Source organism: uncultured Reyranella sp., from assembly GCF_945957355.1.
Classification (GTDB): Bacteria; Pseudomonadota; Alphaproteobacteria; order Reyranellales; family Reyranellaceae; genus Reyranella.
In genome coordinates this window covers 1-46,734 of record NZ_CAMFKM010000024.1, presented here as the reverse complement: position 1 = coordinate 46,734, position 46,734 = coordinate 1, and the positions used below count along the sequence as shown (strand labels likewise).

The window sequence follows — 46,734 nt, the reverse complement described above, 5'->3', positions numbered from 1 at the left end:
CCGGAAGGCTTCAACAAGAACGCCTACCGCAAGTTCAACATCAAGACCGAGGGCGCCGCGGGCGATGACTTCGCCATGATGCGCGAGGTGATGACCCGCCGCTTCGGCCGCGCGCTCAAGGAGAATCCCGAGCGCGACGACGAGCACTGGCCTGACCTTCTGCTGATCGATGGCGGCCAGGGCCAACTCGAAGCGGTTCGCGGCGTGATGGCCGAACTCGGGCTCGAGGACATTCCTCTGGTCGGCATCGCCAAGGGGCCGGACCGCGATGCGGGCCGCGAGCGCTTCTTCATGACCGGTAAACCGCCCTTCTCGCTCGAGCCGCGCGATCCCGTCCTCTACTTCCTGCAACGACTACGGGACGAAGCGCATCGCTTCGCGATCGGCACTCACCGCACGCGCCGTGCGGCAGACATGACGCGCTCGGCGCTCGACGAGGTGCCGGGCATCGGCGCCGGGCGCAAGCGTGCTCTGCTCAATCATTTCGGCAGTGCCCGTGCCGTTTCGGGCGCGACCCTGGAAGACATCAAATCGGTGCCGGGAATCTCCGATGCACTCGCCCAGAAAATCCATGACCACTTCCGGGGCGGCCGGTAATGTCCGGGTCGATGCTGTTCAATCTTCCCAACATGCTCACCCTGTCGCGCATCGTCGCGATTCCGCTGGTGGTCGCGTGCTTCTGGCTCGATCGCGGCTGGGCGCAGTGGCTGTCGATGGCGCTGTTCGTGGCCGCCGCGGTGACAGACTGGTTCGACGGATATTTTGCGCGGCGCTATCACCAGATCTCGCGCTTCGGCCGCTTCCTCGACCCGATCGCCGACAAGCTGCTGGTCGCCGCCGCTTTGGTCATGCTGGTCAACAACGGCACCCTGGGCGGCGTCAACGTGCTGGCCGCCCTCATCATCCTGGCCCGCGAGATCCTGGTTTCGGGCCTGCGCGAGTTCCTGGCCGAGTTGCGGGTCGGCCTGCCGGTCAGCGCGCTGGCCAAGTGGAAGACGGCCGTGCAGATGGTGGCGATCGCCGCGCTGCTGGTCGGCGACTCCGCCGCGCACTGGGTTACCCAGGCCGGCATCGTCATGATCTGGATCGCCGCCGCCCTCACCCTCATCACCGGCTACGACTATCTGCGCACCGGCCTGCGTCACATGGCGGAAGATGCGCCGCCGGCGGGCGGCCAGAAGTGAAGATCCGCTATTTCGCCTGGATGAAACGCACGGTCGGAGTGCCTGAGGAAGAGGTCACGCCACCGGCTGGCATCGACACGGTGGGCGACCTCGTCGTCTGGCTGCGCGCGCGCAGCCCCGGCCACGCCGAGGCGCTGGCCGAAGGGGCCGCCTTCGGGGCCGCCGTCGACCAGCGCACCGCGACCTTCGACGTGAAGCTCGCGGGCGCGCGCGAAGTCGCCTTCTTCCCGCCCTTCACCGGTGGCTGACATCATGGCCGTCCGCGTCCAGGAAACCGACTTCGATGTCGGTGCCGAGCTGGCCCAGCTCACCGACGGCAACAAGCGAATCGGCGGGCTCGCGGTGTTCGTCGGTCTCGTGCGCGAGATGCATGTGCGCGAGGGTTATCATCGCGACCGGGTCGATGCGCTGACGCTAGAGCACTATCCCGGCATGACCGAGACGGCGCTTCAGGAGATCGAGGCCGAGGCGAACCGGCGCTGGCCGCTCGAAGCGACGCTGATCGTTCACCGCTACGGCCGGATGGAGCCGGGCGAGCGCATCGTGTTGGTCGCGGTCGGCTCGCCACACCGCGAAGCCGCCTTCGAGGCCTGCGAATTCCTGGTCGATTGGCTGAAGACCAAGGCGCCCTTCTGGAAGCTGGAAGAGACGCCGAAGGGCGAGCAGTGGGTCGGTGCCCATGAGGAAGACGACGCCGCCGCCGCGCGCTGGGAGAAGAAGTAAGCTTCGTCGTCTCGACCGGAGCCGCGCAAAGCGCGGCGTAGCGGAGAGACCTTCTCTCGACGATTAGCCGGCTTTCGGCAGAAAGAAGGTCTCTCCACTCCGTACCTTCGGTGCTCCGGTCGAGACGACGGATCTATTTTATCTTCTCAGCCACCTCGCCCATCGCCTCCAGCACGCCGTGGATCTGGGCGACCACGTTGGCGCCCTCGCCGATCGCAGCACCCACACGCTTCACCGAACCGTAGCGCACGTCGCCCACGGCGAAGACGCCCTGTACGTTGGTCTCGTAGGCGAGCGGCGGACGCTCCGGGCACGGCGCCTCGACGTCGGCGCCGGTGCGGATAAAGCCGGTGCGGTCGACGTCGATGCCGCAGTCTTTCATCCATTCCGTCGAAGGCTCGGCGCCCAGGAACTGGAAGACGTGGCGGATCGGCCGATGCGTGTCGGCGCCGCTGGGACGATGCCGCCACTTCACGCCGCTCAAACCGCTCTGCTCGGAACCGACCAACTCGACGATCTCGGTTTCTGCCAGCACTTCGACATTCGGCGCCGCCGCGATGCGATCGATCAGGTAGCGCGACATGGTCTCGGCGAGACCGGGGCCGCGGACCAGGATCCAGACCTTCGCGGCATGGCCCGACAGGAACACCGCCGCCTGCCCCGCCGAATTGCCGCCGCCGACGATGACCACCTCGGCGTTCGAGCAAAGCTTGGCCTCGATGGGCGAGGCCCAGTACCAGAGGCCGCGATTGAGGAAGTGATCGAGGTTGGGCAGCGACAACTTGCGGTAGCGTGCGCCCGAGGCGATCACGACGGTCTTCGCCTGCACCTTCCAGCCGTCGGTCATTTCCAAGGTCATCGGCCGCTCGAGGCCGCCGCCGCAGTCGAGCCGCGCCACTTCGAGCGGGATGACGAACTGCGCGCCGAACTTCTGCGCCTGCACGAAGGCCCGCGCGGTCAGCGCCTGGCCCGAGATGCCGGTCGGGAAGCCGAGATAGTTCTCGATGCGGGCGCTGGCGCCGGCCTGGCCGCCGAAGGCGCGGGTTTCCACGACCAGCACCGACAGGCCTTCCGAGGCGGCATAGACGGCCGTGGAGAGACCCGCGGGGCCCGAGCCCACGATCGCGATGTCGTAGATCCTCGGCTCGGCACTTTCCTGCAGCAGGCCGATGCAGAGCGCCAGCTCCTGGTCGCTGGGATTGCGCAGGATCGTGCCGTCGGGACAGACGACCAGCGGATAATCGTCGGCGTCGGGCGACAGGCGCTCGATCATCTTCGCCGCGTCGGGATCGTTCTCGGGATCGAGGATGGTATGCGGTTGTCCGTTGCGCGTCAGGAAGCCCTGCAGGCGGATCATGCCCGGCTGGGTGAGCTCGCCGACCAGGATCGGCCCGACCAGATTGACCTCGATGAGGCGGACGCGGCGCAGAATCAGCGCCCGCATGATGCGCTCGCCGAGTTCGGCCTCGGCGACCATCAGGGCGCGCAGCCGGTCGTGCGGCACGATCAGGGCCTCGACCTCCTCCTCGGCCCGGACGTCGACCATCGCCGGCTGGCCCGAGAGCTCAGCCAGCTCGGCCGCGAAATCGCCCGGTCCCATTTCGACGATGGGAGAGACATGACCCAGCCCGTCATGGCCGAGGATGGCGATGCTGCCGGACAGGATCACCGACATGCCCGGACTGTCATCGCCGGTCCGTGCCAGCAACTCGCCAGCCTTGAAATGCTGCTTGCTGCCGAAGCGTTCGATGCGCTTCAGCTCGGCCGCCGTCAGCACGGGATACATCTGATGGCGGCGGGTCTCTTCCATCGTCGGTGGAACGGAATTGGCCACGCCGGAGCTCCTCTGGTGCGGAGCCACTTTGGCTTCTCTAGCCCAAGGCCACCAGCGCAAGATTTGTGACACCCCGCTCGCGCAGCCGATCGGCCGCCATCAGCGCCCGCTGGCCGCTGCGGCAGGCCAGCACGACCCGGCCGTCGGGCGTGCCCAGCTCGTCGATCGTGTCGACGACCAGCCGCCGCGCACCGGCGAAGGGCGAGACCGGCGCCTCGTCGAGGCCGCGCAGGTCGACCACGATGTCGTCGGATCGCACCTGATCGGGCGCGATGAACGCCACCCGTTCCTCGGGTTCGGGACTGCCGGTGAAGTCGAAGCCGCCGAAGCCGACGCGCCTTGCGTCGAAGGTGACGACCCGGCCCAGCACCGAAGGCTCGAGGCGGAGCAGGTAATGCAGCGTGAGGTGCGCCTGCAGGCTGCCCATCGTCGCCACCGCGGTGCCGATCACGCCCACCGTGGCGCAGGTTCCGCCATCGACGGACACCTCGGGAAACACGGCGCGATAGCTGGCACCGCCGCCGCAGAAGACGCCGGCATAGCCGGTCATGCCGATCACCGAGGCACTGACCAGCGGCTTGGCGACGGCCTGGCAGGCGTCGCTCAGCATGTAGGTCACGGCAAAGCTGTCAGCGGCATCGACGACGATGTCGGCGGCCGCAACGAGCTGCGCCGCATTCTGCGGCGTGAGCCGCTCGGCGACCGTGTCGATGCGAACATGCGGATTGAAGCGCTGCAGCGTCGCCTTCGCGGCCTCGACCTTGAGCTTGCCGATGTCCGGCATGCCGTAGAGCGGCTGGCGATGCAGGTTCGTCTCCTCGACCGTGTCGTGATCGACGATCGTGAGCCGCCCGACACCGGCACCGCTGAGATACTGCAGCACCGGGCAGCCGAGACCGCCGGCGCCGACCACCAGCACCGAGGCGGCGGCGAGGCGCGACTGCCCCGCGTCGCCGATCTCGGGCAGCACGGCCTGGCGGGCGTAGCGGTCGGTCATGACCTTCTCGTCGCTTCGATCCAGGCCCTGACCTGACCCATCGGATTGGCATGGTTCACGATGTCGCCCACGACCGAGGCAATGTCGGCGCCCGACTTCAGACAGAGCAACGCGCGCTCGAGGGTGAGACCACCGATGGCGACCAGCGGCCGGTCGCCGATCAGCTTCTTCCATTCGGCAAGACGCTCGGTGCCCTGCGGCGCCCACGGCATCTGCTTCAGCTTGGTCGGCCAGATCGGGCCAAGTGCGACATAATCGGGATCGATGGCCATGCCCTTGTCGAGCTCGGCATGGTCGTGCGTGCTGATGCCGATCCTGAGGCCGGCGCGGCGCACCGCCTTCACGTCGGCATCGACCAGGTCTTCCTGGCCGAGGTGGACCCACGAACAGCCTTCGTCGATCGCGACCTGCCAGTAATCGTTCACGACCAGGTCGGCGCCATGTTGTTCGCAGACGGCTTTGGCCTCGCGCACCTGACGGCGGATCTCGGCCTCGGGCTGGTCCTTGATGCGCAACTGGATGAGCTTCGTGCCGATGGGCACCAGCTTCAGCACCCAGCTCGAATCGGGCACCACGGGATAAAACGGATCCAGCATCTCTCTAGTCTCCAAGCGCGGCCTTGCCGATCACCGGCGTCGACGGCACGGCCATGTCACGCGGCTCCATCGGCCGCGCAAGATAGGCGGCACGACCGGCTTCGACACCGAGCGCGAAGGCACGCGCCATCTCGACCGGATCGCCGGCTTCGGCCACCGCCGTATTGAGCAGCACCGCGTCGTAACCCAGCTCCATCGCGGCGGCCGCGTGTGAGGGCACGCCCAGTCCGGCATCGACCACCAGCGGGATGTCGGGGAAGTGCGCGCGCATCGAGCGCAGGCCATAGACGTTGTTCAGGCCGCGCGCCGAACCGATCGGCGCGCCCCACGGCATCAGCACCCTGCAGCCCGCCTCGACCAGCCGCTCGGCAACCACGAGATCCTCGGTCGTGTAGGGAAACACCTCGAACCCGTCCTCGGAGAGGATGCGCGCGGCTTCCACGAGACCGAACACGTCGGGCTGCAAGGTGTCGGCCTCGCCGATCACCTCGAGCTTGATCCACGGTGTGTCGAACAGCTCGCGCGCCATGTGCGCGGTCGTCACCGCCTCCTTCACCGAATGGCAGCCGGCCGTGTTGGGCAGCACGCGCACGCCCATCGACTGGATGAGCGACCAGAAGCTCTGGCCGGCCCGCCCCGCGCCGCTCTCGCGCCGCAGGGAGACGGTCACCACTTCCGCACCCGACGCCTTGACCGCGCGTTCGAGGACCGCCGGCGAGGGATAGCGCGAGGTGCCCAGCAGCAGCCGCGACTTCAGCTCGACGCCGTAGAAGGACGACATGGTCACCCTCCCTGCATCGGCGCGACGACTTCGATCCTGTCGCCGTCGGCCAGTTCCGTGCGCGGTCGCGCGGCAGCCGCGACGAAGCGGCCGTTCACCGCCGTCGCGATCTTGCGACCACCGAAGCCCAGCGTTTCGAGCGCCGCGGCCAAGGTGCCCGGCGCGACCTCATGCATGTCGTCGTTCAGGAATATCCGCATCTCTCGTCTCCAGAAGAACCGCATCGGCCACCTGCCGCGCCAGCCAGGGCGCGAGCAGGAAACCATGCCGGTAGAGCCCGTTGGCGTGCAGCACACGGCCCGCACGCCTGACGCACGGCAGGTTGTCGGGAAAGGTCGGACGCAGGTCGGCGCCCAGCTCGACGATCTCGGCCTCGCCGAAGGCCGGATGCAGCGTGTAGGCCGCGTTCAGCAGCTCGACCGCGGAGCGCACGCTGACGGCGCGGCGTTCTTCGCTTTCGATCATCGTCGCGCCGATCATGAAGACGCCGTCGCCGCGCGGGACGATGTAGAGCGGGATGCGCGGATGCAGCAGCCGCACTGGCCGCGACAGCGACACGTCGCGCGTCCGCACCACGAGCATCTCACCGCGCACGCCGCGCAGCTCGGGCAGCGCATCGCGGGCGGCCATGCCGCGGCAATCCACGACGAAGCGCGAACCGGCTTCCGAAGGGTTTGCATCGACACCGAAGCGGATCGGAACACGCCGCGCCTCGAGGCCGGCGGCGAGCGACGAAAGAGCCTTGCGCGGATCGAGATGGGCTTCGTCGGCAAAGAACAGCGCACGACGGAAGCGGCCCGCGAGGTCGGGTTCGAGGGAAGCGACGCGGTCGCCGTCGATCCACTCGTAGCGCTCGGTCCGGGCGGCGAAGCGCGTGAGGTCAGCGGCGTCGCGCGGCGGCGTGAGGACCAGGCTGCCCTGACTGACGGTCCCGGGAAAATGGCGCCGCCACCAGTCGATCGACGGCTCGCCCAGACGGGCGACGATCTCGTCCGTGGTCGCCCGCTCGCACCAGGGAGCCAGCATCCCGCCGGCCATCCATGAGCACGCGCTTTCGCCCAACTGGCCGGCGCGCTCCAGCACCTCGACGGCGACGCCGCGCCCGGCAAGCTCCGTTGCACAGGCAAGGCCTGCGACGCCGGCTCCGATGATCGATACGACAGGTGAACCCACAGCTGACTCCCGTTCCTTCGCCGGCATGACCCGGATCAGGTTCAAAGGGTTCAGCCATCAAGGCTGTCTCAGCCCGTCTCCTGCAGGAAGATCAGGCACCCCTCGGACGCTATCGAGAAAAGGGGATTGCAGGCCCCGATGTCAAGCGGGGGCGGCCTCGCCTATTGTTCATGGCTGGCAAGGGAGTTTCGATCATCGGCTCGCTATTTGAAGCCGTCTTCGCCGTCATCGGTCTGATCGCCCAACTGGCGCTTGGCGTCGTTGTCTGGCTGTTTCAGCCGCTGATCCGCGCGCTTCGCGCGGTCTTGGGTGCCGACCGTACCAGGGCCGCGCCGAATGCGATCAAGCCGCGTGAGCTACCCCAAGGCGCGATGGACGGTATCCTGACGGCTCTACAGGCCGGCGGAGAAGCCACCACGGAGCTGCCCGCCGGCTGGCGCGGTTTCCATTCCGCCATTTCGAGCGAGTCCGAACGGATCGTCGATGTGGCGATCGGTACCGAGGTCCGCCTGATCCTCGAGCCCGAAAATCCGGATCGCGAAGACGCGGTCCGCGCCGACGTCGACCTGCCCGACCAATCCACGGTGCGGATCGGCCCTCTACGGCGATGCCACGAACTGAGCCGAAGCATCGCCCATGGCCGAGTCCGCTGCTGGTTTGCTGCCCGTCGCCGGTCCTTGCGGGCCGGCGCGTGGGAAGCCGTCCTCTTCGTCGCCGTTTATGATCCGTAAGCGCCGCAGGTCACGCCGCCAGCGACGGTGACGGCGTCATGAGATGTGTGGCCTCGCCGAAGCCTTCGCTGTCGGGTTCGCGCACCAGCTTCTGGAAGTCGGCCATCAGCGTCTTCGCCACGGGACCGGCCTGGAAATGGTGCTGGTCGATCGAGCCGACCGGCACGATCTCGGCGGCGCTGCCGCACAGGAAGACTTCGCTCGCCTGCCCGAGTTCCTCCGGCATCACGTCTCGTTCCTCGACCGTCCAGCCGCGCTTCCTCGCCATGCCCATCACCGCGCGGCGCGTGATCCCGTCGAGGAAATTGTGCGGCGTCGGCGTGACCAGCTTGCCGTCGATCACCAGGAAGATATTCGCGCCCGTGGTCTCGGCGATGCGCCCCTGCCAGTCGAGCATCAGCGCGTCGTCGAAGCCGGCCTTGAGCGCGCGGTCCTTCTCGATGCCGCAGATCACGTAGAGGCCCGCCACCTTCGCATGGCCCGGCGCCGTCTCCGGCGAGGGCCGGCGATACTTCGCCAGGGTCACGTTGATGCCGGCGTCGCGCGCCTGCACCGACAGGCGGCCTTCCTGGGCCCACGGGGCGATGGCGAGGTGGACCGTCGTGCCGATCGCCGACACGCCCAGCACCTCCGAACCGCGCCAGGCGATCGGACGGATATAGCCCGCGGTCAGGTCGTTGGCCTTCACCACGGCGCGGGTCGCCTCGTCGATCTCCTCGCGCGACCAGGGCAGGCTGTAGTCGAGCAGGTTGGCGGAGCGGATCAGGCGCGCACTGTGGGCGGAGAGGCGGAAGACGCGGCCGTCATAGATGCGCTCACCCTCGAAGACGGCCGAGCCGTAGTGCAATGCGTGGGTGAGCACATGCATGCGGCTGTCGCGCCACGGCACCAGCTTGCCGTCGAGCCAGATGAAACCGTCCCGGTCATCCATGGTTAAGGACATTGCGATATCCCTCCTAGATTGATTCCAAATAGGTCTCTGAGGTGATCCTCAGAACAACTATTGGTCTAGATAGGTCAATAATACTGACTTTGTCAAACACACTGACCCTGCGCGTTTTCCGCCGTTCGAATTTCAGGTGAGGAGGAGAGGCATTCCCGGATCGCCCTTCTGCATCGCCCGCCGGTAGGCAGGACGGGCCGCGATGCGCTGGAGATAGGCGCGGATCGCGGGATAGGGCGCGAGGTCGAAGGGCAGGAAGTTGCGCATCGTGGTCAACGTGAAGACGGCCATGATATCGGCCGTGGTGAGTTCATCCCCCGCCAGATGAGCCGATTGCGCGAGCCGCGCCTCGACATGGCCGATCGCCAGATCGAGCCGGGCCTTCATGGCCTTGATCAGGGGATTATCCAGCGGCAGATCGAGCCGGCCGAGGATCATGTTCCGCCCCGTGGCCGGCTGGAGCGTGCCGTTGGCGAAGTGGAACCAGTAAAGGAAGTGCGCGAAGTCGGGATGATCCGGCGCCAGCACCAACTGGCCCTTGCCGTACCTGGCGACGATGTACTCGACGATGGCGCCGGATTCGGCCAGCAGCACGTCGCCATCCTGGATCACCGGCGCCGCGCCGAGCGGATGCAGGGCCTTGTACTCCGGCGGGGCGAGCCGTGTGACGGCGTCCCGGTCATAGACCTTGAGATCGTAGGGGACGCCGAGTTCCTCGCAGAGCCAGACGATCCGCTCGGACTGCGACATGCCGAGATGGTGAACGGTAAGCATGGCGCCCTCGCACGGTTTCGGAAAATTTCTCGACGGAGGGTCGCGCGGTAACATCGCCTCGCGCGGGGTGTCAACGCAGCGCGCACGCACTATAAAGATCGCGTGGAATCCAGAGCCCCCGCCAACCCCCTGTTCCTGCGCGACGAAGAGCTGCGCCAGGGCATCGAGCTGATGTTCTATGCCTATCGCGACTTCACCTTCGAATCCGACCAGCAGCTCCGGCACTACCAGCTTGGCCGCGCCCATCACCGCGCCCTCTATTTCATCGGCCGGCACCCCGGCCAGACCGTTGGTCACCTGCTGTCGATCCTGAAGGTCACCAAGCAGTCGATCAGCCGCGTGCTGAAGGACCTCATCGGGCAAGGCTATGTCGAGCAGAAGAGCGGTGCCCGCGACCGCCGCGAGCGCCTGCTGTGGCTCACGCCCAAGGGCCAGGAGCTCGAGCGCGACCTGACGGATCGCCAGAGCCAGCGCTTCGCCCGGGCCTATCGCGAGACCGGCGCCGAGGCGGTGGAGGGCTTCCGCAAGGTCCTGCTGGGACTTCTCGATCCGGCCGAGCGCCAGGTCCTCGACAAGCGATTGCGCGGCGGCGGCCGCTAGCGCGCCATGGACGCGTCGACCGAAAAACCGCACATCCTGGTCGTCGACGACGATACGCGCCTGCGCGAACTCCTGAAGTCGTTCCTCTCGCGCAACGACTTTCGCGTGTCGACCGCGGCCAGCGCCGCGGAGGCGCGACAGCGGCTGGGCTCGCTCGATTTCGACCTGATCGTGCTCGACGTCATGATGCCGGGCGAGACCGGGCTCGAATTCGCGACCGAGCTGCGCCGCACCGACGACGTGCCGATCCTGATGCTGACGGCGATGGTCGAGACCAAGGATCGCATTGCCGGCCTGGAGCGGGGTGTCGACGATTATCTCGGCAAGCCCTTCGAACCGCGTGAACTCCTGCTGCGCATCCAGAGCGTGTTGCGCCGGGGCCGGCCGGCCGGCACGCCCGCCCCCACCGAAGCACGACGGCAGGTGACGTTCGGCCCCATGCAGTTCGACATCGAACTGGGCGAGCTCACCGACAAGGGCAAGCGCCTGCCATTGACCGATGCGGAGATTGCCCTGATGCGCGCCTTCGCCGGCCGCATCGGCGAGGTGCTGAGCCGCGAGACGCTGTGCAAGATCATCGGCGCCTCCGTGAACGAGCGCGCCATCGACGTGCAGGTGACCCGGCTCCGCCGCAAGATCGAGCCCGACCCTTCGTTCCCGCGCTACCTGCGCACGGTGCGCGGCCAGGGCTACCGGCTGGTCGACGCATGAAGTGGAGCACCATCGGCGATGTCTTCGAGCGCATCGCGCAATGGTCGGACAAGCATTCGCCGCAGACCCTGTTCGCGCGCGCCCTCATCATCATCGTGGTGCCGATGCTGCTGCTGCAGGCGCTGTCGGCCTGGTGGTTCTACAGCCAGCGCGGCGACAACGTCACCAACCGCCTGGCCATCCTGCTGGTGCGCGACCTGCGCCTGCTGATCTCGCTGCGCTCGGACTTCCCCGACGACGAGCACCGCCAGTGGATCCTGCGCCGCTCCGCCCAGGACCTGCTGCTGTTCGTGTCGTTCCGCAAGGGCATCGTGCGGCCCTTCAAGGAGCCTGAGTATTTCGACATCGTGGCGCGCGAGGTGCAGGGCGCGCTCGAGGCCGACCTGAAGCGGCCCTTCTTTCTCGACAACAATATCGGCGGCGGCCAGCTGCTGGTCGAGATCCAGCTCTCGGACGGCGACGTGATGGACGTGCTGGTGCCGCATGTGCGCCTCACCTTCGGCTCGAGCTTCGCCTATGTCCTGGCCCAGCTCGGTCTCGCCCTGGTCCTGTTCGGCCTCGCCATCTGGTTCATGCGGCGCGAGCTGGTGCCCATCGAGCATCTCGGCGTGGCGGCCGACGCGCTCGGCAAGGGACGCGACGTGCCCGACTTCGCCTTTTCCGGCGGCACCCGCGAGGTGCGCAACGCCGCCACCGCCTTCCACACGATGCGCATCCGCCTGCGCCGCTCCATCCAGCAACGCACCGAGATGCTGGCGGGCGTCAGCCACGACCTGCGTACGCCGCTCACCCGCATGAAGCTCTCGCTGGCGCTGCTGCCGGATTCGCCGGAGGTGCGGGAGTTGTCCGACGACGTCGACGACATGCAGCGCATGATCGAGGGCTATCTCGCCTTCGCGCGCGGCGAGGGCGACGAGGATCCGGTGATGTCGGACCTCTCCGAGATCCTCGAAGATGTCGCGGCCGGCGCGCGCCACGGCAAGGCCAGCCTCGAGCTGTCCTTGAAGGGCGACATGAACGTCGAGCTGCGGCCGATCGCCATCAAGCGCTGCCTGACCAACATCGTGTCCAATGCCCAGCGCTATGCCAGCGAGATCCGGATCGAGGCCGTGCGCGGCCGCACCACCGTCGAAATCACGATCGACGACAACGGTCCCGGCATCCCGCCGGAGAAGTACGAGGATGTGTTCCGGCCCTTCCTGCGTCTCGATCAGTCGCGCAATGCGGCGACCGGCGGGGTGGGGCTGGGCCTCAGCATCGCCCGCGACGTGGCGCGCAGCCACGGCGGCGACGTCACGCTGGCCGCCTCGCCGCTCGGCGGTTTGCGCGTGATCGTGCGAATTCCGCTGTGAGCGGCGCCCGGGGACTTGCGGCGCGGCCGCGTATGATAGAGTGACGGAACTTCTTCAGAGAGAAATGTCCAAGACAATGTCCAAGACACCGCTTCAGTTCACGCACGTCCCGCATCCTTCGCCGCTCCCCGCCGAGAAGCGCGCCGAGCTGCTCAAGAATCCGGGCTTCGGCCGCGTCTTCTCCGACCACATGGTGACGATCCGCTATCACGAGTCCAAGGGCTGGCACGATGCCAGGATCGAGCCGCGCGCGCCGATCCCGATGGATCCGGCGGCCGCTGTCCTGCACTACGCCCAGGAGATATTCGAGGGGCTGAAGGCCTATCGCACCGCCGACGGCGGCGCGACGCTGTTCCGCCCGCTGGAGAATGCCCGCCGTTTCCAGCAGTCGGCCGAGCGGCTCGCCATGCCGGTCCTGCCCGAGAACGTGTTCCTCGAGGCCGTCGACCAGCTGGTGAAGATCGACCGCGCCTGGATCCCGGAGGGCGACGGCAGCCTCTACCTCCGGCCCTTCATGTTCGCCAACGAGGTCTTCCTCGGCGTGAAGCCCTCGTCCGATTACCTGTTCATCGTCATCGCCTCGTCGGTCGGCGCCTACTTCAAGACCGATGCGCCCGCGGTTTCGGTCTGGGTCTCCGAGGATTTCACCCGCGCGGCTCCCGGTGGCACCGGCGCGGCCAAGTGCGGCGGCAACTATGCCGCCAGCCTGCAGGCGCAGGCCGAGGCGACGCGCCACGGCTGCGACCAGGTCGTGTTCCTCGACGCCGTCGAACAACGATGGATCGAGGAGCTGGGCGGCATGAACATCTTCTTCGTGTTCGACGACGGCTCGATGATCACCCCGCCGCTCGGCGGCACGATCCTGCCCGGCATCACGCGCAGCTCGCTGCTCACCCTCGCCAAGGACAAGGGCATCAAGGTGGGCGAGGAGCGCTATTCGATCGAGCAGTGGCGCAAGGATGCCGCCAGCGGCCGCCTGCGCGAGGCCTTCGCCTGCGGCACCGCCGCCGTCGTCACACCGATCGGCACGGTGCGCAGCAAGGACGGCGAGTTCAGGATCGGTAACGGCGGCTCCGGTGCCAGGACCGAGGAGCTCAAGGCCGCCCTCGTCGGCATCCAGCGCGGCCGCACGGCCGACCCGCACGGCTGGATCCACAAGGTCTTCTAGTCACCACTGACCTCATCCTGAGGAGGCCCGAAGGGCCGTCTCGAAGGATGGGCAACAGGCGAGGTGCTCGTGCCCATGCTTCGAGACGCGCTCCTGCGGAGCGCTCCTCAGCATGAGGTGATTGTTTGAAAAGCCGACGGAATTCTTCCGGGCGCCGAACGACTAAAACAGCTTGCCGCCATTCGGCACGGGCTTGGTCGGCGCGATCAGCACGACGCTGCCGTCGGCAGCGGGGAAGCCGAGCGTCAGGACTTCGGACATGAACCTGCCGATCTGGCGCGGCGGGAAGTTCACGACCGCCGCGACCTGACGGCCGACCAGTTCCTGCGGCGTGTAGTGCACGGTGATCTGCGCCGAGGATTTCTTCGTCCCGATCTCGCCGCCGAAATCGATCAGCAGGCGATGGGCGGGCTTGCGCGCGCCTTCGAGCGGGGCGGCCTCGACGATGGTGCCGACGCGAATGTCGACACGCTCGAAATCTTCGTAGGTGATGGATGTCATGATGGCGCGGAGCCTAGAGGCGTCCCCGCAAAAGAAAAGGGGCCACGTACGCGGCCCCTTTCCCGGATCGGCGACAGGCCGACCCACGCTTACTCTAAAACGCTTACTTCTTGGCGATCGCGGCCTTGACCTCTTCGGTCAGCTCGGCGACGCGGGCGCTCAGCGCCGTCACGGCGTCGGCCTGGCCCTTGGTGTAGAGGTCGGCCAGTTCCTTGGTGTTGGTGATGGCCGAGTCGTAGGACTTCTTGATGAAGTCGATCTGCTTGGCGGCCTTCTCCTCGACGGTCGCGGCGGCGAGCACTTCGCTGCCGTGCTTGGAGAAGTCTTCCATCGCGGCGCGGACCATGTCGCCCTGGCGCTGCGCGATCGTCTTCATCTGCTCGACGGCGGCGGTGTTGAGCGAGGTCATGGTCGCGAAGTTCTTGCGCGCGGTCTCGACGAACGTCTCGACGTTCACGGTCGGGAGCTTGAACTCGCCGGCGACCTTGCTGAAGTCGAAGTCGGCGAAGGGGTTCTTGAAGGCACCGTTGGCGTACATGGAAATCTCCTTGAGGGACAAAGCAAGGCTGAACTGGGGTGCCCCGCTTTGCTGCGGTGCACAATGAAGCTCAATTTAGGGATGCCTTGCAGTGAGTCAAGGGGAGTTTTTGTGCACCGCACAAAATCTTCACGCGTCGGGCGAAACCGGAGGTCCTGACGGCGCGCTGGCGCGTGGAGATTTCACATATTTGTCAAAGAGTTGCGACCAGCGCTCGGCCGTCTTCAGACGGTTGTCCAACGCCGCCATCGTCTTGGAGAGATCCTGGGTATCGTCGCGGTCGAACACCCGCGACACGGCATAATGAATGGCCAGCAGACCATTCTGCCGCAGCGCACCGGGGACCCCGTCGCTGGCCAGCGACGCAGCCTCCAGCATCGCCGCCATCGAGCGGCGAAGGCCCGGACCCATCGCCATCGCGAGCATCGGGTCACGAGTCCCCGCGCGACGCAACGCCCGCAGCGCCGCGCGGTAGGGCCGGAGCGCGTCGTAGCGGCGCATCATCACGTCGAACAGCCGGTCGCGTGCCGTCTCCTCCGGATCGACCGAGGACGCCGTGCCCGCCATCACGTCCGCATCGATGCGCGCCATGAAGGCTGCCGCCAGCGCAGTCTTGTCGGGATAAAGGCGATAGAGATCGGCGAACTCCAGCCCCGCCGCTTGCGCCACGTCGCGCAGCGCCACGTCCGCATACCCCTTCTCGGCGATCAGGCCGAGGAAGGCATCGAGCGCTTTCTCGCCATCCGCCGTCATCCCGCCAACTCCTTCGAACGATGTGAGGCTGCGGCCAGCGCCTTGTCGAACACCGGTTGGATGCCGTCGCTTGCCATCAGGACCTGCAGAGCTGCGGCGGTGGTGCCGCCGGGACTGGTGACGTTAACGCGCAACTGCGACGCCGGCTCCTTCGATTGCTTCAGCAGTTCGCCGCTGCCCACCACCGTCGCACGGGCGAGCTGCATGGCCATGTCGGCCGGGAGGCCGGCCTTCACACCCGCCGCGGCCATCGCCTCGACCAGCAGGAACACATAGGCCGGGCCGCTGCCGGACAGGGCCGTGACCGGATCCATCAGCGCCTCGTCGTCGGCCCACACGACCTGGCCGACTGCCTCCAGCAGCTCGTGACAGCGCTTCTTCTCCGCCGCCGTCACGCTCGCCGCCGCCGTCGCGACGGTGATGCCCTGGCGCACCGCTGCCGGCGTGTTGGGCATGGCCCGCACGATCTTCGCCGCGTGTCCGAGACGGGCCGCGAAATAGCCCAGCGTCTTGCCGGCCGCGATCGACAGGAACACCGCCCCCTGCCCGGCAAAGCGCCGCAGATCGACCAGCGTCTCGTCCATCGACTGCGGCTTCACCGCCAGCACGACGATCTCCGGCATCTCCGCCATCTCGGCCGAGGAGGAGACGACGCGGACGCCGGCGTGCCGGGGGCGGATCGCCTCGACCGGCTCGGCGACGACGATGTCGGCAGCCCGAAGGCCGCGCGCCAGCCACCCGTCGAGCATGGCGCCGCCCATCTTGCCGCAACCGACCAGCAGCAGCTTGCCCATGGCGATCAGCGTCCCTTGAACTTCGGCGTCCGCTTCTCGCGGAAGGCGGCAGCGCCCTCCTTGCGGTCGTCGGAGTTGGCGATGGTCTCGAGCTTGTACCGCTCCGGCACGAACACCTCGGCCGGACCGCGCGGCAGGGTCTGGTTGGCGAAGTCACGCAGGGTGCGGATCACCAGCGGCGCGGACTCGGCAATCACCTTGGCCATGCGGCGCGCCTCGGCACGCTCCTGGCCCAGCGGCACGACCTTGTTCACGAAGCCCACGTCATAGGCGCGCTTCACGGAAATCTCCTCGCCGAGCAGCAGCAGCTCCATCGCGACCTTGTGTGGCATGCGCGAAACGATGCCCGGCATCAGCCCCCCGAACACGCCGACCTTGGCCTCAGGGTACATGAACTTGGTGGTATCGGCAGACACCATGAGGTCACACGTCATCACGAGGCAGATACCGCCGCCGATCACCCAGCCCTGGGTGGCGGCAATGACGGGCTTGGTGAGCGCGTGGCTGACATGCGGCACGGCCTTCCACATGGCGGCGGGCGGATTATTGAGGTCGGCGCCGACGCAGAAGGCCGGGCCGTCGGCCTGCAGCACGGCGACCAGGTCGTCGCCCTCCTCGAAGGCGCGATAGGCCTCGTAGAGCCCGTCGCACAGCTCCTGGGTCAGCGCGTTGCGCTTCTCCGGGCGCATCATGGTGATGGTGGTGATGCCTTCGCTCGACTCGACTTTGACCAGACTCACGGCGTCCTCCAGTGCTTCTTGCGCGGGATGCTACCAGCCGCCCATACTCGCCGCATCAGGAGACCTGCCATGCAAACCCGCAATCCGTTCATCGACGACCTCACCAAGGTGGCCAACGGCGCCATGGGCGCGCTGACCGGCATGAAGGACGAGGTCGAGGCCCGCTTCCGCGACCAGATCGCCAAGATCCTGGACGGCATGGACATTCCGCGGCGCGACGAGTTCGACGCCGTGAAGGCGATGGCCGCCAAGGCGCGCGAGGAGAACGAGGAGCTCCGCAAGCAGATCGCCGAGCTGCAGGCCAGGCTCGCCGGCCCCTCCGACCCCCAAGCGTAGGACGCGAACCATGCGCGTCGGCGTCGAGGTTGGCGGAACGTTCACCGACCTCGTCGCCGTCGAGGGCGGCCGGGTCGTCGTCACCAAGGTGCCGAGCACGCCGAAGTCGCCCGATGTCGGCGCTTTCGCGGCGCTCACCGCGTCGGGCATCGATCTCGCGCGCATCGAGGATCTCGGCCACGGCTCGACCGTCGCCACCAACGCCGTGCTGGAGCGCAAGGGCGCGACCGTGGCCTTCGTCGCCACAGCGGGCTTCCGCGACCTGCTGTTCATGCAGCGCCACGACCGGCGCAACATCTACGATCTCTTCTATGCCAAGCCCGCGCCGCCGGTGCGCCGCAAGGATTGCTTCGAAGCGGTCGAGCGCCTGCGCGCCGACGGCTCGGTCGAGACGCCGCTCGACGAAGCGAAGGTGAAGGCTGGGCTGCTGCCTGCCCTCAGGGATGGAGGATACCGCGCGGTCGCGATCTGCCTGCTGAACGCCTATGCCGACCCGGTGCACGAGAAGCGGCTCGCTGAGTTAATCGCCGAGGCGCTGCCGGGCGTGCTGGTGACCTGCAGCCATCAGGTGGCGCGCGAATTCCGCGAATTCGAGCGGGCCTCGACGACCCTGCTCTCCGCCTATGTGCAGCCGGTGATCGACGGCTACCTGCATCGCTTCGAGAACAAGCTCGCCGACGCGGGCTTCAAGGGCCGTTTCACGGTGATGCAGTCCAACGGCGGACGCCTGCCTGCCGAGGCGATGCGCCAGAGCGCGATCACCGCGCTCTATTCCGGCCCCGCGGCCGGCGTCGTCGGCGCCACGCGCCAGGCCGCCCGCTCGGGCTTCAAGGATCTCATCACCTTCGACATGGGCGGCACCTCGACCGACGTGTGCCTGGTGCAGGATGGCCGTCCCTCGCTGGCGGCCGAGACCGAGATCGACGGATTGCCGATCCGCACGCCCGTGCTCGACATCGTTTCCGTAGGCGCCGGTGGCGGCTCGCTCGCCTGGGTCGACGATGGCGGCATGCTGCGGGTCGGTCCGCAGAGCACCGGCGCCGATCCGGGGCCCGCCTGCTACGGCCGCGGCGGCACCGAGCCCGCGACGACCGATGCGCATATCGTGATCGGCACGATCCGGCCCGGCGCGTTCCTGGGCGGCCGCATGAAGCTCGACGGAGAGGCGGCGCGGCGCGCCTTCGAGCCGCTGGCCGAACGCTTCTCTCTCAGTGTCGAGCAGGCCGCCGCCTCGGCGCTGCAGCTCGCCGACGCCAACATCGTGCGCGCCATCCAGCTCGTCTCGACCGAACGCGGCCGCGATCCGCGCGACTATGCGCTGGTGCCGTTCGGCGGCGCCGGTCCGCTGCATGCCGCCCGCATTGCCGAGGAGCTCGGCATCTCGACCATCGTCGTGCCGCCCAATGCCGGCGTGATCTCGGCCTACGGGCTGGTCGCCTCGGACTACACCAAGTTCGATGCCGTCACGCGCAAGATGAAGCTCGACGACACGGCGGCCCGCGACGCCGGCCGTATCTTCGGCGAGATGCGGGACAGACTCGCCGCGCAGTTCGCCGGGATGAGGCTGCCGGGCACACTGGACTACACCCACACGCTCGACATGCGCTTCGTCGGCCAGGCCTTCGAGGTCGGCGTCGAGGTTCCGGCCGATCGGCTGGGCTCGCTCGACGCGGCCTGCCTCGCCAGCCTGTTCGCGGATGCCCATCACCGCACCTTCATGCACGGCGCCAATCTCGACCGTCCCGTCGAGATCGTGACCCTGAGGGTTGGCGCCACGCTCCCCATCGGCGGCGCCCCGAAGCTCGACCGCGAGAAGCTCGAGCAGCGCGCGCCCGAACAGGCGAAGATCTTCCACGGCGAAGCCTGGCTCGACTGCGCCCGCCACACCGCCGAAGCGCTGGCCGCGGGCCAGCAGATCGTCGGCCCGGCCGTCATCGAGGGCTACACCGCCACGACCTGGGTGCCGCCGGGCTGGACGGCCGGACTCGACGAAGCGGACAATCTGATCCTCCGGAGATCGCCATGAGCCAGCTCGGTCCGATCGACTATGCCGTTATCAGCCAGGCGCTGATCGCCGCCGCCCGCGAGATGGGCGTGAAGCTGATCCGCTCCGCCTACTCGACCATCCTGCGCGAGGCGCGCGACGGCTCGGCGGGCCTGATGGACCGCGACGGCAACACGGTGGCGCAGGCCGAGCTGATCCCGATGCAGCTCGGGCCCATCGGCGAGACCCTGCGCGCCTGCCTGCGCCGCCATCCCGTCGAGACGCTGAAGGAAGGCGACTTCCTCATCAACAACGACCCATTCGAGGGCGGCCAGCACATTCCCGACGTCTTCATCTTCACGCCGATCTTCGTGGGCGGCCGGGTCGTGGGCTTCGGCGCCTCGGTGGCGCACCATCTCGATCTGGGCGGCGGCGCGCCCGGCCTCAACATCCACGCCTCCGACGTCTATCAGGAAGGGCTGCGCTTCCCGCCCTCGCGCTACAGTTTCGAGCAGGACTGGAACGGCGGTTCGTTCGAACGCCTGGTGACGGCCAACGTGCGCGTGCCCGACCTCACCATCGGCGACTTCAATGCGCAGTTCGCCGCCAACGCGATCGGCGTGATGCGGGTGAAGCAGCTCTGCGAGCGCTACGGCACCGACAAGCTCGAGGCGGCGATGCGCGAGATGCAGGATTATTCCGAGCGCCGCGTGCGCGCCGCCATCGCCCAGGCCCCCAAGGGCACCTTCTACGGTGAGGATGCGGTCGACGACGATGGCCTCACCGACGAGCCGCTGGTGGTGAAGGCCAAGGTCACCATCGCCGACGATTCGGTCGAGATCGATTTCGAGGGCACCTGCGCGCAGGTGAAGCGCAACCTCAACTGCCCCTACTCCAGCACGCTCTCAGCGGCGCTCGCCTGCGTGAAGTCGGTGCTGACCAGCCCCGACATTCCCTACAACGAGGGCATGGCGCGGCCGATCGCGATCAAGGTGCCTTACGGCTCGCTGCTCAATCCCAGGCCGCCGGCGCCGGTGCGGGCGCGCATGATCCCGGCCTATCGCGTGTTCAACGCGGTGATGAAGGCGCTGGCGCAGGCGCTGCCCGACAGAGTGATCGCCACCGGCTTCGACTGCACGACCGCCTTCTGCCTCTCCCATCTCGGCGAGAAGGGTTATAGCGTCTATCTTGAAATCTTCGGCGGCGGCTACGGCGCCTCGAAGGACGCCGACGGCTGCGACGCCGTCGATTCGCCACTCAGCAACTGTTCCAACGCGCCGGTCGAATCGCTCGACATCGACTACGGCTTCTTCCGCATCGTCGGCTACGAGCTGGCACCCGATTCGTTCGGCCTGGGCGCGCGGCGCGGTGGCGCGGGCTTCACCCGACGCTGCGAGATCCTGCGCGACGACGTGCAGCTCGCCATCTACTCCGACCGCTTCCGCCTCGCCCCCGAAGGCCTGCTGGGCGGCGAGCCCGGCCAACGTGGTTCCTGCCGCGTCTTCCGCGCCGACGGCCGCGTCGAGGAGCTGAAGAGCAAGGCCGCCCTCGATCTCGGCAAGGGCGACATCGTCGAGATGTTCGTGGGCGGCGGCGCCGGCTTCGGCCGCGTGGTCGAACGCCCCGATGCGATGATCGAACGGGACTTGGCCGACGGCCTCCTCACGCGCGATCCGAGAAGCGCGCGTAAGCTCGCGGCGGAGTAACTGGGGTCTCCACCAACCTCATGCTGAGGCGGCTGCAGAGCAGCCGTCTCGAAGCATGGCACGAGCACTGCGTTCGTTGCCCATCCTTCGAGACACCGCGCACGCGCGGCTCCCCAGGATGAGGTGGGTGTTTGATCTTTCTGGATCGGAAAGACTCTACACGTAACAGTGCAGTCGCTTGCCCGGCAGCAGGTCGTACGGCGCCTTCCAGCCGGGCAGTGCGGCCATGCGCAGAAGCCACGCGTTCACCGCAGGATGGCTGACCGCCAGGTCGTAGCCGGCTTCGTGCCTGGGGAACGACAGATAGGCCATCATCGAGATATCGGCGATGGTCGGCCGGTCGCCGATCGCGAAGGGACGATCCGCTAGGTGGCCATTCAGGATGCCGAGATAGTCGTCGATGCGCTTGCGCAGGAAGGCGAGCACGGCTTGATCGGCCGACGGGGTGAAGGCGCGCATGTAGCGATAGGTCGCCATGTAGCCGGTGAGCTTGTGATTGTCCCAGAACAGCCAGCGCAGGATCTCGAATGTTTCCGCCTCGGTCTCTCCGCCGAACAGGCCATATCGAGCGGCGAGCTGCAGCAGGATCGGCGCGGTCTGGGTCAGGCGCTGGCCATCCTCTTCGAGTACGGGGATCTCGCCCATCTCGTTGACCGTGGCGCGCCACTCCGGCGTGCGCGTGACGCCGCCGCCGAAATCGGTCCAGACCGGCTCGAAGGTCTGGCCGCACAGGGTCAGCATCAGCGCCAGCTTGTAGCTGTTGCCCGACTCGGGGAAGTAATGGAGGCGATAGGTCGGCGACGGTTGGCTCATGGTGCGAGCCTAGACCGGCCCGGCCGCTCTGCCGAACGGGGTTCGATAGGTCTTAGATGAAAGAAATTTGCCTGAAGGGCGCCCTTCGCGCTGTCGCGGCAAAGCAAAGGTCCCTCGCTACGCTCGGGATGACAACGCTTTTGGAACGCACGTTGTGCGCCAAGGCAAAATTGTCATCCCGAGCGTAGCGAGGGACCTTTCCCCTTCCTCACTTTGTCGGCTCTGCCCCAGTCATCCCGTAGAATTCGATGGCGTAGCGGCGATCGGGGTCCTTTGCGTTCATGTCGACGCGAATAGTGGAGGGATACGGCCCGCCACGGACGTTCCTGAAGCATGCAGGCGAGGCGCCAATTTGTGGGTGTGATGGAGGTGGGCACGAAAAGAATCCAGCCTGGTGCAGGTCCTTGCGGACCAGCCCAAGGGCGACGCCGGCATTGAAGGCTTCGAAGGTGGCCTCATACCAGTAGATGACCACGCTCGATCTGGCCGTGACGTCCGGATATGCGGCGCGATCGGCAGGGGTCGTATTTCGAGAGAGATGCCACTCGACCCGTAGCTTGAACGGTATGTAGGCGACGGCATATCTGGTGGCGTTGACTGCACTCGCGTCGAGCTCCTGCAGGTCAATGCCGAGGGCGCGTTCGATGTCCTCTTTCTCGACGAACCCATCGTGTTCCTGAAGCATCGTCAGAGTCCGACGCCAGAGTTCGTCGAACTTCGGGCGCTCCATCACCCATCGGGCGTTTTGGGCAACGGCGGCTTTGGCCGTCAGCGCCACGTCGCCGAAGGCGATCGCCAGGCAACTCAGGAGGACCTGAAACCGCCGAAGAGAGATGATGCCCATGTTCCCATCAGTGCGGCTCACAACACCGGAGAGCCTACAGCGCCCCGACCGACTTCAGGTAGAGGTCGCTCGCTTCCTTCGTCACCTTGCCGGCCTTGCCATCGGCAATGAGCCGGCCGTCGACCCTGGTCACCGGCGTGACGCCGCCCAGGGTGCCGGTCACGAAGGCTTCGTCGGCGGAATAGACCTGCGCCAGGGTGAAGTCGCATTCCTTCGCGACGTTGCCCGCGGCACGCCAGGCGTCGATGACGTTCTGCTGGGTGATGCCCTTGAAGCTGTAGAGGCTGGTCGAGGTCCACAGCTCGCGGCCGCGCACGATGAAGAAGTTGGTCGAATTGCACGAGGCCACGAAGCCGCGCGGGTCGAGCATCAGCGCCTCGTCGGCGCCGGCCTTGATGGCCTGGATCAGCGCCTGGATCAGGTTCAGCCGCGAATGAGAGTTGAGGCGCAGGTCGAACTGGTCGGGGTTGGTCGTGCGGAAGGTCGAGGTGAAGAGCGCGTAGCCCTTGGCCTTGGCCTCCGGGATCGGCGTCTTGTATTCGGCGACGCAGACGATCGTCGCCTTGGCGATCACGAAGCGCGGATCCTGGTTGGGTGTCTTCTTGAGGCCGCGCGTGATCATGAGTCGGATATGCGCGCCGTCGGTCATGCCGTTCTTCGCCAGCGTATCGGTCACGACCTTCGTCACGCCGGCGCGGTCGAGCCCGATGTCGAGATCGATCGAGCGCGCGCCCTCGAACAGGCGATCGAGATGGGCGTCGAGGCTGATCAGCGTGCCCTTCACGAGGCGCAGCCCCTCCCACACGCCATCACCCAGCACGAAGCCGGAATCGAACACCGAGACGCTGGCCTCGTTGCGGGGCACGAACGCGCCGTTCACGTAGACCAGCACCTGGTCGTTGCGCGCATCGGCCAGATAGGCCTGGGCGCTCGCCTGTTCCGTCGTCATGGCATTTTTCCCTAGAAGCTGAATTGCCTGTGGCTGGCGAGGAAGGCGCGGGTGCGCTCCTTCTTCGGATTCTTGAGGACCTCGTCGGGCGTGCCCTGCTCGTGGATGGCGCCGTCGGCCAGGAAGATCACGCGGGTCGCGACGTGATAGGCGAAGCCCAGCTCGTGCGTCACCAGCATCATCGTGCGGCCCTCCTCGGCGAGCGCCAGGATCACGTTCAGCACCTCGCCGACCAGCTCCGGATCGAGCGCCGAGGTCGGCTCGTCGAACAGCAGCATCTCGGGGTCCATGGCGAGGGCGCGCGCGATGGCGACCCGCTGTTTCTGGCCGCCCGAGAGATGCGCCGGGTAGGTGTCCGCCTTCTCGGCGAGCCCGACCCGCGCCAGTTCCTTTCGCGCCCGTGCCTCGGCCTCGGGCTTGGGCATGCCGCGCACGGTGCGCAGCCCTTCCATCACGTTGCCGATCGCCGTCATGTGCGGGAACAGGTTGAACTGCTGGAACACCATGCCGACCCGCTGGCGCACCTGGATCAGCTCGCTTTCAGGGTAGCTCCGCTGGCCCCCCCGGCCCTCACGGCCCAGCACCCGGCCGTCGAGCGCGATGGTGCCGCCGCCGGGGCGCTCCATGAAGTTGAGGCACCGCAGCAGCGTGCTCTTGCCGGAGCCCGAGGCGCCGAGGATCGCGATGCGCTCGCCGCGCGAGACCTCGAGATCGATGCCGCGCAGCACGTCGGTGGCGCCGAAGCGCTTGGTGAGGCCGGAGACCTTGAGGATCGTCATTCGTCCCTCTTCAGGCGCCGTTCGAGGACGTAACTGAACTGGACCAGCGGCCACAGGAAGACGAAGAAGATCACCGCCACGGCGGTGTAGGCCTCGATCGGATTGTAGTTGAGCGAGGCGATCAGCTTGCCCTGCTGCAGCAGCTCGACATAGGCCACGGCCGAGGCGAGGGTCGACATCTTGAAGATCTCGATGGCGCGGTTGGTCAGCGCCGGCAGCATGCGCTTCAGGGCCTGCGGCAGGATGATGCGCCGCATCGCCTGGCCCCAGCGCATGCCGAGCGCCCGCGCGCCGTCCCACTGGCCGGTCTCGATCGACTGGATGCCGCCGCGATAGATCTCGGCCGAGAAGGCCGCCGAGTTGAGCGAGATGCCGAGCGAGGCGGCGGCCAGCGGCGAGATCTGGAAGGGCAGCAGGATCGGCAGGGCGAAGTAGAACCACAGGATCTGCACGAGCACCGGCGTGTTGCGGAAGAACTCGACGAAGATCGTCGCCGGGATGTGGAGCCAGCGGTTGCGGGAATAGCGTCCCAGGCCGATGACGAGACCGAGGCTCAGGCCCAGCACCAGGCAGATCGCGAAGATGCGCAGCGTGCCGACGGCGCCGACCAGCAGCGCGTCGGTATTGTCGAGGACCGAGGCGAAGTCCCAGCGCATCAGTGGCCCCCGCTCAATGCACTGTACTCTCGCCGCTGCGCGCCAGCCGCAGCTCGACGAGGCGCGCGACCTGGCTCGCGAGGAAGATCACGACGAAATAGATCAGCGCCACGACCGTGTAGGTCTCGAGCGGCCGGAAGGTCTTCTGCGAGACCTCGTTGGCAGCGAACAGCAGGTCGGCATAGGAGATGGTGGCGATCAGGGTCGTCGTCTTCATGAGCTCGATGGCGCGCTCCATGAAGGCCGGGATCATGCGCTTCACCGCCTGCGGCAGGATGATCCGGCGCATCGCCTGGTCATGGCGCATGCCGAGCGCCCGCGCGCCGTCCCACTGGCCGCGCTCGATCGACTGGATGCCGGCGCGGAACACCTCGGCGAAGAACGAGGCCGACTGGATCGAGAAGGTGACGGCGCCCGCCACGAACGGCGTCATCTCGATGCCCACGAGGATCGGCAGGGCGAAGAAGAACCAGAAGAGCTGGACCAGTGGCGGTGTCGTTCGGAACACCTCGATGACGAAACCGGCCGGCGACGACAGGTATCGCCGCGGCGAGAGGCGCAGCAGCGCCAGCCCCAGACCCAGCACGACGCCGCAGACCAGCGCCGTACCCGTGATCTTGAGCGTGTTCACCAGCCCCTCGACCAACAAAGGTGCGTTGGCGAGGACCGGCGAAAAGTCCCACTGGTAGGCCAAGGGGCGAAGCCGCCTACTTGATCATCTCTTTCATGACCGGCGGCGCGGACTTGGGATCGAGGCCGAAGTCGGCGATCGCCTGCTCGTACCACTTCTGGGTCTGGCCGCTCTTGTAGTAGTCGGCGAACTGCTTATCGACCCATTCGGTGAAGGCGGTGTCGCCCTTGCGCAGGGCCGCGCTCGAGGGCTGCGACTCGGCGGGCAGCGGCACCACGATCTTGCCCTTGCCCAGCCGCTGGCGGGCGGCCAGCAGCGGCGGATGGAACAGCAGTACGGCATCGACCCGGCCCGACTGGAAGGCGGCGATCGCCTCGGCGTTGCCGGGGAAGCGCTGGATGTCGGCCTTGGGCGTGTGCTGCGTCGCCCAGCGGTCCATGGTCGAGGCCTGCGGCACGGCGATGCGCACGCCCTGCTTGTTGAGGTCTTCCCAGGTCTTCGCATTGAGGTCGTCGCGCGCCAGCACGGCGAGCGAGTACCAGAGGAGCGGCGATTCGGGGAAGTTGGCGGCCTGCTTCCGCTCGGCGGTGGCGTCGAGCATGAACATGATGTCGATCTTGTCGCCCTGGAGGGCTGCGATCGCGTTGCCCCACGTCACCTCGACCGGCTCGAACTTCACGCCGAGCTTCTGGGCCATCGCCTTGCCCATCTCGATGCCGAGACCCGAGGCCCATTGGCCGGTCTTGGGATCCTTCGAGTACCAGGGCGGCGCCTGGGTGACGCCGACGCGCAGCACGCCGCGCTTCTTCACCTCGTCGAGCGTGCCCTCGGCGCGCGCGGCGAACGGGATGGCCAGCGCGGCGGCACTCGCGGCCGCGACGGCGAACAACGAACGTCGATTGATGCTCATGATTTGACTCCCCTCTTTGGCTTCCCCGACAGATCCGGCATCGAGCGCAGGAATTTCTCCGTGGTCTCGACGCCGCGACGCATGTGATCGGCGATCTCGGCCTTCATCGCGTCGAGGTCCGGGCCGAAGGCCGCCTCGATGTAGCTGTCATGGCTGTCGCGCTTCGGGCCGCGCCGTCCGTGCGCGCGATGATGCGCCGCCCAGTAGAGCTGCAGCCGGCCGCGCAGCCCGTGCCAGGCGCGCTGCAGGAGCTTGTGGCCACTCGCCTCGTAGACCAGGCCGTGGAAGTCGAGCTCGTTGAGGATGCTGGCGCGGTCGTCGCCGGCATCGATCGAGGCGATCAGCACCTCGTTGCGCCGCCTGAGCTCGGCGCGGAACCGGTCGTCGCGGCGCGCCCAGACCTGCTCGAAGGCGAAGGTCTCCAGCACGGTGCGCAGCGAGTAGATCTCGTGAACGTCCTCGACCGAGAGCTCGGCGACATGCGTACCGGTATAGGGCACGGTCACGACCAGCCCCTCCTCGATCAGCTGCCGCAGCGCCTCGCGCAGCGGCCCGCGGCTGACGTCGAACCGCTCCGACAGCGCCGTCTCGACCAGAGGCGCGCCCGGCGGAATGTCGCCCGCCAGGATCGCGAGCCGCAGCCGCTCGACGATATGCGCGCGCAGCGTCGCCTTCGGCACGCGGTCGAGAAGCGCGCCGACATCGCTCGTCGAGACATCGGAAACGGACAAACGGCCTCCTGAAAATCCGGATCGTCGATTGTTGACAATCCTGAATAGCGGAGAACTTCCGGGCAAGGAAGGGGAAGCGAAAGGTCCCTCGCTACGCTCGGGATGACAATCTCGCTTGAATTGGCGCAGGTGCGCCGACCACAAAAGCGGTGTCATCCCGAACGAAGTGAGGGACCTCTAAATAAGACCTCAGTAGCTCTTGTAGCCCAGGAACTTGCCCGACATGCCGATCTTCACCCGGTCGCCCTTCTGGTCGGGCTGGCGCTCCAGGGTCATGTCGAAATCGATGGCGGACATGATGCCGTCGCCGAACTCCTCCTGGATCAGCTCCTTCCAGGTCGTGCCATAGACCTGCACCAGCTCGTAGAAGCGGTAGATCAGCGGATCGGTCGGCGGGATCTGGGGCAGCGAGCCGCGATAGGGAACTTCCTGCAGCAGCAGGACTTCTTCCTTGCCCAGGCCGAACAGCTTGCCGGCCTTGGTGGCCTGCTCCTTGGTCATCTTCATCTGACCCATGCAGGCCGCGGTGACGATGATCTTGGAGGCGCCGCCGATCTTCTTGGCGATCTCCTCCCAGGTCAGTTCCTTCAGCCGCTTGGCCGTCAGGATCTTCTCTGTGACTTCAGCCCGCTTCATTGCCGTCTCCCGGTTGTTAAAGGCACGATCTCGGCCGGCGGATTGACCGCCGACAATTTTGTGGACATGAGGCCAGGCTTCACCAGCTTCGGCCGCCGCGGGTCGTAGCCATGCGCGGCGATCTCCCTGTCAAACGCCTTCGAGCGATTGACGAGGAACTCCACGAGGTGGTTGCGGATCGCGTAGTACTGCGGATGGCGATGCAGGTCGTTCCGGTGCCGCTCGTTCTTCGGCATCGTATTGACCACGATCTCGGCGATTTTTGCGCCCGGACCGTTGGTCATCAGCACGATCTTGTCGGCGAGCAGGATCGCCTCGTCGACGTCGTGGGTGATCATGAACACGGTCTGCTGCGTGTCGGCGCAGATGCGCAGCACCTCGTCCTGCAGCATGCCCCGCGTCAGGGCATCGAGGGCGCTGAACGGCTCGTCCATCAGAAGCATCTTGGGCTGGATCGAGAGCGCACGGGCGATGCCGACCCGCTGCTTCATGCCGCCGGACAGCTGGGCCGGCCGCTTGTTCTCCGCGCCCGCGAGCCCGACCAGTTCGATGAACTGCCGCGCATGCTCCTGCACCTTGGCGCGATCCCAGCTCGGCCAGCGCGAGGAGACGGCGAAGGCGATGTTGCCGATCACCGTCATCCACGGCAGCAGCGCGTGGCCCTGGAAGATCACGGCGCGGTCGAGGCTCGGCCCGTCGATCTCGCGGTTGTCGACGATGACGGCGCCGCCGCTCGGACGGTCGAGGCCGGCCAGCACGTTCAGGATCGTGGTCTTGCCGCAGCCGGAATGGCCGATCAGGCAGCAGAACTCGCCCTTGTCGATGCCAAACCAGATGTCCTCGAACACCGCGGGCTGGCCGGTGTCGCCGAAGCGGCGCGCCAGTCCTTCGACGCTGATGAGCGGACGGTTCTCCATGGCGCGCCTATTCCGGATAGGTGACGAGCTTGGCCAGCCAGGCCAGGCCCTGATCGAGCAGCAGACCGACCAGGCCGATCAGCAGGATCGCCGTCACGATGTTGGCGATCGAGAGGTTGTTCCACTCGTTCCACACGAAGTAGCCGATGCCGGTGCCGCCCACGAGCATCTCGGCCGCCACGATCACCAGCCAGGCGATGCCGACGGAGATGCGCATGCCGGTCATGATGGTCGGCGCCGCGGCCGGCAGGATCACCTTGAAGGCCGTGCGGAACGGGCCGACCTCGAGGGTGCGCGCCACGTTCAGCCATTCCTTGCGCACGCTACCGACGCCGAACGCGGTGTTGATCAGCATCGGCCAGATCGAGCAGATGAAGATCACGAAGATCGAGGAGATGGCGCTGTCCTTGATCGTGTAGAGGGCGAGCGGCATCCAGGCGAGCGGCGACACCGGCTTCAGGATCTGGATGAAGGGATCGAGCGCGCGATAGACCAAAGGCGACATGCCGATCAGGAAGCCCAGCGGAATGGCAACGAGCGCCGCGAGGCCGAAGCCCAGCAGCACGCGGCCCAGCGAATAGGCCAGCTGGATGCCGATGCCCTTGTCGTTGCTGCCGCGCACGTAGAAGGGATCGGCGAGGTGCTTCCAGATCGTGGCGGCGATGTCGGCCGGGGTCGGCATCGCCGACTTCGACCCGGTGGCTGCCGCGGCGCCCACCAGCTTGGCGTATTCCGGATCCATCGCCGGGCCGCTGCCCGCCGTCGGCATGGTGGCGACCTGCCAGACACCGACGATCGCCACGAAGATCAGCACCGACAGCAGCCCCGCCCGCACGCCGAGCGAGGTTTTCATGGCTGGGGGCGCGCCACTCCAGTGGCGCGATCTTCTTTGACCGCCAAGCATGACGCGCGACTGGAGTCGCGCGCCCCCAGCAATTGATACTGTCTCATCATCATCAGGTCCGCTTGATGGCGAAGCTGTTCACGTACTCGGCGGGCTTGGCCGGATCGAAGGGCTTGCCCATGACCACGATCGTCTTCTTCGACGGATCGGGCGGGGTGAGGCCCATCTCCTTCATCATGCTGGCGGTATCGGTGGCGAGGAAAACCTCCTGGGCGACCTTGGCATAGTCGACATCGGCCTTGAGCTGCCCCCAGCGCTTCATCTGGGTCAGGATCCAGATGGCGAACTGGTTCCACGGGAAGGGATCGAAGCCGATGCGATTGGGATCCTTCTTCACCCCGCCGAGACCGTCGGCATAGGTGCCGGTGAGGATCTGCTCCAGCACCGTCTCGGGCTGGTTCAGGTAGTTCTGCGGCGCGATCGCCTTGGCGATCTCCTTGCGGTTCTCCTGCTTCTGCGCATAGGCGGTGGCGTCGATGATCGCCTTTAGCAGTGCGCGATAGGAGTTCGGATTCTGGGTGGCAAATTCCTTGCTGACGGCGAAGGCGCAGCAGGGATGGCCGTCCCACATCTCCTTCGTCAGGATATGGATGAAGCCCACGCCATCGTACACGGCACGCTGGTTGAACGGATCGGGGCCGAGATAGCCGTCGAGATTGTCGGCGCGCAGGTTGGCCACCATTTCCGGCGGCGGCACCGAGCGGATCGAAATGTCCTTGTCGGGATCGAGGCCCGCCTCCGCCACGTAGTAGCGCAGCAGGTAGTTGTGCATCGAATAGTCGAACGGGACGGCGAAGCGGAAGCCCTTCCAGTCCTTCGGGTTGCGCTTGTCCTTGTGCTTGTTGGCGAGGGTGATCGCCTGGCCGTTGATGTTTTCGATCGCCGGCATCGTCCACGGCACCGGATTCGAGCCGACGCCCAGCGAGATCGCGAGCGGCATCGGCGAGAGCATGTGCGAGGCGTCGTATTCCTTCGCCAGGGACTTGTCGCGGATCACCGCCCAGCCTGCGGTCTTCACGACTTCGACGTTCAGCCCCTGCTTGGAATAGAAGCCCATCGGATGGGCCATGATGATCGGCGTGGCACAGGTGATCGGGATGAAGCCGACCTTCAGGTCCTTCTTCTCCGGCGCGCCTCCCTGGGCAAAGGCCTCGCGCGCCGCGCCGAGTGGCAGGACGGACGAAATGGCGGCCATCGCGGTGGCCGCGCCGACCGTCTTCAGGAACTGGCGGCGCTGGGCGTCGACCGGGAACACCGCGCGCAGGACGGCGGCATCGACCACCCGGTTCCAGCGGTCCTCCTCCCCAGACGGCGCGGGCGCCGCGGTCAGGCGGGCATGGTCGGCCTGGGCATGGTTGCCACCGCAGCTGCAGCCACCTCGACCCAGCAAGGCCTTGGGATCGAACGGGTCCTTGAACATCGAAGCCTCCTCCAGGTCTTGGCGTCGGCACGTCTTGGTGCCGGGCGCGCTTGGAGGCTGCAAAGGCAAGCGGTGTGCCAATCGCCCGGAACCTGCACAAATCCCGCGAAATCCAGCGACCGACGAGTCATTTGCTCAATTTTTCGGCAGATTCCCCCGAATCGTTCTGCGGAATCGCCGGACTCGAATCTTAACGTTGGGGATTAAATTCATGGAATCCCTGACTCTTTCCCCGTTTTACACGGCCATTTCTTATTGCGCGGGGAGATATCCTTTGGCAGGCTAGCGCTAGTGGGTTGTTGGGTGCCCACCACGATATGTCGGCCACCCGCCTCAAGAATGGCTCTGCGTAGCCGCACGGCGGAATGGTTGGGGAGTAGCTCTATGGCGTTATCTCGACATGAGCGGACACGTTTGAAGTCTGATCTCAATCCGCTCGAAATGATCGAGAAGGTCGTTTCCGCCAACGACTGGCCCTTCGACCGGACCTCGGACCGGGAAATCGCCGTCGAGGTCGCCGGCCGCTGGTGCGACTACCGCATGTTCTTCAGCTGGCGCGACGATGTCGAGGCGCTGCATTTCACCTGCGCCTACGACGTTCGCATTCCGACCGAACGGCATTCGGACATTCACGGGCTGCTCGCCCTGATCAACGAGAAGATGTGGCTGGGTCACTTCGATCTGTGGACCGAGGAAGGCCTGCCGATGTTCCGCCACGCCATCCCGCTGCGCGGGACCAAGGGGTTGATGGCCGAGCAGCTGAACGACCTCGTCGAGGTGGCGATCACCGAAAGCGAGCGCTTCTATCCCGCCTTTCAGTACGTCGTCTGGGCCGGCAAGAGCCCCGCCGACGCGTTGACCGCCTCCATCCTGGAGACGGTCGGCGAAGCCTGAACCGAAAAGGACCTTCCGACGCCCCCTCTCGCTAAAACCAATAAAACCTCGTTCGGATAGTCCCAGCGGCGCCGATCCCCCCGGATCGGCGCCGCGACGATTTTAGGGACGCGATTCCCCCGCTATAAGGGTCGCCTTCATGAGCACCCTTCCCGCCATCCTCCTGGCCGCGCTTCCCCTGGCGATCCCCTATCCGGAGATCGATCCCGTCCTGGTCCAGCTGGGACCCTTCGCCATCCGCTGGTATGCGCTGGCCTATATCGCGGGCCTGGTGATCGGCTGGCAGGTCATGCGGCGCGTCTGCGAGCAGCCGCCCAAGGTGCTGTCGCCGCTCAAGATCGACGACTTCCTGCTGTGGGCGGCGCTCGGCGTCATCCTCGGCGGACGGCTGGGCTACGTGCTGTTCTACAAGCCGGGCTTCTATCTGCAGCATCCGCTGGCCGCGCTCACCCTGTGGGAGGGCGGCATGTCGTTCCACGGCGGGCTGCTCGGCGTCATCGCCGCCATTCTTCTCTTCGCGCGGCGTAACCAGACCGACCCCTTCATGCTGTCGGACCTGGTGGCGCTCGTGGCGCCGCTCGGCCTGTTCTTCGGCCGCCTCGCCAACTTCATCAACGGCGAGCTGTGGGGCAGGATCAGCGACGTGCCGTGGGCCATGGTGTTTCCGCGCGGCGGCCCCCTGCCGCGCCATCCCAGCCAGCTCTACCAGGCCTTCTTCGAGGGCGTGCTACTGACCCTGGTCGTGGTCGCGGTGTGGAAGCTCACCGAGGGCCGCCGCCGGCCCGGCCTGCTGACCGGCGTGTTCTGTGCCGGGTACGGCCTCGCCCGCATCGTGGGCGAACTCTTCCGCGAGCCCGACTCGTTCCTGGGGTTCCTGCTCGGCACGAACTGGCTCAGCATGGGCATGGTGCTGTCGATGCCCGTGCTGCTGTTCGGCGCCTGGCTGATCCTGCGCGCCTACCGGAAGCCCGCACTGCCGTGACCGAACTCGGCGGGCTGATCGCGCGCCGCATCGCGCTCACCGGGCCGATCTCGCTCGCCGACTTCATGGCCGAGGCGCTGGGCCATCCGCGGCTGGGCTACTACCGCCGCGCCGTACCGGTCGGCGCCGCCGGCGACTTCACCACCGCGCCCGAGATCTCGCAGATGTTCGGCGAGCTGATCGGCGCCTGGCTGGCGGAACGCTGGCTGGCGATGGGCCGTCCGTCGCCCGTGCGGCTGGTCGAACTCGGGCCCGGCCGCGGCACGCTGATGGCCGACGCGCTACGCGCGACGCGCGGCGTGCCGGGCTTCCACGCCGCGATCGACCTGCATCTCGTCGACACCAATGCGCCGATGCGCGAGGCCCAGCGCGCCGCCCTGCACGCGTACAATCCGACCTGGCACGAGCGCTTCGACGAGGTCCCCGCAGGGCCGCTGTTGCTGGTCGCCAACGAATTCTTCGATGCGCTGCCTGTGCGGCAGTTCCACCGCACGGCCAAGGGCTGGCGCGAGCGCATGGTCGGCCTCGACGAGCAGGGCGGGCTGCGACTGGCCCTGGCGCCGGGCACCACGCCCTTCGCCTCGCTGTTGGCGGAAGCCGACGAAGGCGCCGAAGCGGAACTCAGCGAGGCCGGACGGGCCCTGGCGGGCGCCATCGGCACGCGCATCGCCCGAGACGGCGGATGGGCGCTCATCATCGACTACGGGCTGGAGAGCGCGGGCCGCGCCGCCTCGCTGCAGGCGGTGCGTCGCCATCAGGGGGCAGGCATTCTCGACCGCCCCGGCGAGACCGATCTCAGCGCCCATGTCGACTTCGCGGCCCTCGCGGCGGCGGCCGGCGTGCCTGCCTTCGGGCCCGTGGGCCAGGGTGAATTCCTGCGCCGCCTCGGTCTCCTCGAACGTGCACAGGCATTGAAGCGCAATGCAAAAGCGGCGCAGGCCGATGCCATCGATGCGGCATCGGCTCGCTTGATCGCGCCCGAGCAAATGGGCACCCTGTTCCGCGTGCTGGCCCTCGGCGACGGCAAGAGCGCTCCACCAGCCGGCTTTACGGACATCCCCTCGGACGAAGCCCTCTCGGACCAATAAATGATCCAGTCCCAGACCCTCGCCGCCCTCGACGGGGTGCAACACCGCTTCTTCACCCGCCGGGGCGGGGTCAGCAGCGGTCTCTATTCCTCGCTGAACTGCGGCTACGGGTCGGGGGATTCGCCCGACAACGTGCGCGAGAACCGCCGCCGCGTGGCGGAGCAGTTCGGCCTCGGCGAGCCTGACCTGCAGACCGTCCACCAGACCCATTCGACCGACGTGCTCACCGTCGCGGACGAGCGCTGGAGTTCGCCCGGCGCGCCGAAGGCCGACGGTCTCGTGACCGACCGGCCGGGCGTGGTGCTGGGCGTGCTGGCGGCCGACTGCGCGCCGGTGCTGCTGGCCGATGGCGAAGCCTCGGTGATCGGCGCGGCGCATGCCGGCTGGAAGGGCGCGCTGGGCGGCGTCGTCGACACGACGATCGCGGCAATGGAGAAGCTCGGCGCACGGCGCGAGCGCATCCGGGTCGTTGTCGGTCCCTGCATCGGGCCGGAATCCTATGAGGTCGGGCCCGAATTTCCCGCACCGTTCCTGGCGCAGGACGAGGCGAACGCCGCCTTCTTCCGGACCGCCACGCGCGCCGGGCATTTCATGTTCGACCTGCCCGGCTATCTCGTGCACCGCATTGCCCGCAATGGCGTCGCCGTCACCGCCACCGGCCACGACACGCTGAGCGGCACCGACGATTTCTTCAGCTATCGCCGCAATACGCTCCAGGGCGTGCGCGACTACGGGCGCGGCCTGTCGGCGATCGCCCTCGCGCCCTGACGTGCCCTATTTCTACTTCCTGATGGTCTGCTGCCTGCTCGGGGTCATCGCGACATGCGCCATGTTGTGACGCTGCTCTGCCTGCTCGCCCTCGCGGCGTGCGGCGGAGCCCCGAGGCCGTTCGAGCACGATTCGTCCCGGGTTTCCTACGGACGCCAGATCCGCGACAAGGCCGAGGTCGCGATCAGCCCGCCGCGCAACATGCCGCCGGAAATGGGTGAACGTGTCGCGGCCGCCCTCGCCATCGAACTCCAGTCCTACGGCATCGTGGCTGCCGTGGCCCCTGCCGAGGCGCCGATCCAGGTCGACGGCGTGATGAGCACCCGCGACGCCGGCATGTCGATCGAGATCCAGGTCGACTGGCGCATCCGCGGCAAGCCCCGCACCGACGAACCGACGACCGTGAAGACGCGGGCCCCGCCCGAGGACTATGCCGAGCAGGCCGAGCGCCTGATCTCGCGCATCGCCCAGCAGGCCGCGCCCCGGGTCGCGACCCTGATCGGCAAGCCGCCCAACTTCATTCCGAAGGCTCCGGGACAGGTCGCGGCCGGCGTCACCATTCCCTACGAATACCCGGCCGATCCGGCCGCACCGCCGCCGCCGGACGGCGCCGTGCCGACGAGCACGACGACCCCGACACCGGTTGCCGCCAAGCCCGCCGAACCGCAGGTCAAGGTGCTGGTGGCACCGGTCACCGGGGCGCCATCTGACGGCAACCGCCAGCTGACGTCGGGCATGCGCCGTGCGCTGGGATCGAGCAAGCTGGTGATCGTCGACCAGGCAGAAGAGGGTACCTTTACCGTGGTCGGCACGGTGAACATGACCCCGATCGACGACCGCATGGCGCGGCTCGTCGTCAAATGGGTCGTGAAGGATCCGGCCGGCAAGAATGTCGGCGACATCGAGCAGTCCAATCCGGTGCCGCTCGCCGCGGCGAAAGGATCGTGGGCGGGATTCGGCGACATCGTCGCCTCCGCTGCCTCCGAAGGCGTGCTCCAGCTGCTCGAACAGGCGATCAACAAGCCCCGCTGACCTTCTGCGCGGCTCCTGAATCGGCTTGTCAGAGGGGGGTTCCCGGTTGCTACTGTCCGGTGGGGCGGCTCGATTCTTGCAAGCGTGTGCGAGGGCAAGAATTGGCCGCGAGACAGGGAGCTAAAAAATCATGTTTTCATTCAGGAAGTCGGCGTTGGCCGTCATCGCTGCGGCGAGTGTCAGCGGCTTCATGGCCACTGCCCCGGTGCAGGCGCAGACGCTCAAGGTCGTGATGCATTCGGACGTGAAGATCCTCGATCCGATCTGGACCACGGCCTACATCCAGCGCAACCACGGCTACATGGTGTGGGACACGCTGTTCGCCATGGACGAGAAGTTCGACGTCAAGCCGCAGATGGTCGACAAGTACGACGTGTCCGCCGACAAGCTGACCTGGACCTTCACGCTGCGCGACGGTCTCGAATGGCATAACGGCACGCCGGTCACCGCCGAGGACTGTGTCGCCTCGATCAAGCGCTGGGCCGCGCGCGATTCGATGGGTCAGAAGCTGATGGCGTCGGCCGAAGGGCTCGAGGTCGTCGACGCCAAGACCTTCAAGCTGAAGATGAAGGAGCCGTACGGCCTGGTGCTCCAGTCGCTCGGCAAGCCGTCGTCGAACGTGCCGTTCATGATGCCGAAGAAGACGGCCGAAACCGACCCGATGCAGCAGATCAAGGTCGAGGACGTCATCGGTTCGGGCCCGTTCATCTTCAAGGCCGATGAATGGAAGCCCGGCGAGAAGATCGTCTACGTCAAGAACACCAAGTACAAGCCACGCGCCGAGCCGCCCTCGGGCCTTTCCGGCGGCAAGGTCGTCAAGGTCGACCGCGTCGAGTGGATCGCGATGCCGGACGCGCAAACCCAGATCGGAGCCCTGCAGAGCGGCGAGATCGACATGATCGAGGCGCCGGGTCACGACCTGCTGCCGTTGCTCGCCAAGGACAAGAACATCAACCTGCTGAACGGCAACCCGACCGGCAACCAGTACACCTTCCGCTTCAACAGCACGGCCAAGCCCTTCGACAATGCGAAGGTCCGCCACGCCGTGTTCGTGGCTTTCGCCCAGGAGGACTTCCTCAAGGCCACGATCGGCGATCCGCAGTGGTACAAGGTCTGCAAGGCGCCGTTCGTGTGCGGCACGCCGCTGGCGACCGACGCCGGCATGGCCGACGTGCTGAACGGCAACGCCGCCAAGGCCAAGCAGCTCCTCACCGAGGCCGGCTATGACGGCACGCCGATCGTGCTGATGCACTCGACCGACCTGCAGGTCCTCACCAACCTCGCCCCGGTCGCCAAGGCGCAGATGGAGCGCGCCGGCTTCAAGGTCGACATGGTGTCGATGGACTGGCAGACGCTGGTCGCGCGCCGCGTCAAGAAGGACCCGCCGAGCCAGGGCGGCTGGCACGCCTTCCTCACCTCGTGGGTGGCGGCCGACATCCTCAATCCGGTGATGGCCGGCTTCTTCAACGCCTCGTGCGACAAGGCCATGTTCGGCTGGCCGTGCGACGCGACGATCGAGAAGTTCCGCGACCAGTTCGCCAAGGAGACCGATCCGGCGAAGCAGAAGCAGATCGTCGAGGATCTCCAGAAGTACTGGGTCGATCATCCGACCCACATCAACGTCGGCCAGTGGTACGCGCCGCTGGCGCGCCGCAACAACATCGAGGGCAACCTGATCGCCCCGGCGCCGGTGTTCTGGAACGTCTCCAAGAAGTAGCCCGATCCGCGCGCGGGGCCCTGCCCCGCGCGCCCATCGACGAAGGCAGGCGGTCCCTGCCTTCTTCGATGGGGAAGAAACCCGGAGGGGGCTGATGAAAAAAGTGATGAAGCGTACGCTCGCGGCGATGGTTGCCGGAGCGATCCTGTCGAGCGCGGGGCCGGTATTGGCCCAGGGCAAGGTCGTCAAGTTCGTGCAGAACGGCAACCTGACCATCCTCGATCCGATCTGGACGACGGCCTATGTTACCCGCAACCACGGCTACTTCATCTATGACACGCTGTTTGCGGCCGACGAGAACAACGCCGTCAAGCCGCAGATGGTCGACAAGTACGAGGTCTCCGCCGACAAGACGGTCTGGACCTTCACCCTGCGCGACGGCCTCGAGTGGCACGACGGCAAGCCGGTGACGTCCGAGGACTGCATCGCCTCGATCAAGCGCTGGGGCGCCCGCGACGCGATGGGCCAGAAGCTCATGGACTTCGTGAAGGAGTTCAAGGAGGTCAGTCCCAAGACCTTCCAGATGGTGCTCAAGGAGCCGTACGGACTCGTCCTCGATTCGCTCGGCAAGCCGTCGTCGCAGGTTCCGTTCATGATGCCGAAGCGGGTCGCCGACACCGACCCCTTCAAGCAGATCGACAGCCAGATCGGCTCGGGCCCGTTCATCTACGTGAACGCCGAGTCCAAGCCCGGCGAGAAGCACGTCTACGCCAAGAACACCAAGTACAAGCCGCGCGCCGAGCCGCCCTCGGGCCTCGCCGGCGGCAAGGTGGTCAAGGTCGATCGGGTCGAGATCATCGAGATGCCCGATCCCCAGCAGCAGGTGAATGCGATCGCCGCGGGCGAGATCGACGTCATCGAACAGCCGCCGCACGATCTGATCCCCGTCCTCAAGAAGGAAAAGGGCGTCACGCTCTTCAACTGGAACCCGCTCGGTCACCAGTTCATCTTCCGCATGAACTGGCTGCAGCCGCCGTTCAACAATCCGAAGATCCGCGAGGCCGCGCTGCTGAGCATCCGCCAGGAGGACTATCTCAAGGCGACCGTCGGCGAGCCCGAGTTCTACAAGGTCTGCACGGCCGCCTTCATCTGCGGCACGCCCAACGCCGTCAATGCGCCGGGCGACCTGTTCGTGAAGCCGAACTTCGAGAAGTCGAAGGCGCTGCTCAAGGAAGCGGGCTACGACGGCACGCCGATCGTGCTGCTGCAGTCGACGACCCTGCCGGTGCTCACCAACACCGCCCCTGTGACAAAGGCGCTGCTCGAACAGGGCGGCTTCAAGGTCGACATGCAGTCGATGGACTGGCAAACCGTCGTCACGCGTCGAACCAACAAGGGTCCCGTGAGTCAAGGCGGCTGGAACATCTTCCACACATTCTCGGTGGCGGCGGACATCCTGAACCCGATCTCGACTTCCTACATGGTCGCGAACGGTGACAAGGCATGGTTCGGCTGGCCGAACGATCCGGAGATGGAAAAGCTGCGCGACGCCTACGCGAAGGAAACCGATCCGGTGAAGAATAAGGCGCTCGCCGCGGCCGTTCAGGCCCGGGCCTTGCAAACGGCGCAGTATGGCTGGATCGGCCAGTGGTACGGGCCGGGCGCCATGCGCTCCAACATCTCGGGCTGGCTGAAGGCGCCGGTGCCGGTGATGTGGAACATCGAGAAGAAGTGACAGCGGGGCCGCCATCCGGCGGTCCTGTTGTCATCCTGGGCGGAGCGAAGGACCTTTCGCTCCGCCCAGGTGACACGTAGAGGGAAAATGCTCGACTTTATTGCCCGTCGTCTCATAGCCATCATCCCGGTGCTCGCGGTGGTGGCCATCTTCGTCTTTCTCATGCTGCGATTGACGCCGGGCGATCCCGCCGCGGTCATCGCCGGCGACAACGCCACTTCGGACCAGATTGCCGACATCCGCACCAAGCTCGGCCTCGACGAGCCGATCTGGACGCAGTTCGCCATCTGGATCGGCAATGTCCTGCAGGGCAATTTCGGCGAGAGCTTCTTCTTCAAGAAGACCGTCGCGGAGCTGATCGCGCAGCGCGTCGAGCCGACGCTTGCTCTCGCGATCTGCACCCTGCTCTTCGCCGTCACCGTTTCGGTGCCGATCGGCGTCATGGCCGCCTACCGCCAGGGCTCCCTGCTCGACCGCGCCGTAATGGGCTTTTCCGTGCTCGGCTTCTCGGTGCCGGGCTTCGTGATCGGCTACTGCCTGATCTACGTCTTCGCCATCGAACTGGGCTGGCTGCCGGTGCAGGGCTATGTCCGCATCGGGGTCAATTTCTGGCAGTTCCTCGAACGCATGGTGCTGCCGTCGCTCACCCTGTCGGTCGGCTTCATCGCCCTGATCTCGCGCATCACGCGCGCCTCGGTGCTCGAAGTGCTGAACGAGGACTACATCCGCACCGCCCGCGCCAAGGGACTGTCCAACCGCGTGGTGCTGATGCGCCATGCGTTGCGCAATGCCGCGGTGCCGATCCTCACCGTGATCGGCCTCGGCATCGCCATCCTGATCGGCGGCGCGGTGGTGACGGAAAGCGTCTTCGGCCTGCCGGGTCTCGGCCGTCTGACCGTAGAAGCGGTGCTGAGCCGCGACTTCCCGACCATCCAGACCGTCATTCTTCTCTTCTCCGTCGTCTATGTCGTGATCAACCTGCTCATCGACATCAGCTACACCCTGTTCGACCCGAGGATCCGGTATTGAGCGCGATCACTGAAGAAGTCGTCGACTCCGCCTCCATCGCGGCGGCGTCGACCAAGCGCAAGAGCCTCTGGCTCGTTGCTCTCCGCAACCCCAACGTGATCGTCGGCGGCCTCATCCTGCTCGCCATGCTGCTGATCGCCATCCTGGCGCCGTTCCTCGGCACGGTCGATCCGACCCGGATCGATCCGGCGGCCCGCAACAAGAAGCCTGGCACCGAGATTACCTATCGCCTCGACGACGGGACGACGGCCAAGCGCGTTGCCATCATGGGGACCGACAGCCTGGGTCGCGACGTCTACAGCCGCGTCCTCTACGGCGCGCGCGTTTCGCTTTCCGTGGGCGTCGCCGTCTCGATCATCGCCGTCATCATCGGCATGGTGATCGGCCTGGTGTCCGGCTACATCAGGTGGGCTGACGGGATCATCATGCGCGTCATGGATGGGTTGATGGCGATTCCGGGCATATTGCTCGCGATCGCCCTCGTCTCGATCTGGCGCGCCGGCTTGATCACCGTGGTCTTCGCCATCGTGGTGCCCGACGTGCCCCGTGTCGTGCGACTCGTCCGCTCGATCGTGCTGACGGTCCGCGAGGAGCCGTACGTCGAGGGCGCGATCTCGGTCGGCACGCCGACCTGGGTCCTGATGTTCCGCCACATCCTGCCCAACACCGTGGCGCCGCTGATCGTGCAGGGCACCTTCCTCGCCGCCGCCGCGATCCTGACCGAGGCCGCACTGTCCTTCCTGGGCATCGGCATCCCGCCGGAGATCCCGAGCTGGGGCAACATCATGGCCGAGGGCCGCACGCTGTTCCGCGTGTTCCCGCACAACATCCTCTATCCCGGCATCTTCCTTGCCTTGACGGTGCTGGCCATCAACATCATGGGCGACGGTCTGCGCGACACGCTCGATCCGAAGATGAGCAAGAAAGTCTGATGTCGACCGAAACCAAGAAACCCGTCCTCGAAGTCCGCAACCTGAGCGTCGCCCTGCCCAAGGGCGGCGACCGGGTCCATGCCGTCGAGAAGGTGAGCTTCACCGTCAATCCCGGTGAGATCGTCTGCCTCGTCGGCGAATCCGGTTCGGGCAAGTCGGTGATCGCCTTCACCGTCATGGGTCTGCTGGCCAAGGCGCTGAAGCCGACCTCGGGCGAGATCCTGCTCGAGGGCGAGAACATCCTGACCGCGACTGAAAGCCGGCTGCGCGAGCTGCGCTGCACGCGCATGTCGATGATCTTCCAGGAGCCGATGACGGCACTGAATCCCGTCATGACCTGCGGCGACCAGATCGACGAGGTGCTGAATACCCACACCAGTCTCGACGCGGCAACGCGCAAGGCGAAGATCATCGCCATCCTGGACCGCGTGAAGCTGCCGGAGCCGGAGCGCATCTATGCCTCCTTCCCGCACCAGCTTTCGGGCGGCCAGCGCCAGCGCATCATGATCGCCATGGCGCTGGTGCTCGATCCGGTGCTGCTGATCGCCGACGAGCCGACCACCGCCCTCGACGTGACCACCCAGGCCGAAATCCTGAAGCTTGTCGCCGAGCTGCAGGCCGGCCAGGGCACGGGCGTGCTGTTCATCACCCACGATTTCGGCGTCGTGGCCGAGATCGCCCATCGCGTCGCGGTGCTGCGCTGGGGCGAGCTGGTGGAGATGGGCCCGACCGAGCAGATCCTGTCCCGGCCGGTTCAGAACTACACCAAGATGCTGATCTCCTCCGTGCCGTCGATCACGCCCGTCCATCGCGGCGTGCGGCGCGACGGCAAGACCATCCTGCGCACCGAGAAGCTCGGCAAGCTCTATACGAGCAACGCCTTCTTCCAGAAGGCGAGGGTCGTGAAGGCCGCCGTGGACGTCGACCTCGACATCCGCCGTGGCGAGACTCTCGGCATCGTGGGCGAATCGGGTTCCGGCAAGTCGACCGTGGCGCGCTGCATCGCCCGCCTGATCGATCCGACCGAGGGCAAGATCTATATCGGCGACACCGAGATCGCGACCATGTCGGCCAGCAAGCTGCGCCCGCATCGCCGCCGCGTCCAGATCGTCTTCCAGGATCCCTACCGCTCGATGAACCCGCGTATCACCGTGGGCGACTTCATCATCGAGGGGCCGATGAACTTCGGCATCGGGCGCGAGGAGGCGATGGCCCGCGCGCGCAAGCTGATGGAGACGGTGCGGCTCGATCCCAATGCGCTCGACCGCTTCCCGCACCAGTTCTCGGGCGGCCAGCGCCAGCGCATCTGTATCGCGCGCGCGCTCGCCATGGAGCCCGAGTTGCTCATCGCCGACGAAGCCGTGTCGGCGCTCGACGTGTCGGTGCAGAAGCAGGTGCTGGAACTGCTGGACGAGATCCGCGTCCGCCTGAACCTGGCCGTGCTCTTCATCACCCACGACCTGCGCGTCGCCGCGCAGATCTGCGACTACGTCGCGGTGATGAGCAAGGGCCGCGTCGTCGAATACGGCTCGGCCGAACAGGTCTTCGGTTCGCCCAAGGCCGATTACACCAAGGCCCTGTTCGCCGCCGCCCCCGGCCGCAACTGGGAATTCGGCAAGTTCGCCGCCTGATCCTTGTCGCTCCTCTCCTCCGGGAAGGGGAGAGGAGCGAAGCGACCTATTTCTTCGCCAGCAGTCCGGCGAGGCCGGTGTAGGTTTCCGGCCGCAGTGCCCGCAGCCGCGCCTTGAGTTCGGCCTCGACGTCGAGACCGTCGATGAAGGTGGCGAAATCGGCCAGCGTCACCTGCCGGCCCCGTGTCAGCGCCTTCAGCTTCTCATACGGCATCTCGACCCCGGCGACGCGCAGCATCGTCTGGATCGCCTCGGCCAGCACTTCCGGATGCGCCATCAGCGCCTCGGTGAGGGCCGCCTCGTTCACGCTCACCTTGCCGAAGCCGCGCAGCAGGGCGCCGTAGCCGATCAGCGCATGGGCGAAGGCAGTGCCGAAGGTGCGGGCGACCGTCGAATCCGAAAGGTCGCGCTGCAGGCGCGAGATCGGCAGCTTGCGCGAGAGATGCTCGAACAGCGCGCTGGCGACGCCGAAATTCCCCTCGGCGTTCTCGAAGTCGATCGGGTTCACCTTGTGCGGCATCGCCGACGAGCCGATCTCGCCCTCCTTCGGCTTCTGCGTCACCCAGCCGTCGGAGATGTAGCGCCACATGTCCTGCGACAGGTCGATCAGGATGGTGTCGATGCGGCGCAGCGTGTCGAACATCTCCGCGAACGTGTCGTGCGGCTCGATCTGGGTCGTCACCTCGTTCAGCACGAGACGCACCGGGTGTGCGCCAGCCTCACCCGGCGCGTTCAGGCGCTCGACGAAGGTGTGGGCGAAGGCCAGCCAGTCGACCTGCGGCAATGCCACCATCTGGGCGTTGTAGTTGGCCGACGGCCCGCCAAACTTCACCAGCACGGGATTGCTGCGGAGATGGGCGACCTGGCGGGCAAGACGCGTCGCGAAGACGTTCATCTCCTTGCCGAAGGTCGTGGGCGTGGCGCTCTGGCCGTGCGTTCGCGCCAGCATGGCGGTATCGGCGTGCCGGCGGGCAAGCCCCTCGATCTCCTTCGCGACCTTGGCAAGCGACGGCAGCATCACCGCCTCCACCGCGCCGCGCAGGCAGAGTGCATGGGCCGTGCTGTTCACGTCCTCCGACGTCAGCGCGAAATGCACCCACTCCAGCACGTCGACGAGGCTCGAATCCTTCAGCTTCAGCTTGATGAAGTATTCGACCGCCTTCACGTCGTGGTTGGTCGCGGGGGTGCCGGCGTGGCCCTCGCGCTCGAACTTGCGGATGATCCGTGCATCCTCGACCGAGATGTCGGACAGGGCCTTCAGCAGCGCCTTTTCGGCGGCCGTGAGCGGGCGCATGCCGACGCCCGGGGTCTCCGAGAGGGCGGCGAGATACTCGCACTCCACGAGGACACGCATTTTCATGAGTGCGTATTCGCTGAAATAGCCGGCCAGCGCCTCGGAGGTCGTGCGATAGCGGCCGTCGACGGCACTGACGGCGGTAAGGGAATCGAGCTGCATGCCGGGCACATAGCACAGACGGCCGCTCGCCGCTTGCCGTCCGCCGGATAGCAGGTTCAGACTGGCCTCATGGCTTCCGGCTTCCTCGAAGACGCTTCGTTCAACCAGTCGCCCGCCTTCGGCGACGTCGACCTGTTCTCGGCCGACCGGCCGCTCGCCGAGGCGGCAGGGCGGGCGGGGCTCGACCTCGCGGCGCTGGCGGCCTGTGGCCGGGATTACGGCGCGGCCGGGACGCTCGATCTCGGGCGCCTGGCCAACGAGAACCCGCCCAAACTGCGCACCATGGACGGCAAGGGCAACCGGCTCGACCTGGTGGAATTCCATCCCGCCTATCACGCACTGATGCAGAAGAGCATCGGCCACGGCATCCACGCCTCGGCGCACGATGGCAGCGACAGGCCGGCCCCGATGGCGGCGCGCGCGGTGCGCCTCTATCTCGCGACCCAGGCCGAGAGCGGCCACATGTGCCCCATCACCATGACGCACGCCTGCGTCGGCGCGCTGCGCGCCGAGCCGGCGCTGCTGGCGAAGTGGCTGCCGAAGATCCAGACCCGCACCTACGATCCACGGCCGCTGCCCTGGTGGGAGAAGAACGGCGTGACCCTGGGCATGGGCATGACCGAGCGTCAGGGCGGTACCGACGTGCGCGCCAACATCACGAGCGCGACGGCGCGCGGCGACCATGTCGAGATCACCGGCCACAAATGGTTCATGTCGGCGCCGATGTGCGATGCCTTCCTGGTGCTGGCGCAGGCAAAAGACGGCCTCACCTGCTACCTGATGCCGCGCTACCGGCCCGACGGTTCGCAGAATGCGATCCGCTTCCAGCGGCTGAAGGACAAGCTCGGCAACAAGTCGAATGCCTCCTCCGAGGTCGAGTTCCACGGCGCCTGGGCCGAGCGCGTGGGGGCCGAAGGCGCGGGCGTGCGCACCATCATCGAGATGGTGAACCTGACGCGCCTCGATTGCGCCATCGCCTCGGCCGGCCAGTCGCGCATCGCGCTCAGCCAGGCGATCCACCACATCCGCAACCGCTCGGTCTTTCAGCGACGGCTGGCCGACCAGCCCGCCATGCGCGCGGTCGCGGCCGACATGGCGCTGGAGCTCGAGGCGCAGGTGGCGCTGGTGTTCCGCCTGATCCGCGCCGCCGAGCATGCCGCCCACGATCCGCGGGAGGCGGCCTATGCGCGGCTGCTGACCCCCGCCGTGAAGTTCCTGGTCTGCAAGAGCACGCCGCAGCTCGTCTATGAATCGCTCGAGTGCCTGGGCGGCAACGGGTACACCGAGGACCTGCCGATGGCGCGCTACTTCCGCGAATCGCCGCTGAATGCGATCTGGGAGGGCTCGGGCAACGTCATGGCGCTCGACGTGCTGCGCGCCGCCGGCCGCCATCCCGAGGCGGCGACCGATACGCTCTCGCGTCTCGTGCGCACCGCCGACCAGGCCTTCAAGACCGGCCCGCTGGCCCAGGCCCTGGAGCAGACGTTGAAGTCCGGCACCGCCGAGCGCCGCGCGCGCTTCCTGTGCGAGGGCCTGGCCAAGATCGCCGCCGTGGCGGCGCTGGTCGAAGCCGGCTCGCCCTTCGCCGCGCTCTATGCCGGGACGCGGCTGGGGGGCATGCCCTTCGCCCAGTTCGGCAGCGCCGACCTAGGCTCCAGCGAGACGGCGCTGATGGACCGCGCGCTGCGTGACTGCACATAAGCTTGGCCCTCGTCGGGCACGCCGGTAGAGTTGCCGCCCTGTCGTCCCTCCCCCTCAGAGAGTTTCGGAATTCGAGATGAAAAAGATCTTCACCGCGTGCCTCGGCACCGAGACCAATACCTTTGCCTCGATCCCGACCGGACTCGGCCTGTTCGAGGAGACCTGCCTGTTCCGCAAGGGCAGCTACGGCGACAAGGTCCCGATGTTCGGCGCGCCGCTCGACGTCTGGCGCAAGCGCTCCGAGGCCAAGGGCTGGCAGGTGGTCGAGAGCCTCTGCGCGTTCGCGCAGCCGGCCGGCAAGACGGTGAAGAAGGTCTACGAGGCGTTCCGCGACGAGATCATCGCGGACCTCAAGGCCGCCATGCCGGTCGATGCGGTGTTCCTGTCGATGCACGGCGCCATGGTGGCCGAGGGCTATGACGACTGCGAAAGCGACCTGCTCGCGCATGTGCGCAAGGTGGTCGGGCCGGACGTTCCCGTGGGCGTCGAGCTCGACCTCCACTGCAACATCGGCGAAGGCACGATGCGCGACGCCACCGCGCTGGTCCTCTTCAAGGAATACCCGCATGTCGACGTGTCGGACCGCGCCGACGACCTGTTCAACGTCATGGAAGGCGCCATCGAGGGCCGCACGAAGCCGGTGATGGCCACCTGGGACTGCCGCATGATCGGCGTGTTCCACACCACGCGCCAGCCGATGCGCGGTTTCGTCGACAAGCT

50 protein-coding genes and 1 riboswitch are annotated in these 46,734 nt (G+C 66.7%); of the genes, 24 read left to right on the top strand and 26 right to left on the bottom strand.

Translation table 11 applies throughout. The features are described from left to right. From Q0Q48_RS25720 to Q0Q48_RS25705, 4 genes are all read left to right on the top strand, one after another. Positions 1-597, top strand: a 597-nt coding sequence (locus Q0Q48_RS25720; RefSeq protein WP_295144639.1) for a helix-hairpin-helix domain-containing protein, incomplete at its 5' end; no start/stop codon positions are given. After that, positions 597-1,184, top strand: a complete 588-nt coding sequence (gene pgsA / locus Q0Q48_RS25715) for a CDP-diacylglycerol--glycerol-3-phosphate 3-phosphatidyltransferase (protein WP_295144636.1) — start codon at positions 597-599, stop codon at positions 1,182-1,184. The genes Q0Q48_RS25720 and pgsA, both read left to right, overlap by 1 nt. Beyond that, positions 1,181-1,432, top strand: a complete 252-nt coding sequence (locus tag Q0Q48_RS25710) for a MoaD/ThiS family protein (protein WP_295144633.1) — start codon at positions 1,181-1,183, stop codon at positions 1,430-1,432. Before pgsA ends, Q0Q48_RS25710 begins: the two co-directional genes overlap by 4 nt. A gap of 4 nt (positions 1,433-1,436) precedes the next feature. After that, on the top strand, positions 1,437-1,907 hold the full coding sequence (locus tag Q0Q48_RS25705) for a molybdenum cofactor biosynthesis protein MoaE (RefSeq protein WP_295144630.1): 471 nt from the start codon (positions 1,437-1,439) through the stop codon (positions 1,905-1,907). A gap of 133 nt (positions 1,908-2,040) precedes the next feature. On the opposite strand, the gene Q0Q48_RS25700 is transcribed toward Q0Q48_RS25705, so the two are convergent. From Q0Q48_RS25700 to thiO, 6 genes are all read right to left on the bottom strand, one after another. After that, entirely contained in the window at positions 2,041-3,741 is a 1,701-nt protein-coding gene (locus Q0Q48_RS25700; RefSeq protein ID WP_295144627.1) for a cyclic nucleotide-binding domain-containing thioredoxin-disulfide reductase, read from the bottom strand. Between the two features lie 37 nt (positions 3,742-3,778). After that, on the bottom strand, positions 3,779-4,738 hold the full coding sequence (locus Q0Q48_RS25695; RefSeq protein WP_295144624.1) for a HesA/MoeB/ThiF family protein: 960 nt from the start codon (positions 4,736-4,738) through the stop codon (positions 3,779-3,781). Beyond that, positions 4,735-5,334, bottom strand: a complete 600-nt coding sequence (locus Q0Q48_RS25690) for a thiamine phosphate synthase (RefSeq protein WP_295144622.1) — start codon at positions 5,332-5,334, stop codon at positions 4,735-4,737. The genes Q0Q48_RS25695 and Q0Q48_RS25690 overlap by 4 nt, the downstream gene beginning before the upstream one ends. A 4-nt stretch (positions 5,335-5,338) precedes the next feature. Beyond that, positions 5,339-6,115, bottom strand: a complete 777-nt coding sequence (locus Q0Q48_RS25685; protein WP_295144619.1) for a thiazole synthase — start codon at positions 6,113-6,115, stop codon at positions 5,339-5,341. Positions 6,116-6,117: 2 nt separating this feature from the next. Continuing rightward, positions 6,118-6,315, bottom strand: a complete 198-nt coding sequence (gene thiS / locus Q0Q48_RS25680; RefSeq protein WP_295144617.1) for a sulfur carrier protein ThiS — start codon at positions 6,313-6,315, stop codon at positions 6,118-6,120. After that, complete coding sequence (gene thiO / locus Q0Q48_RS25675) at positions 6,284-7,288, bottom strand: glycine oxidase ThiO (protein WP_295144612.1); 1,005 nt, start codon at positions 7,286-7,288, stop codon at positions 6,284-6,286. The genes thiS and thiO overlap by 32 nt, the downstream gene beginning before the upstream one ends. Beyond that, a riboswitch (TPP riboswitch) is annotated at positions 7,284-7,401 on the bottom strand. It overlaps the preceding gene by 5 nt. A 57-nt stretch (positions 7,402-7,458) precedes the next feature. Between thiO and Q0Q48_RS25670 the strand changes: the two genes are divergently transcribed. Then, a complete protein-coding gene (locus Q0Q48_RS25670; RefSeq protein WP_295144609.1) occupies positions 7,459-8,019 on the top strand; it encodes a hypothetical protein in 561 nt (186 codons plus the stop codon). 10 nt (positions 8,020-8,029) lie between these two features. Here Q0Q48_RS25670 and Q0Q48_RS25665 read toward each other — a convergent pair whose 3' ends face one another. Together Q0Q48_RS25665 and Q0Q48_RS25660 are read right to left on the bottom strand one after the other, a co-directional pair. Then, entirely contained in the window at positions 8,030-8,962 is a 933-nt protein-coding gene (locus Q0Q48_RS25665; protein ID WP_295144606.1) for a branched-chain amino acid aminotransferase, read from the bottom strand. Between the two features lie 132 nt (positions 8,963-9,094). Then, the gene (locus Q0Q48_RS25660; RefSeq protein ID WP_295144603.1) at positions 9,095-9,736 is read right to left on the bottom strand and encodes a glutathione S-transferase family protein; all 642 of its coding nucleotides are present in this window, start codon (positions 9,734-9,736) and stop codon (positions 9,095-9,097) included. Positions 9,737-9,838: 102 nt separating this feature from the next. On the opposite strand from Q0Q48_RS25660, the gene Q0Q48_RS25655 reads away from it, so the two are divergent. The 4 genes from Q0Q48_RS25655 to Q0Q48_RS25640 all read left to right on the top strand — a co-directional run bounded on the left by Q0Q48_RS25655 (position 9,839) and on the right by Q0Q48_RS25640 (position 13,567). Further along, positions 9,839-10,336, top strand: coding sequence for a MarR family transcriptional regulator (locus tag Q0Q48_RS25655; RefSeq protein ID WP_295144600.1), 498 nt, complete (start codon positions 9,839-9,841; stop codon positions 10,334-10,336). A gap of 6 nt (positions 10,337-10,342) precedes the next feature. Continuing rightward, on the top strand, positions 10,343-11,047 hold the full coding sequence (locus Q0Q48_RS25650; RefSeq protein ID WP_295144598.1) for a response regulator: 705 nt from the start codon (positions 10,343-10,345) through the stop codon (positions 11,045-11,047). Further along, positions 11,044-12,399: an ATP-binding protein gene (locus tag Q0Q48_RS25645; protein ID WP_295144596.1), complete on the top strand. Its 1,356-nt coding sequence runs from the start codon at positions 11,044-11,046 to the stop codon at positions 12,397-12,399. The genes Q0Q48_RS25650 and Q0Q48_RS25645 overlap by 4 nt, the downstream gene beginning before the upstream one ends. Before the next feature lie 76 nt (positions 12,400-12,475). Continuing rightward, the gene (locus Q0Q48_RS25640; RefSeq protein WP_295144593.1) at positions 12,476-13,567 is read left to right on the top strand and encodes a branched-chain amino acid aminotransferase; all 1,092 of its coding nucleotides are present in this window, start codon (positions 12,476-12,478) and stop codon (positions 13,565-13,567) included. 162 nt (positions 13,568-13,729) lie between these two features. Here the strand turns inward: Q0Q48_RS25640 and Q0Q48_RS25635 are convergent, their stop codons facing one another. The 5 genes from Q0Q48_RS25635 to Q0Q48_RS25615 all read right to left on the bottom strand — a co-directional run bounded on the left by Q0Q48_RS25635 (position 13,730) and on the right by Q0Q48_RS25615 (position 16,893). Then, positions 13,730-14,068, bottom strand: coding sequence for a tRNA-binding protein (locus Q0Q48_RS25635; protein WP_295144591.1), 339 nt, complete (start codon positions 14,066-14,068; stop codon positions 13,730-13,732). Positions 14,069-14,171: 103 nt separating this feature from the next. Further along, on the bottom strand, positions 14,172-14,606 hold the full coding sequence (locus Q0Q48_RS25630; protein ID WP_295144589.1) for a phasin family protein: 435 nt from the start codon (positions 14,604-14,606) through the stop codon (positions 14,172-14,174). A gap of 129 nt (positions 14,607-14,735) precedes the next feature. Continuing rightward, on the bottom strand, positions 14,736-15,359 hold the full coding sequence (locus Q0Q48_RS25625; protein ID WP_295144586.1) for a TetR/AcrR family transcriptional regulator: 624 nt from the start codon (positions 15,357-15,359) through the stop codon (positions 14,736-14,738). Next, positions 15,356-16,153: a pyrroline-5-carboxylate reductase gene (proC, locus tag Q0Q48_RS25620; RefSeq protein ID WP_295144583.1), complete on the bottom strand. Its 798-nt coding sequence runs from the start codon at positions 16,151-16,153 to the stop codon at positions 15,356-15,358. Before proC ends, Q0Q48_RS25625 begins: the two co-directional genes overlap by 4 nt. A 5-nt stretch (positions 16,154-16,158) precedes the next feature. Then, positions 16,159-16,893 (bottom strand): enoyl-CoA hydratase-related protein, encoded by a 735-nt coding sequence (locus Q0Q48_RS25615; RefSeq protein ID WP_295144578.1) that lies wholly within the window; start codon positions 16,891-16,893, stop codon positions 16,159-16,161. 69 nt (positions 16,894-16,962) lie between these two features. Between Q0Q48_RS25615 and Q0Q48_RS25610 the strand changes: the two genes are divergently transcribed. Genes Q0Q48_RS25610 through Q0Q48_RS25600 form a run of 3 tightly spaced genes read left to right on the top strand, consistent with a single transcriptional unit; the run spans position 16,963 to position 20,919 of the window. Next, positions 16,963-17,229: an accessory factor UbiK family protein gene (locus Q0Q48_RS25610; RefSeq protein ID WP_295144576.1), complete on the top strand. Its 267-nt coding sequence runs from the start codon at positions 16,963-16,965 to the stop codon at positions 17,227-17,229. 10 nt (positions 17,230-17,239) lie between these two features. After that, entirely contained in the window at positions 17,240-19,255 is a 2,016-nt protein-coding gene (locus Q0Q48_RS25605) for a hydantoinase/oxoprolinase family protein (RefSeq protein WP_295144575.1), read from the top strand. After that, positions 19,252-20,919 carry a hydantoinase B/oxoprolinase family protein gene (locus Q0Q48_RS25600; RefSeq protein ID WP_295144573.1) on the top strand — a complete coding sequence of 556 codons (1,668 nt, stop codon included), beginning with the start codon at positions 19,252-19,254 and terminating at the stop codon, positions 20,917-20,919. The genes Q0Q48_RS25605 and Q0Q48_RS25600 overlap by 4 nt, the downstream gene beginning before the upstream one ends. Before the next feature lie 156 nt (positions 20,920-21,075). On the opposite strand, the gene Q0Q48_RS25595 is transcribed toward Q0Q48_RS25600, so the two are convergent. The 12 genes from Q0Q48_RS25595 to Q0Q48_RS25540 form a co-directional block, all read right to left on the bottom strand. Continuing rightward, positions 21,076-21,732 carry a glutathione S-transferase family protein gene (locus tag Q0Q48_RS25595; RefSeq protein ID WP_295144570.1) on the bottom strand — a complete coding sequence of 219 codons (657 nt, stop codon included), beginning with the start codon at positions 21,730-21,732 and terminating at the stop codon, positions 21,076-21,078. A gap of 208 nt (positions 21,733-21,940) precedes the next feature. Continuing rightward, on the bottom strand, positions 21,941-22,576 hold the full coding sequence (locus Q0Q48_RS25590; RefSeq protein ID WP_295144568.1) for a hypothetical protein: 636 nt from the start codon (positions 22,574-22,576) through the stop codon (positions 21,941-21,943). Positions 22,577-22,610: 34 nt separating this feature from the next. Continuing rightward, entirely contained in the window at positions 22,611-23,525 is a 915-nt protein-coding gene (locus Q0Q48_RS25585) for an aminotransferase class IV (protein ID WP_295144565.1), read from the bottom strand. A gap of 11 nt (positions 23,526-23,536) precedes the next feature. Beyond that, on the bottom strand, positions 23,537-24,304 hold the full coding sequence (locus Q0Q48_RS25580; protein ID WP_295144562.1) for an amino acid ABC transporter ATP-binding protein: 768 nt from the start codon (positions 24,302-24,304) through the stop codon (positions 23,537-23,539). Next, positions 24,301-24,960, bottom strand: a complete 660-nt coding sequence (locus tag Q0Q48_RS25575; RefSeq protein WP_295144559.1) for an amino acid ABC transporter permease — start codon at positions 24,958-24,960, stop codon at positions 24,301-24,303. Before Q0Q48_RS25575 ends, Q0Q48_RS25580 begins: the two co-directional genes overlap by 4 nt. A gap of 13 nt (positions 24,961-24,973) precedes the next feature. Next, positions 24,974-25,654, bottom strand: coding sequence for an amino acid ABC transporter permease (locus Q0Q48_RS25570; RefSeq protein ID WP_295144556.1), 681 nt, complete (start codon positions 25,652-25,654; stop codon positions 24,974-24,976). A 13-nt stretch (positions 25,655-25,667) separates the two neighbouring features. Continuing rightward, complete coding sequence (locus tag Q0Q48_RS25565) at positions 25,668-26,501, bottom strand: transporter substrate-binding domain-containing protein (protein ID WP_295144553.1); 834 nt, start codon at positions 26,499-26,501, stop codon at positions 25,668-25,670. Continuing rightward, on the bottom strand, positions 26,498-27,232 hold the full coding sequence (locus Q0Q48_RS25560) for a GntR family transcriptional regulator (protein WP_295144550.1): 735 nt from the start codon (positions 27,230-27,232) through the stop codon (positions 26,498-26,500). The genes Q0Q48_RS25565 and Q0Q48_RS25560 overlap by 4 nt, the downstream gene beginning before the upstream one ends. Before the next feature lie 189 nt (positions 27,233-27,421). Further along, a complete protein-coding gene (gene cynS, locus Q0Q48_RS25555) occupies positions 27,422-27,868 on the bottom strand; it encodes a cyanase (protein ID WP_295144547.1) in 447 nt (148 codons plus the stop codon). Next, the gene (locus Q0Q48_RS25550) at positions 27,865-28,785 is read right to left on the bottom strand and encodes an ABC transporter ATP-binding protein (RefSeq protein ID WP_295144544.1); all 921 of its coding nucleotides are present in this window, start codon (positions 28,783-28,785) and stop codon (positions 27,865-27,867) included. Before Q0Q48_RS25550 ends, cynS begins: the two co-directional genes overlap by 4 nt. 7 nt (positions 28,786-28,792) lie before the next feature. Continuing rightward, positions 28,793-29,638: a nitrate ABC transporter permease gene (ntrB, locus tag Q0Q48_RS25545; protein WP_295144541.1), complete on the bottom strand. Its 846-nt coding sequence runs from the start codon at positions 29,636-29,638 to the stop codon at positions 28,793-28,795. A gap of 103 nt (positions 29,639-29,741) precedes the next feature. Further along, positions 29,742-31,109, bottom strand: a complete 1,368-nt coding sequence (locus tag Q0Q48_RS25540) for an ABC transporter substrate-binding protein (RefSeq protein ID WP_295144539.1) — start codon at positions 31,107-31,109, stop codon at positions 29,742-29,744. Between the two features lie 414 nt (positions 31,110-31,523). Here Q0Q48_RS25540 and Q0Q48_RS25535 point away from each other — a divergent pair, with 414 nt between their 5' ends. The 10 genes from Q0Q48_RS25535 to Q0Q48_RS25490 all read left to right on the top strand — a co-directional run bounded on the left by Q0Q48_RS25535 (position 31,524) and on the right by Q0Q48_RS25490 (position 42,857). Continuing rightward, the gene (locus Q0Q48_RS25535) at positions 31,524-32,003 is read left to right on the top strand and encodes a YbjN domain-containing protein (protein WP_295144536.1); all 480 of its coding nucleotides are present in this window, start codon (positions 31,524-31,526) and stop codon (positions 32,001-32,003) included. 157 nt (positions 32,004-32,160) lie between these two features. Continuing rightward, entirely contained in the window at positions 32,161-32,985 is an 825-nt protein-coding gene (lgt, locus tag Q0Q48_RS25530) for a prolipoprotein diacylglyceryl transferase (RefSeq protein WP_295144642.1), read from the top strand. Beyond that, positions 32,982-34,073, top strand: a complete 1,092-nt coding sequence (locus tag Q0Q48_RS25525; protein ID WP_295144533.1) for an SAM-dependent methyltransferase — start codon at positions 32,982-32,984, stop codon at positions 34,071-34,073. The genes lgt and Q0Q48_RS25525 overlap by 4 nt, the downstream gene beginning before the upstream one ends. Next, on the top strand, positions 34,074-34,841 hold the full coding sequence (gene pgeF, locus Q0Q48_RS25520; protein ID WP_295144530.1) for a peptidoglycan editing factor PgeF: 768 nt from the start codon (positions 34,074-34,076) through the stop codon (positions 34,839-34,841). A 54-nt stretch (positions 34,842-34,895) separates the two neighbouring features. Further along, positions 34,896-35,873: a hypothetical protein gene (locus Q0Q48_RS25515; RefSeq protein ID WP_295144527.1), complete on the top strand. Its 978-nt coding sequence runs from the start codon at positions 34,896-34,898 to the stop codon at positions 35,871-35,873. Positions 35,874-36,003: 130 nt separating this feature from the next. After that, positions 36,004-37,590, top strand: a complete 1,587-nt coding sequence (locus Q0Q48_RS25510; RefSeq protein ID WP_295144524.1) for an ABC transporter substrate-binding protein — start codon at positions 36,004-36,006, stop codon at positions 37,588-37,590. Between the two features lie 94 nt (positions 37,591-37,684). Next, positions 37,685-39,265: an ABC transporter substrate-binding protein gene (locus Q0Q48_RS25505; protein WP_295144521.1), complete on the top strand. Its 1,581-nt coding sequence runs from the start codon at positions 37,685-37,687 to the stop codon at positions 39,263-39,265. 87 nt (positions 39,266-39,352) lie between these two features. Continuing rightward, positions 39,353-40,294, top strand: coding sequence for an ABC transporter permease (locus tag Q0Q48_RS25500; RefSeq protein ID WP_295144518.1), 942 nt, complete (start codon positions 39,353-39,355; stop codon positions 40,292-40,294). Beyond that, positions 40,291-41,226, top strand: coding sequence for an ABC transporter permease (locus Q0Q48_RS25495; RefSeq protein ID WP_295144516.1), 936 nt, complete (start codon positions 40,291-40,293; stop codon positions 41,224-41,226). The genes Q0Q48_RS25500 and Q0Q48_RS25495 overlap by 4 nt, the downstream gene beginning before the upstream one ends. After that, positions 41,226-42,857 carry an ABC transporter ATP-binding protein gene (locus Q0Q48_RS25490; protein ID WP_295144513.1) on the top strand — a complete coding sequence of 544 codons (1,632 nt, stop codon included), beginning with the start codon at positions 41,226-41,228 and terminating at the stop codon, positions 42,855-42,857. The genes Q0Q48_RS25495 and Q0Q48_RS25490 overlap by 1 nt, the downstream gene beginning before the upstream one ends. A 46-nt stretch (positions 42,858-42,903) precedes the next feature. On the opposite strand, the gene purB is transcribed toward Q0Q48_RS25490, so the two are convergent. Beyond that, positions 42,904-44,313, bottom strand: coding sequence for an adenylosuccinate lyase (purB, locus tag Q0Q48_RS25485; protein ID WP_295144510.1), 1,410 nt, complete (start codon positions 44,311-44,313; stop codon positions 42,904-42,906). 69 nt (positions 44,314-44,382) lie between these two features. On the opposite strand from purB, the gene Q0Q48_RS25480 reads away from it, so the two are divergent. Both Q0Q48_RS25480 and Q0Q48_RS25475 read left to right on the top strand, forming a co-directional pair. Further along, on the top strand, positions 44,383-46,014 hold the full coding sequence (locus tag Q0Q48_RS25480) for an acyl-CoA dehydrogenase family protein (RefSeq protein WP_295144507.1): 1,632 nt from the start codon (positions 44,383-44,385) through the stop codon (positions 46,012-46,014). 76 nt (positions 46,015-46,090) lie between these two features. Further along, the coding region (locus Q0Q48_RS25475; RefSeq protein WP_295144504.1) for a M81 family metallopeptidase at positions 46,091-46,734 on the top strand (644 nt) is incomplete at its 3' end.

What these genes read in the sequence shown, in the direction of transcription:
- pgsA (WP_295144636.1), top strand. Translation starts at nt 597, where the DNA reads ATGTCCGGGTCGATGCTGTTCAATCTTCCCAACATGCTCACCCTGTCG.
- Q0Q48_RS25705 (WP_295144630.1), top strand. Translation starts at nt 1,437, where the DNA reads ATGGCCGTCCGCGTCCAGGAAACCGACTTCGATGTCGGTGCCGAGCTG.
- Q0Q48_RS25695 (WP_295144624.1), bottom strand. Translation starts at nt 4,738, where the DNA reads ATGACCGACCGCTACGCCCGCCAGGCCGTGCTGCCCGAGATCGGCGAC.
- Q0Q48_RS25690 (WP_295144622.1), bottom strand. Translation starts at nt 5,334, where the DNA reads ATGCTGGATCCGTTTTATCCCGTGGTGCCCGATTCGAGCTGGGTGCTG.
- Q0Q48_RS25685 (WP_295144619.1), bottom strand. Translation starts at nt 6,115, where the DNA reads ATGTCGTCCTTCTACGGCGTCGAGCTGAAGTCGCGGCTGCTGCTGGGC.
- thiS (WP_295144617.1), bottom strand. Translation starts at nt 6,315, where the DNA reads ATGCGGATATTCCTGAACGACGACATGCATGAGGTCGCGCCGGGCACC.
- Q0Q48_RS25670 (WP_295144609.1), top strand. Translation starts at nt 7,459, where the DNA reads ATGGCTGGCAAGGGAGTTTCGATCATCGGCTCGCTATTTGAAGCCGTC.
- Q0Q48_RS25665 (WP_295144606.1), bottom strand. Translation starts at nt 8,962, where the DNA reads ATGTCCTTAACCATGGATGACCGGGACGGTTTCATCTGGCTCGACGGC.
- Q0Q48_RS25660 (WP_295144603.1), bottom strand. Translation starts at nt 9,736, where the DNA reads ATGCTTACCGTTCACCATCTCGGCATGTCGCAGTCCGAGCGGATCGTC.
- Q0Q48_RS25650 (WP_295144598.1), top strand. Translation starts at nt 10,343, where the DNA reads ATGGACGCGTCGACCGAAAAACCGCACATCCTGGTCGTCGACGACGAT.
- Q0Q48_RS25645 (WP_295144596.1), top strand. Translation starts at nt 11,044, where the DNA reads ATGAAGTGGAGCACCATCGGCGATGTCTTCGAGCGCATCGCGCAATGG.
- Q0Q48_RS25640 (WP_295144593.1), top strand. Translation starts at nt 12,476, where the DNA reads ATGTCCAAGACACCGCTTCAGTTCACGCACGTCCCGCATCCTTCGCCG.
- Q0Q48_RS25635 (WP_295144591.1), bottom strand. Translation starts at nt 14,068, where the DNA reads ATGACATCCATCACCTACGAAGATTTCGAGCGTGTCGACATTCGCGTC.
- Q0Q48_RS25630 (WP_295144589.1), bottom strand. Translation starts at nt 14,606, where the DNA reads ATGTACGCCAACGGTGCCTTCAAGAACCCCTTCGCCGACTTCGACTTC.
- Q0Q48_RS25625 (WP_295144586.1), bottom strand. Translation starts at nt 15,359, where the DNA reads ATGACGGCGGATGGCGAGAAAGCGCTCGATGCCTTCCTCGGCCTGATC.
- proC (WP_295144583.1), bottom strand. Translation starts at nt 16,153, where the DNA reads ATGGGCAAGCTGCTGCTGGTCGGTTGCGGCAAGATGGGCGGCGCCATG.
- Q0Q48_RS25610 (WP_295144576.1), top strand. Translation starts at nt 16,963, where the DNA reads ATGCAAACCCGCAATCCGTTCATCGACGACCTCACCAAGGTGGCCAAC.
- Q0Q48_RS25605 (WP_295144575.1), top strand. Translation starts at nt 17,240, where the DNA reads ATGCGCGTCGGCGTCGAGGTTGGCGGAACGTTCACCGACCTCGTCGCC.
- Q0Q48_RS25600 (WP_295144573.1), top strand. Translation starts at nt 19,252, where the DNA reads ATGAGCCAGCTCGGTCCGATCGACTATGCCGTTATCAGCCAGGCGCTG.
- Q0Q48_RS25595 (WP_295144570.1), bottom strand. Translation starts at nt 21,732, where the DNA reads ATGAGCCAACCGTCGCCGACCTATCGCCTCCATTACTTCCCCGAGTCG.
- Q0Q48_RS25590 (WP_295144568.1), bottom strand. Translation starts at nt 22,576, where the DNA reads ATGGGCATCATCTCTCTTCGGCGGTTTCAGGTCCTCCTGAGTTGCCTG.
- Q0Q48_RS25585 (WP_295144565.1), bottom strand. Translation starts at nt 23,525, where the DNA reads ATGACGACGGAACAGGCGAGCGCCCAGGCCTATCTGGCCGATGCGCGC.
- Q0Q48_RS25580 (WP_295144562.1), bottom strand. Translation starts at nt 24,304, where the DNA reads ATGACGATCCTCAAGGTCTCCGGCCTCACCAAGCGCTTCGGCGCCACC.
- Q0Q48_RS25575 (WP_295144559.1), bottom strand. Translation starts at nt 24,960, where the DNA reads ATGCGCTGGGACTTCGCCTCGGTCCTCGACAATACCGACGCGCTGCTG.
- Q0Q48_RS25565 (WP_295144553.1), bottom strand. Translation starts at nt 26,501, where the DNA reads ATGAGCATCAATCGACGTTCGTTGTTCGCCGTCGCGGCCGCGAGTGCC.
- cynS (WP_295144547.1), bottom strand. Translation starts at nt 27,868, where the DNA reads ATGAAGCGGGCTGAAGTCACAGAGAAGATCCTGACGGCCAAGCGGCTG.
- Q0Q48_RS25550 (WP_295144544.1), bottom strand. Translation starts at nt 28,785, where the DNA reads ATGGAGAACCGTCCGCTCATCAGCGTCGAAGGACTGGCGCGCCGCTTC.
- ntrB (WP_295144541.1), bottom strand. Translation starts at nt 29,638, where the DNA reads ATGAAAACCTCGCTCGGCGTGCGGGCGGGGCTGCTGTCGGTGCTGATC.
- Q0Q48_RS25540 (WP_295144539.1), bottom strand. Translation starts at nt 31,109, where the DNA reads ATGTTCAAGGACCCGTTCGATCCCAAGGCCTTGCTGGGTCGAGGTGGC.
- pgeF (WP_295144530.1), top strand. Translation starts at nt 34,074, where the DNA reads ATGATCCAGTCCCAGACCCTCGCCGCCCTCGACGGGGTGCAACACCGC.
- Q0Q48_RS25515 (WP_295144527.1), top strand. Translation starts at nt 34,896, where the DNA reads ATGCGCCATGTTGTGACGCTGCTCTGCCTGCTCGCCCTCGCGGCGTGC.
- Q0Q48_RS25510 (WP_295144524.1), top strand. Translation starts at nt 36,004, where the DNA reads ATGTTTTCATTCAGGAAGTCGGCGTTGGCCGTCATCGCTGCGGCGAGT.
- Q0Q48_RS25505 (WP_295144521.1), top strand. Translation starts at nt 37,685, where the DNA reads ATGAAAAAAGTGATGAAGCGTACGCTCGCGGCGATGGTTGCCGGAGCG.
- Q0Q48_RS25500 (WP_295144518.1), top strand. Translation starts at nt 39,353, where the DNA reads ATGCTCGACTTTATTGCCCGTCGTCTCATAGCCATCATCCCGGTGCTC.
- Q0Q48_RS25490 (WP_295144513.1), top strand. Translation starts at nt 41,226, where the DNA reads ATGTCGACCGAAACCAAGAAACCCGTCCTCGAAGTCCGCAACCTGAGC.
- purB (WP_295144510.1), bottom strand. Translation starts at nt 44,313, where the DNA reads ATGCAGCTCGATTCCCTTACCGCCGTCAGTGCCGTCGACGGCCGCTAT.
- Q0Q48_RS25480 (WP_295144507.1), top strand. Translation starts at nt 44,383, where the DNA reads ATGGCTTCCGGCTTCCTCGAAGACGCTTCGTTCAACCAGTCGCCCGCC.